Annotated in this window: 48 protein-coding genes and 1 tRNA gene (1 of these 49 running past the window's edge); 25 read left to right on the top strand and 24 right to left on the bottom strand. The window is 41.7% G+C overall.

The window, feature by feature from the left end; all coding sequences use genetic code 11:
- Together IQ246_RS07910 and IQ246_RS07905 are read left to right on the top strand one after the other, a co-directional pair.
- Nucleotides 1-578: the 3' end of a transglycosylase SLT domain-containing protein gene (locus tag IQ246_RS07910; RefSeq protein ID WP_194001742.1), read on the top strand. It extends 1,615 nt beyond the left edge of the window; only the last 578 of its 2,193 coding nucleotides appear in the window; its start codon lies off the left edge, out of view; its stop codon occupies nucleotides 576-578.
- A gap of 135 nt (nucleotides 579-713) precedes the next feature.
- Nucleotides 714-1,415, top strand: a complete 702-nt coding sequence (locus IQ246_RS07905) for a DUF305 domain-containing protein (protein ID WP_194001740.1) — start codon at nucleotides 714-716, stop codon at nucleotides 1,413-1,415.
- Between the two features lie 242 nt (nucleotides 1,416-1,657).
- On the opposite strand, the gene IQ246_RS07900 is transcribed toward IQ246_RS07905, so the two are convergent.
- The gene (locus tag IQ246_RS07900) at nucleotides 1,658-2,635 is read right to left on the bottom strand and encodes an ROK family protein (protein ID WP_194001738.1); all 978 of its coding nucleotides are present in this window, start codon (nucleotides 2,633-2,635) and stop codon (nucleotides 1,658-1,660) included.
- 205 nt (nucleotides 2,636-2,840) lie between these two features.
- Here IQ246_RS07900 and IQ246_RS07895 point away from each other — a divergent pair, with 205 nt between their 5' ends.
- The gene (locus tag IQ246_RS07895; protein ID WP_194001736.1) at nucleotides 2,841-3,113 is read left to right on the top strand and encodes a hypothetical protein; all 273 of its coding nucleotides are present in this window, start codon (nucleotides 2,841-2,843) and stop codon (nucleotides 3,111-3,113) included.
- A gap of 343 nt (nucleotides 3,114-3,456) precedes the next feature.
- Here IQ246_RS07895 and IQ246_RS07890 read toward each other — a convergent pair whose 3' ends face one another.
- From IQ246_RS07890 to IQ246_RS07870, 5 genes are all read right to left on the bottom strand, one after another.
- On the bottom strand, nucleotides 3,457-4,518 hold the full coding sequence (locus tag IQ246_RS07890) for an L-histidine N(alpha)-methyltransferase (RefSeq protein WP_194001752.1): 1,062 nt from the start codon (nucleotides 4,516-4,518) through the stop codon (nucleotides 3,457-3,459).
- Between the two features lie 268 nt (nucleotides 4,519-4,786).
- Entirely contained in the window at nucleotides 4,787-5,788 is a 1,002-nt protein-coding gene (locus tag IQ246_RS07885; protein WP_194001735.1) for an aromatic ring-hydroxylating dioxygenase subunit alpha, read from the bottom strand.
- A gap of 33 nt (nucleotides 5,789-5,821) precedes the next feature.
- Entirely contained in the window at nucleotides 5,822-6,463 is a 642-nt protein-coding gene (locus IQ246_RS07880; protein ID WP_194001733.1) for a hypothetical protein, read from the bottom strand.
- A gap of 104 nt (nucleotides 6,464-6,567) precedes the next feature.
- The gene (locus tag IQ246_RS07875) at nucleotides 6,568-7,650 is read right to left on the bottom strand and encodes an aromatic ring-hydroxylating dioxygenase subunit alpha (protein ID WP_194001731.1); all 1,083 of its coding nucleotides are present in this window, start codon (nucleotides 7,648-7,650) and stop codon (nucleotides 6,568-6,570) included.
- Nucleotides 7,651-8,009: 359 nt separating this feature from the next.
- Nucleotides 8,010-9,674: a DVUA0089 family protein gene (locus tag IQ246_RS07870; protein WP_194001729.1), complete on the bottom strand. Its 1,665-nt coding sequence runs from the start codon at nucleotides 9,672-9,674 to the stop codon at nucleotides 8,010-8,012.
- Nucleotides 9,675-10,083: 409 nt separating this feature from the next.
- Between IQ246_RS07870 and IQ246_RS07865 the strand changes: the two genes are divergently transcribed.
- Nucleotides 10,084-12,039, top strand: coding sequence for a filamentous hemagglutinin N-terminal domain-containing protein (locus IQ246_RS07865; RefSeq protein ID WP_194001726.1), 1,956 nt, complete (start codon nucleotides 10,084-10,086; stop codon nucleotides 12,037-12,039).
- A gap of 53 nt (nucleotides 12,040-12,092) precedes the next feature.
- Here the strand turns inward: IQ246_RS07865 and IQ246_RS07860 are convergent, their stop codons facing one another.
- The 5 genes from IQ246_RS07860 to IQ246_RS07840 form a co-directional block, all read right to left on the bottom strand.
- Entirely contained in the window at nucleotides 12,093-14,801 is a 2,709-nt protein-coding gene (locus IQ246_RS07860; RefSeq protein WP_194001724.1) for a CHAT domain-containing protein, read from the bottom strand.
- A 16-nt stretch (nucleotides 14,802-14,817) separates the two neighbouring features.
- Nucleotides 14,818-15,612, bottom strand: coding sequence for a DUF928 domain-containing protein (locus IQ246_RS07855; protein WP_194001722.1), 795 nt, complete (start codon nucleotides 15,610-15,612; stop codon nucleotides 14,818-14,820).
- Nucleotides 15,613-16,119: 507 nt separating this feature from the next.
- Nucleotides 16,120-18,492, bottom strand: a complete 2,373-nt coding sequence (locus IQ246_RS07850; RefSeq protein ID WP_194001720.1) for a CHASE2 domain-containing protein — start codon at nucleotides 18,490-18,492, stop codon at nucleotides 16,120-16,122.
- Nucleotides 18,493-18,518: 26 nt separating this feature from the next.
- Entirely contained in the window at nucleotides 18,519-19,439 is a 921-nt protein-coding gene (locus IQ246_RS07845) for a DUF1822 family protein (protein ID WP_194001718.1), read from the bottom strand.
- Nucleotides 19,440-19,476: 37 nt separating this feature from the next.
- Nucleotides 19,477-20,145 carry a sigma-70 family RNA polymerase sigma factor gene (locus IQ246_RS07840; RefSeq protein ID WP_194001716.1) on the bottom strand — a complete coding sequence of 223 codons (669 nt, stop codon included), beginning with the start codon at nucleotides 20,143-20,145 and terminating at the stop codon, nucleotides 19,477-19,479.
- Between the two features lie 86 nt (nucleotides 20,146-20,231).
- Here IQ246_RS07840 and IQ246_RS07835 point away from each other — a divergent pair, with 86 nt between their 5' ends.
- The 3 genes from IQ246_RS07835 (at nucleotide 20,232) to IQ246_RS07825 (ending at nucleotide 21,855) form a co-directional block, all read left to right on the top strand.
- Nucleotides 20,232-20,444 carry a hypothetical protein gene (locus tag IQ246_RS07835; RefSeq protein ID WP_194001714.1) on the top strand — a complete coding sequence of 71 codons (213 nt, stop codon included), beginning with the start codon at nucleotides 20,232-20,234 and terminating at the stop codon, nucleotides 20,442-20,444.
- Between the two features lie 515 nt (nucleotides 20,445-20,959).
- Nucleotides 20,960-21,691 (top strand): DNA repair protein RadC, encoded by a 732-nt coding sequence (gene radC / locus IQ246_RS07830; protein ID WP_194001712.1) that lies wholly within the window; start codon nucleotides 20,960-20,962, stop codon nucleotides 21,689-21,691.
- 92 nt (nucleotides 21,692-21,783) lie between these two features.
- A tRNA-Val gene (locus IQ246_RS07825) sits at nucleotides 21,784-21,855 on the top strand.
- Between the two features lie 27 nt (nucleotides 21,856-21,882).
- Here the strand turns inward: IQ246_RS07825 and IQ246_RS07820 are convergent.
- A complete protein-coding gene (locus tag IQ246_RS07820) occupies nucleotides 21,883-22,203 on the bottom strand; it encodes a hypothetical protein (RefSeq protein WP_194001750.1) in 321 nt (106 codons plus the stop codon).
- 277 nt (nucleotides 22,204-22,480) lie between these two features.
- Here IQ246_RS07820 and IQ246_RS07815 point away from each other — a divergent pair, with 277 nt between their 5' ends.
- Nucleotides 22,481-22,651 (top strand): hypothetical protein, encoded by a 171-nt coding sequence (locus IQ246_RS07815; protein WP_194001710.1) that lies wholly within the window; start codon nucleotides 22,481-22,483, stop codon nucleotides 22,649-22,651.
- Here the strand turns inward: IQ246_RS07815 and IQ246_RS07810 are convergent.
- Nucleotides 22,614-23,495, bottom strand: coding sequence for a 4-hydroxybenzoate solanesyltransferase (locus IQ246_RS07810; RefSeq protein WP_194001708.1), 882 nt, complete (start codon nucleotides 23,493-23,495; stop codon nucleotides 22,614-22,616). The two genes, IQ246_RS07815 and IQ246_RS07810, sit on opposite strands and share 38 nt — an antisense overlap.
- A 264-nt stretch (nucleotides 23,496-23,759) precedes the next feature.
- Between IQ246_RS07810 and IQ246_RS07805 the strand changes: the two genes are divergently transcribed.
- The 5 genes from IQ246_RS07805 (at nucleotide 23,760) to IQ246_RS07785 (ending at nucleotide 28,802) form a co-directional block, all read left to right on the top strand.
- On the top strand, nucleotides 23,760-25,409 hold the full coding sequence (locus IQ246_RS07805) for a Ppx/GppA phosphatase family protein (RefSeq protein WP_194001706.1): 1,650 nt from the start codon (nucleotides 23,760-23,762) through the stop codon (nucleotides 25,407-25,409).
- Between the two features lie 218 nt (nucleotides 25,410-25,627).
- Entirely contained in the window at nucleotides 25,628-27,181 is a 1,554-nt protein-coding gene (locus tag IQ246_RS07800; RefSeq protein WP_194001704.1) for a YcjF family protein, read from the top strand.
- 66 nt (nucleotides 27,182-27,247) lie between these two features.
- Nucleotides 27,248-27,883, top strand: coding sequence for a Uma2 family endonuclease (locus tag IQ246_RS07795; protein WP_194001702.1), 636 nt, complete (start codon nucleotides 27,248-27,250; stop codon nucleotides 27,881-27,883).
- A gap of 281 nt (nucleotides 27,884-28,164) precedes the next feature.
- The gene (locus IQ246_RS07790; RefSeq protein ID WP_194001700.1) at nucleotides 28,165-28,401 is read left to right on the top strand and encodes a hypothetical protein; all 237 of its coding nucleotides are present in this window, start codon (nucleotides 28,165-28,167) and stop codon (nucleotides 28,399-28,401) included.
- A complete protein-coding gene (locus IQ246_RS07785) occupies nucleotides 28,401-28,802 on the top strand; it encodes a type II toxin-antitoxin system VapC family toxin (RefSeq protein WP_194001698.1) in 402 nt (133 codons plus the stop codon). The genes IQ246_RS07790 and IQ246_RS07785 overlap by 1 nt, the downstream gene beginning before the upstream one ends.
- An 85-nt stretch (nucleotides 28,803-28,887) precedes the next feature.
- Here IQ246_RS07785 and dpdE read toward each other — a convergent pair whose 3' ends face one another.
- Nucleotides 28,888-32,202, bottom strand: coding sequence for a protein DpdE (dpdE, locus tag IQ246_RS07780; protein WP_194001696.1), 3,315 nt, complete (start codon nucleotides 32,200-32,202; stop codon nucleotides 28,888-28,890).
- Between the two features lie 383 nt (nucleotides 32,203-32,585).
- Between dpdE and IQ246_RS07775 the strand changes: the two genes are divergently transcribed.
- Nucleotides 32,586-34,340, top strand: coding sequence for a sensor histidine kinase (locus IQ246_RS07775; RefSeq protein ID WP_194001693.1), 1,755 nt, complete (start codon nucleotides 32,586-32,588; stop codon nucleotides 34,338-34,340).
- 204 nt (nucleotides 34,341-34,544) lie between these two features.
- Here the strand turns inward: IQ246_RS07775 and IQ246_RS07770 are convergent, their stop codons facing one another.
- Entirely contained in the window at nucleotides 34,545-35,981 is a 1,437-nt protein-coding gene (locus IQ246_RS07770; RefSeq protein ID WP_194001691.1) for an energy transducer TonB, read from the bottom strand.
- A gap of 324 nt (nucleotides 35,982-36,305) precedes the next feature.
- On the opposite strand from IQ246_RS07770, the gene IQ246_RS07765 reads away from it, so the two are divergent.
- Nucleotides 36,306-36,959 carry a MotA/TolQ/ExbB proton channel family protein gene (locus tag IQ246_RS07765; RefSeq protein WP_194001690.1) on the top strand — a complete coding sequence of 218 codons (654 nt, stop codon included), beginning with the start codon at nucleotides 36,306-36,308 and terminating at the stop codon, nucleotides 36,957-36,959.
- Complete coding sequence (locus IQ246_RS07760) at nucleotides 36,943-37,347, top strand: biopolymer transporter ExbD (RefSeq protein ID WP_194001688.1); 405 nt, start codon at nucleotides 36,943-36,945, stop codon at nucleotides 37,345-37,347. The genes IQ246_RS07765 and IQ246_RS07760 overlap by 17 nt, the downstream gene beginning before the upstream one ends.
- A gap of 64 nt (nucleotides 37,348-37,411) precedes the next feature.
- On the opposite strand, the gene IQ246_RS07755 is transcribed toward IQ246_RS07760, so the two are convergent.
- The gene (locus IQ246_RS07755; RefSeq protein ID WP_194001686.1) at nucleotides 37,412-38,176 is read right to left on the bottom strand and encodes a thioesterase II family protein; all 765 of its coding nucleotides are present in this window, start codon (nucleotides 38,174-38,176) and stop codon (nucleotides 37,412-37,414) included.
- Between the two features lie 655 nt (nucleotides 38,177-38,831).
- Nucleotides 38,832-39,779 carry an NAD-dependent epimerase/dehydratase family protein gene (locus tag IQ246_RS07750; protein WP_194001684.1) on the bottom strand — a complete coding sequence of 316 codons (948 nt, stop codon included), beginning with the start codon at nucleotides 39,777-39,779 and terminating at the stop codon, nucleotides 38,832-38,834.
- A 483-nt stretch (nucleotides 39,780-40,262) separates the two neighbouring features.
- Here IQ246_RS07750 and purD point away from each other — a divergent pair, with 483 nt between their 5' ends.
- Nucleotides 40,263-41,546, top strand: coding sequence for a phosphoribosylamine--glycine ligase (gene purD / locus IQ246_RS07745; protein ID WP_194001682.1), 1,284 nt, complete (start codon nucleotides 40,263-40,265; stop codon nucleotides 41,544-41,546).
- Nucleotides 41,547-42,063: 517 nt separating this feature from the next.
- Nucleotides 42,064-44,031, top strand: coding sequence for a two-component system sensor histidine kinase NblS (gene nblS, locus IQ246_RS07740; RefSeq protein ID WP_194001680.1), 1,968 nt, complete (start codon nucleotides 42,064-42,066; stop codon nucleotides 44,029-44,031).
- A gap of 42 nt (nucleotides 44,032-44,073) precedes the next feature.
- Here nblS and IQ246_RS07735 read toward each other — a convergent pair whose 3' ends face one another.
- From IQ246_RS07735 to IQ246_RS07720, 4 genes are all read right to left on the bottom strand, one after another.
- A complete protein-coding gene (locus IQ246_RS07735) occupies nucleotides 44,074-44,991 on the bottom strand; it encodes an ABC transporter permease (protein ID WP_194001677.1) in 918 nt (305 codons plus the stop codon).
- Between the two features lie 86 nt (nucleotides 44,992-45,077).
- Nucleotides 45,078-46,163, bottom strand: coding sequence for a spermidine/putrescine ABC transporter substrate-binding protein (locus tag IQ246_RS07730; RefSeq protein ID WP_194001675.1), 1,086 nt, complete (start codon nucleotides 46,161-46,163; stop codon nucleotides 45,078-45,080).
- Nucleotides 46,164-46,243: 80 nt separating this feature from the next.
- The gene (locus tag IQ246_RS07725) at nucleotides 46,244-46,618 is read right to left on the bottom strand and encodes a four helix bundle protein (RefSeq protein ID WP_194001748.1); all 375 of its coding nucleotides are present in this window, start codon (nucleotides 46,616-46,618) and stop codon (nucleotides 46,244-46,246) included.
- 98 nt (nucleotides 46,619-46,716) lie between these two features.
- The gene (locus IQ246_RS07720) at nucleotides 46,717-47,844 is read right to left on the bottom strand and encodes an ABC transporter ATP-binding protein (protein WP_194001673.1); all 1,128 of its coding nucleotides are present in this window, start codon (nucleotides 47,842-47,844) and stop codon (nucleotides 46,717-46,719) included.
- A gap of 238 nt (nucleotides 47,845-48,082) precedes the next feature.
- On the opposite strand from IQ246_RS07720, the gene IQ246_RS07715 reads away from it, so the two are divergent.
- The 4 genes from IQ246_RS07715 to IQ246_RS07700 all read left to right on the top strand — a co-directional run bounded on the left by IQ246_RS07715 (nucleotide 48,083) and on the right by IQ246_RS07700 (nucleotide 52,586).
- Nucleotides 48,083-48,883 (top strand): RMD1 family protein, encoded by an 801-nt coding sequence (locus IQ246_RS07715; RefSeq protein ID WP_194001671.1) that lies wholly within the window; start codon nucleotides 48,083-48,085, stop codon nucleotides 48,881-48,883.
- A gap of 545 nt (nucleotides 48,884-49,428) precedes the next feature.
- Nucleotides 49,429-51,006 (top strand): helix-turn-helix transcriptional regulator, encoded by a 1,578-nt coding sequence (locus IQ246_RS07710; RefSeq protein WP_194001670.1) that lies wholly within the window; start codon nucleotides 49,429-49,431, stop codon nucleotides 51,004-51,006.
- Nucleotides 51,007-51,193: 187 nt separating this feature from the next.
- Nucleotides 51,194-51,553, top strand: coding sequence for a Rieske (2Fe-2S) protein (locus IQ246_RS07705; RefSeq protein WP_194001668.1), 360 nt, complete (start codon nucleotides 51,194-51,196; stop codon nucleotides 51,551-51,553).
- A 334-nt stretch (nucleotides 51,554-51,887) separates the two neighbouring features.
- Nucleotides 51,888-52,586: a bifunctional 2-polyprenyl-6-hydroxyphenol methylase/3-demethylubiquinol 3-O-methyltransferase UbiG gene (locus IQ246_RS07700; RefSeq protein ID WP_194001666.1), complete on the top strand. Its 699-nt coding sequence runs from the start codon at nucleotides 51,888-51,890 to the stop codon at nucleotides 52,584-52,586.
- Nucleotides 52,587-52,625: 39 nt separating this feature from the next.
- Here IQ246_RS07700 and IQ246_RS07695 read toward each other — a convergent pair whose 3' ends face one another.
- The 3 genes from IQ246_RS07695 to IQ246_RS07685 all read right to left on the bottom strand — a co-directional run bounded on the left by IQ246_RS07695 (nucleotide 52,626) and on the right by IQ246_RS07685 (nucleotide 55,032).
- The gene (locus IQ246_RS07695; protein ID WP_194001664.1) at nucleotides 52,626-53,420 is read right to left on the bottom strand and encodes a peroxiredoxin-like family protein; all 795 of its coding nucleotides are present in this window, start codon (nucleotides 53,418-53,420) and stop codon (nucleotides 52,626-52,628) included.
- A gap of 61 nt (nucleotides 53,421-53,481) precedes the next feature.
- Nucleotides 53,482-54,591 carry a glutamate 5-kinase gene (proB, locus tag IQ246_RS07690; RefSeq protein ID WP_194001746.1) on the bottom strand — a complete coding sequence of 370 codons (1,110 nt, stop codon included), beginning with the start codon at nucleotides 54,589-54,591 and terminating at the stop codon, nucleotides 53,482-53,484.
- A gap of 126 nt (nucleotides 54,592-54,717) precedes the next feature.
- Entirely contained in the window at nucleotides 54,718-55,032 is a 315-nt protein-coding gene (locus IQ246_RS07685) for a hypothetical protein (protein ID WP_208492064.1), read from the bottom strand.
- Here IQ246_RS07685 and IQ246_RS31225 point away from each other — a divergent pair.
- The 3 genes from IQ246_RS31225 to IQ246_RS07675 form a co-directional block, all read left to right on the top strand.
- A complete protein-coding gene (locus IQ246_RS31225; RefSeq protein WP_339379209.1) occupies nucleotides 54,978-55,208 on the top strand; it encodes a DUF6064 family protein in 231 nt (76 codons plus the stop codon). The genes IQ246_RS07685 and IQ246_RS31225 overlap by 55 nt on opposite strands.
- A gap of 454 nt (nucleotides 55,209-55,662) precedes the next feature.
- Complete coding sequence (locus IQ246_RS07680) at nucleotides 55,663-57,234, top strand: adenosine deaminase (protein ID WP_194001663.1); 1,572 nt, start codon at nucleotides 55,663-55,665, stop codon at nucleotides 57,232-57,234.
- Nucleotides 57,235-57,410: 176 nt separating this feature from the next.
- Nucleotides 57,411-57,671: helix-turn-helix domain-containing protein (locus IQ246_RS07675; RefSeq protein WP_244141957.1), on the top strand; the 261-nt coding region annotated here is incomplete at its 3' end.

The following is a 57,671-nucleotide window of genomic DNA, read 5'->3' as shown; positions in this document are numbered from 1 at the left end:
CCCAAGAACAAGCCCAATATCAAGCTTTGAGCAAACAGATCACTTACTGGCAAGCTCGTTATCCATTTCCCTATCTCCAGCAGATTGAAAAGTGGTCTAATGAGCGCCAACTCAATCCCTTGCTAGTTACTGCCCTCATGCGTCAAGAATCACGGTTTCAGCCTAAAATCAAATCTATTGCTGGTGCTACTGGCTTAATGCAGATCATGCCGGATACGGCTAAATGGATAGCTCCGCAAATCAAGTTAGACAGCAAAACAATTGACTTAGAAAATCCTAACGATAACGTCATGCTGGGTACTTGGTATTTGGATCATACCCATCAGCAATATAACAATAACTCCCTGTTGGCGATCGCCAGTTACAATGCAGGGCCCGGAAACGTCTCCAAGTGGCTACAAAATCTCAATAAAGAAGATCCAGATGAATTTGTCGAAGAAATACCCTTTGATGAAACCAAAAATTACGTGCGTCAAGTATTCGGTAATTACTGGAATTATCTCAGACTTTACAACCCTGAGATTTCCCGCATAGTAGCAAAGTACTCGGTTCAGCACCCGAAATTGCCAACGCAGTGATGTGGGGGAGTGGGGGAGTGGGGCCCTTCTCTCTCTTGCTCACTAACTAGGGGTACAAAGCCCTCATCCTGGGCGTTATTACCGTGATCGCTCAGTTCGATACATGGAATTAGGAAATTACCTTAGATCATCCTTATGCAACTCCCTACTCTGAGAAACAGCTTTTTGACATTTGCTTTGGTAGCGGCCTCTTTATCCAGCAGCGTGTTGACAGCCTGTTCTACAACTACTTCCCAAAACCAAAGCCAAGCACCAAATACTACCAGCGCCACCGATACTAGTGACAAACAAACTATGAATCATGGTAGTGGGATGATGAATCACAGCATGGCAATGAATTTAGGCCCAGCCGATGCTAACTATGATTTGCGCTTTATTGATGCGATGACTCCGCATCATCAGGGAGCAGCGGTAATGGCGAATGTTGCACAGCAGAAATCGAAACGCCCTGAAATCAAAAAGCTAGCAGGCGAAATTATCAAAGCACAAAACCAAGAAATTACGCAGATGAAACAGTGGCGTACAGCCTGGTATCCCAAAGCGGGAGATAAACCAATGGCTTATGATGCCAAAATGGGTCATGCGATGGAGATGTCACCAGAGCAAATGCAAGCCATGATGATGAACATAGACTTGGGTGCAGCTGATGCAGAATTTGACCTACGCTTTATCAACGCAATGATTCCTCACCATGAAGCAGCTGTAGTTATGGCGAAAGATGCTTTGCAAAAGTCTCAGCGTCCTGAAATTAAAAACTTGGCTCAAGAAATTATCAAAGCCCAAAATGCAGAAATTAACCAAATGAAACAGTGGCGTAAAGCTTGGTATAACAAGTAGCCTCAAGTTTTAATATCTACAGGACTTACGCCAAAGTTGCCAAAAAGCTTAATTTATCGAACCGCCAACGCGCAGCGTCTCGTAGAGAAGAACGCGGAGAATTCGTAGAGTGTGCGTAAGTCCTAATCTACTTACAAATGGGTGCAAAGTTTACCAACGCAATTGAGAATTCTGGATATCAAAAAATCGGTCGTTTGAAGGGATATATGCGTTCTCCTTCTCAAATTCATTAAAACTGGAACCTATCCCACTATTTTCAAAATCCCTGAAGCGATCGCTACACCGCCCCACAATGGTGCATCATCCCCCAGAATCGCCGAGACAATCTCAAAATCAACTTCTGGTAAAGCCGTCTCTTGCGCCACCTGACGCACCACTTGCCAAAAATCCTTCCCCGCCTTCGTCACACCGCCTCCCAACACAAAGCGCTGCGGATTCATCAAATTCGCCACATTGCCAATACCCACACCCAGTGCCCAAGCAGCCTTGTGCAAAACTTCCTTCGCTAAATCATCCCCAGCCGTCGCAGCTTCAGCTACCAACTGTCCCGTCAGCAACGTTAAATTACCCCCCACCAAGCCCCTTAAAACCTCTCCATCTCTGAGTCCTCCGCGTCTGTGCGGTTCGGTTTCCAAAATTTCCCTAGCATTTTGTGCTATATAGGGCCCTGACGCCAAACGTTCTACACATCCTCGCTTACCACACAAACATACTGGGCCAACGGGATCTACAACTATATGTCCAATTTCACCAGCCATCCCACCTGCACCCCGCCAAGGTTTACCGTTGAGTATCCAACCACCACCCACACCTGTGCTGACTGTGATGTAAAACAGACTATCGTATCCTTGACCTGCACCAAAGCGATGTTCGCCTAAAGCAGCCACATTAGCATCGTTATCTACACCAACTGGAACACCAAATTCATCCTCCAATAAGTGTTTGAGAGGAATATTTTCCCATCCAACAACATGATGAGATAGTCGTACCGTTCCTGTAGAAGCATCTACTGGCCCCCCAAAGCTGACACCGATCGCATCTGGTTTGGTTCCTTGCAGCACAGAGTAAATAAGCGATCGCATAATTTCTAAATCAGTACTAGCATCTGCTTTTGCTGGCGACAGACGACGTTCATAACCCAACCACTTTCTAGAATCAACATTTACTACCGCCGCTGCTAGTTTAGTTCCACCAAAATCGAGAGCTAAAATTAATGTCATGGTTTTTTACATTCCTCCCATACCATTTGCGGGTTTCTTTCTCAAGAAAGATGTTTCAATTTAAAATAAATTCAACACTAGAGAACATTATATTATTTAGTAACTCATGAATTATGAACAATCAAATCCACTCGAAATTTTTAGAGTTAAAGAAATCTAGCATTTAGATATGTTTGCTTTGCCTTTAATATAGAAAACTAAAACAATGACTAAAATAATAGATTTCAACTTTCATTTTCCTAATGTACAGCTATTTATGCATGAAATAACTCCAGTGCAAATGGAGACTGTATTAGGAGGTTATTGCCAATCTTGTATGGCTTATCCTGACGCTCAGATAATAACTCTTAAAGAAGGCATAAATAATGTAAGCAAGACCACTGAAGGTGGAGGCTCATACAAGGATAAGAGGATTAATAGCATAGACAATTCAAAGAAAGTTTACGTAAATGGATTATTGATTGAGGAAAAATCCTAATTGCGATCGCAGCTATTTGGCATTGTGACGCCTTAGTGGAGTTTGGGAGCATCCACTTTTGGAAGAAATACCTGGCGATTGGAAATCGCGGCTATACCAACGTTCGCGAATAGCGTCTTGCAGAGAAGTCCGCCTTCGCGGACTCTTTGAAACCCACGTTCGCGTAGCGTTCCGCAAGGAAAGGTGGGTTTAGTTTGTGTAGCCCCAGACTTATAGTCTGTTCGCGTAGCGTGCGCCTTAGCGCAGGGCGATTCGCCAAAACGGGATGCTCCCGTGGAGTTTAGACTAGTCAGGAGCGCGAAACTGCTGAACAAAACTGATAGTAGGAGGCAATGTAACTGAATTAGTTCCTAGCAACTTCACAAATCACCATAATCCGTGATGAGTACTTGTCAATACTATAGTGAACTAGTTGTAATCCAGCTCGTTCTATTTCTTGCAAAAGTTCAGGTATTTCATATTTATGATGTCTCCAAATAGTAATCTCTTCACCTTTGAAAAGTTCAATATTCTTATTTATTCCCATCCCACTAAAATTTATAGTGTAATTATGATGGAGTTTCATATTGGCAACTATGCTGTCTGTTTCTAAATCATACTTTCTCACAAGTTCACAATCTTCAGATTTAATCCCAATCTTGTTTTTAATCCATCCATATATTTCCTCTGCATGATATTTGCAGCCACCTCTAACGCTGCCATCCCATTTGGAATTAGAACCAGTTTCGTTAGTAAATACCAAAAAATCATTCTTCCTCATGCTGTCTCGAAAGTTTTGGAGTACTTGACTTCTATTTTGATGATTACCAATTGTCACACCTAAGTGCAAAATTATATTTGCTATATCGTTATTTTGAGGGTTTGCTTGGTTTTTTAACAACTTTTTGGGGAGACAACTATTTTCTATATCAATTGTGTAGCTATCAAAATCGATTAATGGAAACCATTTCTTAAAATTTTTTCTGGATAAACTAAGTAACTCTGCGCTGATATCTAACGCAATATATTGATTAATTTTACTCAATTGATTAAGTCTAGAGATAAAATTTTTGACTGGATATGAATTCCCTGAGCCTACATCTATAATATTTACTTTTTTACAGTTTTGTATATTGCCATTAATATATTCAAAGTTCTTTTTTAAAAGGTCAATTTCCACACTTGATGTTCGATACCATTTAGGAATAATATATTTTAGATAAAAATTATCCCAAATTTTTGCACCTCTACCTTTATAAGAATACTTTAGAGGGATTTCTCGTCTAACTTCTAATGCATGAATTATCCCTAAAACTTCTTGTTCACAAAAAATAGAGTAGAACTCAGAACCTGGCTTTGCTGTACGACCGATAGGAGTTGATATATCTGAGGGAAGTTGTGAATTACTATGAAAGTTTTTAGCCATTGCTCTTGTTCTTGGTTGTCTGAGGTATTTAATGTCTGCAAACAGGTTTAGTTCCTGGAGTTTCAGGGTGTGCTGAATCTGGCGCTTTGTCATGATAAATCATGCCAGGTGGTCAGTTCGCTTTTTTGTTTGCGATCGCTCTTAATTTTTGAGCTTTATCCTCTAAGTAGCGTTAAAGACAACCGCTTTATTTTTCCTTACAGCTATTTTCGACCATGCAAGTAGAGGCAATTCATGAATTGCCCCTACAACAGATGTGGTTCTGTGATCAATGCGTTATTTTTTCTCTAGCAGGATGATAACCCATGTCTAGGCATTTCTTGCGTAGTTTGCGATAGGCAAGAGATAAAGCATCAGAGGGGGTATGAATTTCCGCCGTCAAATCGTCGGGTACTACTTGGGGGTATTGAGATTCGACTATTAGCTTATCCTCTTGGTTGATCTTCAAACTATACTTGCGGAAAATGCTATCTGCCCAAGGCTGGGTTAAAAAACTACGAAACTGGATGAATTTAGAAAGGGTGGTGTTATCATCAACGGGAACATGGGCAACAAAAGTGATAAACCTTGCGAAATCACTGTAAATAATGTTGGGCATGTAGAAAGTACGTATTGTCTTGATCTCTGGACAATCTTTGCGATGAGTATAGCTCCAAAAAAAGCCTTTGGGCTTGTGCTGCTTAAGATTGATCAAGCTAGTAGCGCCCCACTCTTCCAAACGGATTTCGTAGCTCGGAAGCTCCGGTTCTTGGGCCATACCACTACCAAAGGAATTAGCATGAACAAAGGCTGAATGAGCGGGGTCAATTGAGTTTTCTACTAAACGAGTGTAGTGAGCATTCCATTTAAACTCAAATTGGATAGGTCGCAAAGCTGGATTTTTGACTTCAGGAAATGATGGTAGGGCAGGACGTTCATTTTCAGGAAGATTTCCCCAAAACAGCCAGATAAAACCGTATTTTTCCTGAACTGGGTAAACGTTTGTGTGAGCTCTCTTGGGGATAGGGACACCAGGCTGATTAGCGGGAATTTGAATACAAGTCCCATCCGTTTGATATTTCCAACCGTGGTAGGGACAACGAATACAATCATCTTCCACCCAGCCATTGGATAGAGCAGCGCCGCGATGGGGGCATACATCGTCGAGAGCAACTACCTCTGCTTTAGAGTTGCGATACAGGACAAACTCCTGATTCAATAAAGAAACTCGCTTGGGCTTGCTTGTAATAGCGGAACTAAATTCACACGCGTACCAGAAGTTTTTTAACATTTTTTCCTCCTGATGTAATCAATGGATGTGAGATCAATGCATTATTATTAGCTCTGTTGCCAATAGCCCCACGATAAATATGCAATCAACTGCCGAACCGACGAGAGGGCCAAAAATGCGTCCAGGCAAAGCATTACCAAAGAGCATGATCAGGGTTCCGACGAACATCCACAGCCATTGTGTTTCCTGCCAGATATAAAATCCTGCTACAGCTACTAATAAGGCCGTCAAAATGGTCAGAATCGGTGCTCCACAACTTTTAGGTTTGTAGCGTAAGGTGCCAGCAAAAGTTGTTGGTGTCAGTTCCAGTTGTCTAAAGTCACTCACTAACCCAAATGCAACCATCCCGGTAGCGATCGCCCAACAGCCTTTGCACACAATCGGGTTGCTTGCCCAGACCACGCCTGCATTACAAGCTAGTTTGACAGCGACTACTATTAACAGTGGTACAAATAAATTATGGAATAAAAAGCGCAAGCGGTTAAGAAATTTCAGCAAAGCCCCTTCATCAATCAGGCGACCTGCGGAAACAATCAGGTTGTCATAGGTCATTCCAACTAGCACGATAATCAGCAGAATTGTGCTTATTTGGTGTGATTGTTGAAATAAGCTAACTCCCCACAACGCTAACCCTAAAGTAGCTACTGTATAAATTGGATATAAGAAAGCCGCCATAATTCTTTCACAAAGTGCTAATTTTCTTAGACTCAATTCTTGAAGAGTGGTTTATAGCTCAAAGTTTGTTTTGCCAAACAATAACTGATGCTGGCTTTTTTAGACTAAAAAACTTTTGCGATCGCTAAATCCTGGGAAGGTTCCGCTACATGACTATTTGTGTAGTCTGATTGGCTCAGATGAGATTCCATTCCCCACCCCATGTCCAGGCATTTTTTGCGTAGTTTCCGATAAGCAATCGATAAGTTATCAGAGGGTGCGTGAAGTTCGCTAGTCAAATCATTGGGTATGATTTTGGGGTTTTGGGACTCAATTATTGGCTTATCTTCCAGCATGGTCTTTAAAGCCCGTTTACGCGCATCCCCATCAGCCAAGGGTACAGTGATAAAGTTGCGGAGAACGATCCACTTGCTCATGGTTGTGCGATCGTCAATCGGTACGTGAATAATAAAGAGAATTATTCTAAAATGACCGATAGAAAAGCCAAATTCCAGCCGACTAATGTTAGGCATGTAAAAAGAGAGGGTTACGCTCAGGGGACGTGAGCCTTGTTTGCTAAGAATAGTTTTCCAGAAGCCTTTAGTTTTGTTGGACTGACTTGCTGTGACAGTAGCACTCCCACTCCACTCTCCTATACTGACATCGTACTCTTCAATCCTTGGCTGATCTGCAATGCCACTGCCGATAGAATTAACATGAATAAAGGGGACATGAGAGATATCAATGGCGTTTTCTAATACGCGAGTGTAGTGAGTATTCCAATGCAATTGACCATAAACAGCACGCCAACCAGGAGCACCAAATTCGGGAAGTGATGGAAGGGGGGGACGTTCTTTCTCAGGGATATCTCCCCAAAACAGCCAGACAAAACCGTATTTTTCTTGAACTGGGTAAGTATCTATGCGTGCTCTCTTAGGGATAGGCACACCAGGCTGATTGGCAGGAATTTTAATACAAGTACCGTCCGCTTGATATTTCCAACCATGATAAGGGCAGCGGATACAGTCGTCCTCCACCCAGCCATTAGATAGAGCTGCACCGCGATGAGGACATACATCATTGAGAGCAACTACCTCTTTTTGAGAGTTGCGGTACAAGACAAATTCTTGGTTTAGCATAGTTACACGCTTGGGCTTACTTGTAATAGCTGAGCTTAATTCACAAGCGTACCAGAAGTTTTTTAACATGCTTTTCCTTCTACATTTAAACCAATGAAAGCAATCTCAAATAGACAATTGAAAGCAGCTAGCTTGTTTACTATTTAGCAGGACTTACGCAAGTGTCATATTTTTAACGCCAGAGGTTGTCCAGAGTCAAAGGTCAAAAGTCCAAAAAACCTTGACTCTTGACTCTTATACCAGAAGCCTTGTATGCCAGTTGCGTAAGTCCTATTTAGGTAAAAGGCATTTTTGACTAACCAGCTTTTCTCAAGTCAATCAAAAACGCCTTTAACTGCATATTGAAACACTCACGATATATAGACAATAGCAGTATCAGTTTTTGGCAGTATCCTTTTTAAAGATGGACTGTCAGTCTTTTGAGATAATTAAACAAAAGCAAAGCCACTACTAAAATCTGAAATTGAAACTCCTTGAACAATCGCAATGACGTCATCTTGAAAAGATATTGCTGTTCCTGGAGGAAGACCAGTAGGAGAAGCACCCAAGCTCAACAGAGGAGTAGACTGAACCCCAGTTAGGTTAATTTTGTAGTCCCCATTTGAGAAATCACCACCTCCGAATGTGAAACCGTTAAGAGGTAAATTACCGCCAACCTCAGTTGGGCCAACAACTTGATCGAATGGAGAGTCAGGAAAAATCAGACCTCCATTACTAACGGGATCATTATTGAAACTAGAGATAGCCAGAAAGTAGGTTCCAGCTTGTAATCCTAATCCTGTTGGCAATGTGGATTGAGAAGTGAAGCCAGCTTGATCATTTCCAAACACCCCAAGACCATTGGAGTCAAATAGGAACAACTGCGTATCAATTGTAGTACCAGTATTTACTGTTGTAGCAGAAAACGTTGCTCCATCAGCTATAGTGATTTGATACAGGTCAACATCATTCGCATCAGAGAGTTTTCCACTGATAGAATTAAGCTGCTGTGAACCGTTTGGAATCACTTTAGCATCAAAGGTAAACTGTCCAGCATCACCGATCTCAGTGAAATTGTTACTAGGCTTAGTTGCTAGTGGTAGTTCAATCAGATCCTGATTAATATTAAAGTCAGTGATAAGTGCAAAGTCGCTCTGACCACCATTACGATAAAAAATCTGAGTTCCGGCTCCGAGGACAAAGGTATCACTGCCTGCGCCACCGGTTAAGGTATCACTTTCGCCACTATCGAATCCAAATCCTGAGGCGAAGGGTTCAGTGCCAATGAGCCGATCATTTCCCTTACCACCAGAGAGGTAGTCGTTACCGGCTCCACCAATTAATAAATCTATGCCATCTCCACCACTAAGGGTGTCATCTCCAAATCCAGTTCCACCAAAAATTGTATCGTTACCAGCCCCGCCCTCAACAAGATCATCTCCTGCATCACCGTTGAGCGAGTCGTTACCGGCGTTACCAAATACATCGTCGTCTCCAGAACCCCCAAAAACTCGATCATTGCCAGCATCACCATAAATTATGTCTGCGCCATCTCCACCATTGATGTTGTCATTTCCAGCATTACCATTGATATTGTCATTGCCAGCATCACCGAAGATTCGGTCACCCCCATTGCCACCAATGATGCGGTCATTGCCGTCACCCCCATTGATGACGTCAACGCCATCGCCGCCATTAATAACGTCATTCCCAGCATCACCAAATACTTGGTCGTCACCGCTCCCGGCCTCAATGTTGTCGCTTCCATCTCCACTAACTATTAAGTCAGCTCCATTGTCACCAAAGATTTGGTCGTCACCGCCCAGAGATATGATAATATCGTTGCCAGCATTGCCAAAAATTTGATCACTATCAACAGTGCCTGCCAGGAAATCGTCCTCAGGTGTACCAACAATTCGACCAGCTCCCTTCCGGGGCCCTGACTCCAAGATAGCGGTTTCCAATTTTCGAGCTGTTTTAGTTGGAACGATGTCAGATTCCAGCAGATCATTTTTCACATTTGTAACTAAGCTCTTTGGGATGTCATTTGCTTTGACGTTAGCATTCAGATCTGGGAGTACATTTGTTGTGACTGGTATCGAGGTTATAGCCATCTGATTTTTCCTTTTAACTCAAAGATAATAATGTGAAAGGTCAATAGTAGATCTAGACAATCTGGGAAGCCTCTGAGACGAACTTTTGGCACTGAACGCGCGAGTATTTCAGATTGTCTAGATTGTTGATAATAGTGTTAACCAAGCTAAGCCATAAGCTGATGTTGGAACAAAGGCACTTATCTGAGCGCTGTTATTAATAGCACTGAGCTAACGCTTTGGCGAATTTTTGACAAACTCTAGCTGTTAGCTTTATTGCCTCTATTGTGATATCTGTCCAAAAAAAAATTTTTTCGTCATAATCTATACTTTTTACAAAACTTCACAATCTTGTTGTTAAGTAATAGATGGCTAGTAACTTGATTCGTGTTTAACTAAACTTTGGTACTTCTAATGATGGAGGCGTGCAATGTCCGCTTGGGGTTTTACTCGTTGGAGTGCTTTGTTGAGTATCGCAATGGGCGTCAGCGTTTTGTCTGGAAATTGTGCGATCGCTCAAATTAGCTCAGATGGCACTCTACCTATTAACTCCAACGTTACACAGGATAGTAACACCTTCAACATTACAGGAGGAACACAAGCTGGTAGCAACCTGTTTCACAGTTTTAAGGAGTTCTCTGTCCCGACTAGTTCTACTGCTTCCTTTAATAATATTGGGGACATTCAAAATATTATTAGCAGAGTAACAGGTACTTCAGTATCTAACATTGATGGATTAATCCGAGCCAATGGTACAGCCAACTTATTTCTGATTAATCCAAATGGGATTATCTTTGGACGGAATGCGCGTTTAGATATCGGTGGCTCGTTTTTAGCAAGTACTGGCAGTAGCTTGAAGTTTCCAGATAACTTGGAGTTTAGTGCTATAAATCCTCAGTCTGCACCTCTATTATTAAGTATTAATGTACCAATAGGTTTGCAGTATGGTGTAAATCCTGGTTCGATTATGGTACAAGGAGATGGTCAGGGGATTAGGAGAACAAACAAACTGATCGATACAGAAAATGCTCTCCGAGTACAACCGAATCAAACTTTAGCTTTAGTGGGTGGCGATATCAGTTTAGAAGGGGCAACGCTTAAGACTGCTGGGGGACGGATCGAGCTCGGTAGCGTTGCAGGTGAGGGTCTAGTTAGACTCACCCCTACAAATAAGGGTTTTTCCTTAAGTTATGATTCCAGAATCCAGAACTTCCGGGACATTAAACTATCTCAACAGGCGGTGGTGGATGCAAGTGGAAATGGTAGCGGTGATATCCAAATCCAAGGTAGGCGGATTAGTTTGACTAGTGGTTCTCAGATTGAGGCTAGTACCTTGGGAACAGAAGTGGGGGGTACGTTGCTAGTGAATGGATCTGAGTTGGTGGAACTGAGTGGAATCGGAACCTCATTTAGGGAAATTACCGCTAATTTGGGCGCTGAAGTCTACCCAAAAGTTAGCGGTGCTGGAGGCAACTTCATGATTAAAACTGGACAGTTAATTCTTCGGGATGGGGCACGAATTAGTGCAGAAACTTTTGGTGCTGGAAAGGGGGGTGTGGCTGGCACTATTAGTATTACTGCTAACTCCGTGCATCTCGATCAGGGTACTATTCAAGCAAATGCTCTTTCTGGTAATGGCGGTAACATCAATTTTAACATTGCAGACTTATTACTAATGCGGCATGAGAGTGAAATTACTACTAGCGCGGGCACAAATCAAAAACCTGGAAATGGTGGAAACATTATCATCAATGCTCCGTCGGGCTTCATCGTCGCCGCTGCTGGTGAAAATAATGATATTACTGCTAATGCATTTAGCGGCAGTGGTGGGAAAATTACCATTAGTACCGCTGGAATTTTTGGCATTGCCCCCCTAAGTCGGCAAGAACTTAAGAGATTACGTCGCCTAGATTTAAACCCACGTAAGTTAAGCACAAATGACATCACTGCTATTTCGCAAACAAACCCAACTTTAAATGGCACAATAGAACTCAACACACCTACAATTAACCCCAATACTGGTTTAGTTGAATTGCCAACAATACAAGTAGAGACTAAAGTAGCACAAGTCTGCGATAGTCCAGGTTATGCTCAAAGTAGTTTTATCATTACTGGACGCGGGGGTTTACCTTCTAACCCAACTAAAGATATTCTCACTCCTGATGCAGTGGAAGTAGGTTGGGTATCCCTCAAGCCTAGCAGCGATCGCAACAGTTCATCTGTTACCATCAAACCAACTACCACTATGCCAGAACGCATTGTGGAAGCGAGTGGCTGGGTAACAAACCAAAAGGGAGAAGTGGTACTTACAGCTAATGTACCCACTGCTAATATTCGTACTTCATGGCACAATCCTGTTGCCTGTCATGTTTCTCATCAACAATGAAAAACTCCACGCCACTTGCGGGATGGAGTTTTTGGGCATGGGGAATTCGGGATTTAAAGCCAATTTCCTAACAGCACATAAGGTGCCCAAAAATAAGGACTTTTTTCCTTAGCAAATACAGCAAGTTGGGCAAGCTGGAGTGCTTGGGCTTTATTGATTCCAGTTTTTAACTCGTGATAAAACTCACTCATAAGTTGAGCAGTAGATTGGTCATCCACCGACCACAAACTTGCTATTGTACTGCGTGCGCCTGCTCGTACAGCTATGCCAGCTAATCCCAAAGCAGCTCGCTTATCACCAAGAGCAGTTTTGCAAGCACTCAAGACCAATAACTCAATGTTGCTAGACATTTTGTTATCACTAACTCGCAGTAACGTATCAAATTGCTTAAGTTTAAGTAATTTATCCCAGGTGAGAAGAAAAGTTTTTTCTGGATCGGAACTAAACTCACCGTGAGTTGCTAAGTGAACCACAGAGAAAGGAACTGTTTGCAACTTATGTAGCAGATTGCTATTGATAAACTTCTGATTTAAGAGTTCTTGACTTTTGGGAATTTCTGCCTGAATTTGTTTTAATTCCTGTGCTACATTTTTCAAGGGTGAGAATTTTCGCCCTTCTATCGAACGCGCCTCTCCCACTCCAGCAATTAAAGCATTTAATTGTATTTTTTGCACAGGTTTAGGATTAAATAATTGTAAACCAGGAGTTAGAGCGATCGCATATTTTTCCATGAGATATTTATCTTGCTGAGGATTGTAAAGAACCCCCATTGGGATATTTCTTAATTCCCCATCTAGTACGAAAACTAAAGTAGTAATGCCACTATTAGATAATTCAGTTTCAGCTGGTCGAATTAACCAGTCATATATTTTTTGCGACTGTTCTTTGACTTCATAAGTAGCGCTAACATCTGTTAAAGATTTCCGTAGTAAAGCAACAGTACTCTCTACTTTCTCTTGAGGTATGTTGGTACTATAGTGATGTAATTGTTGATTAGGTAAGGTAAGGATAACCTCGAAACGGTCTGGCAAAATAACTGGATAGATAACTGCTGCTTTTTTATCCTGCTCCACCACTTTGTCAATCTCTACAATTGGTTCTAAACAAGGTGAATGAAAGAAGTTATTCAGTTCCGCAAGCTGGAGCGACTCAATAACTTTACGTGCCTGTTTAAGATTGTATTGGCTAGTTTGTTGATCCCCTCGTATATTCTCTGCTCGCAACTGCAACTCAACTAACTCTCGATACAGAGGTTCTACACTTTCCCGGAAAGAAAACTGGACGTCTGGATTGGTACCAACCAAATCGCCACGCAGAGATTCTAGAGTTTTGTAAGCTGTATTATATGCCGCGATCGCAGCTTTAATATTTCCTTGTTGCTTGAATAAACGTCCTTGCTGCCATTGCCACTGATATGTTATGTCTGATGCATCAATAGTTTGAGCAATAAATAAGGCTTTTTCCGTTAGTTCTAGAGCATCAGCTAATTGCTTATTTTTTTCATACAGCCGACCCAATGTTCCAAGAGCATAAGATTGGGCTTGCTGGTCTTTGAGGCTTTGCGCCTGCTGTATGGCAGTAGATAAGAGTTGAGCAATATTTAAATTGGAAAAAATAGGTGTATTCGTTTTCTGTGTTAAGTCAATTAAAATGGAGGCGAATTGAATACGAGTATATACTGAGTTCCGGCTAGGAACCAGTTTATTAATTTCAGACAAAATTTGGTCACACAAGAGTAAAGCTTGTTTTAACGTATCTGCGGTTTCTTTTTTGTGGAAAATTTCTAGAAGTAGGCTAAGTTGATTTAGCTGTGCTTGAATGCGCGTAGTCGCTGATGCGTTTATAACAGCTTGCTGATAAAAGTTTAAAGCAGCTTGAAATTCTTGTCGAGCAAAGTCTGTATTCCCTACACTTTGTTGAGTTTTTCCTTTAGCAAAGGCTGTATTACCTAAACTGAGGAAGCTATCAGCTATAGCTGTTGGAGATTGTATTTTTTTTGCTAAAGTTAAACTCTGTTCTAAAACTGTTCGAGATGCATTTAAATCACCAATAACTCGTAGGACATTAGCAAGACTATGTAGTCCAGCAACTTTGAGTAATGAATCTGGAAGAGTAGTAAAGGTTTTCTGAACTTCAGTTAAAGTTTTTTGTGCTTGGCGATAAAGTCCTAAAGTCTGCATCGCTTGAGCAGAGTTAATGCGGTTACGAGTTAGTGTCTCTTGATCACCTATTTGCAGATAAATCTTAGCAGCTTTTTGCCAAGTGGACAACGCGACTTCAGTCTGTCCTTTCGCTAATTGTAATTTTCCCTGTACATCTAGAGCTTGTGCCATAATTGCAGCACGGTCTTTCAAGCTATCTAAATTCTGTAACAGATTGAGACTTTGGCTAATTGCTTGTTCGGCTTGCGTCTGTTTGCCAAGCTGCTGATAAATCAAGGCAAGATTGCTTAACGCTATAGCTTGGTTAAGTTGATCTCCTGTGTTGTCGAAGCCAACAGCAGCCTGTTCCAAAACCTTAAGTGCTTCAGTAAATAGACCCGCTTCATAGAAAATTTTACCCTGTTCTACTAAGCGTTGACTTAGAGCAGGTGAGTTTTGCATCTTAGTTTGTGGAACATTTAGGCTGATATGAGAAAGAGTTGCTAAAGTCGGTGAACTAAAAATGCACAGTATAGCTGTTCCGATGAGCAGCAAAAAAAACGTCAACCATCTTGAACAAGATTGTTGCGATCGCAATAATACTGACCAATTTCTCACCATACTTATGATTTTACTTTTATTGATTAACAGCGCCGATTGTGGAACTCTCAAGTTCCACAATCGGCGCTGTTGCAAGTTCTGCTAAACCAACATTTTTTAACAACAGTGTCCAATCCTCTGTAAAAATGCGTGAGTTGGGATTATCACGATGCAGAGTAGCTAAATTAGTTAAAGCATCTTGCCAAATTTGGTTAAGAGCATAGATAGCATATTCTCTGGATTGTGTCCTTTTCAATTGACTTCCAAGATGAGAATTTAAAGGCACACGTTGTATCCATACTTTTACATAAAAATACTCTGATATTTGCTGGGGATCGCCGCAGAAAACTTTAAAATACCACTGATATTTTTTGTTTATTTTGAGAGCGTACTGTGAATTTTGTGGTAATTTAATGCCGACAACGCTAGCCTTTTGTGGTAGTAATAGAAATGTTTTGTAGATATTTTTATCATTTTCATCTTGAAGTAAGAATTCCCCAAAACTAGTCTTTGTAGTTAATTCAGGCACATATACCCAAAAAGTTGGATATTCAGAAATGGTAAACGTCAAAAAAGATTTTGATTCATTTGCAATTTCTTCACCAGGAACTAAAGCAGTAATCGGTGTCTTTAAAGGAGAGCAACTATCACGGCTTGTTCCCCCTTTTCGACGTCCAGTAGGTGCGCCGTTATCTGGAAATTTTGGACGATTAGATTGGCTAAGCGTATTAACAAGGGGTTGGTTAGCTGATTGAGCGATTTGTGCCGAAACGAATGAAGGCCAACTTATCAATCCCAGAAGTACTAAAGGAATAATGCAAGTAAGTTTCATCGAAAAGATAGTCCTTTTGCAAAAGGAATATAAACGTCAATGACATAGAAGAAACAAACTTTAGCCTTGCAGTAATAATAAATTCTGAACACACTAAAGTTTTATAAGTAGCTATGAAAAACATTGCAGTATTTTACTATTTTCATAGCAATTTACTAATGTTAACTACAATATAAAACTATAAAATTATGGTAAATATAGACTCTAAATAAGAGGAAAAAGGGCAAAGTATGATAATGGTCGTCCACAATTCAACTCGCTTTTTACCTTTTTCTCTTTCCCCTTCCCCTTTTGGATAAAATGCTTGATGTAATTTGCGCTCAAATATATATAATTTTGAGCTAAGCAAAGAATTGTAGAGATCCTTTACTCCACTGGAAATGATAAATTATATATTTTTTTTCAATGTTTGCAACGTAGCATGATGTTTTTATGATGTTTATACCCGTGTAAATACTGACATAATAACATCATGAAGCTAAATATATAAAAGTTTGCTACTAAAAGTTACCGATTATGAACATCTCTAGACACAACCGCTAATTGTGTAACTATTAATGCCAGTGCTGCTGGGATAAATGGTATCCATCCAGCCTGCGTAAAAATGCCAAAACATATACCAAATAATGACAATAGCATTATTACTCCAGCTACCCCAAGACGCACTGGGTGCCGAATATACCACGCTAAAATTCCTCCCAATAATGACCATACCCATATCCAGAGTACTTCAACCCAAGTAGGCCACCACCAAAGTAAAGGTCGATGATCCAGAACGGCACTCAGGATCTGGCTGATCATGTGAGCTTGAACAAAGACTCCCGGTATCAGCTTTTGATTAGCCCCTACTTTAGCACTATAGGGAGTCTTCCAATAATCAGTAGTTGTTGGAGCAATAACACCAATCAAAATAATTCGCTCTTTCAACAACTTAATTAATTCGGAGTTAATCCGGTCATTAAGAACATCTCTAAGAGATACTTGCTGAGCAATGTTTTGAAAAGAAGAAAGCGAACGGTAATTTGCTAGGATTTGATAACCCGATGCATCGACTCCTTGATAGCCGCTAGTATGAGATTTTAATTGTTTAAATACGACGTTGCCAATCTGCAAGTTACCGTCTGGGTTAATATATGACTTGATACCTTTAGTCTCCAAATAATGAAGCGCGATTTGGAGGCTAAAAGAATATTCTGCCGCACAGGGAGATGTTAAAGGAGGTGTTAAATGCAAAAGCTGACGGCGGGCTATGTCATTATCATCTGCAACAAAATCACTAAAGCTTTGGCGTTCTTTTGGAACTTCAGGTGCTGGAGGAGTACCTTCTGGCGCACCATCAAGAGCCGCAGAAACTTTGCATACGGTAAAAAGGCGTTTATCTTTTGCTAGCCTAGTTGCTAAATCTGCGTTATCGGAGTCTACAGGGAAATCACGATAGATGTCTAAGCCGATAGTTCTTGGCTGATACTGATCTAGTTTTTTTAATAATTGTGCGAGTGCTTGGTCTGATAGTGACCATCGCATATTCATTTTCATCCGATTCTGATACTGAATATCCGCTTCATCAACAGTAATTATTAAAAAACGCGAATCTGGTTTTTCCTCTGAACGTAGCCCCATCAAGTGGTCGAAAGCTTTTAGTTCAGATGACTGCAATAAACCAAGCGATCGCACCCCCATTACCAAACCAGTAACAATCAAACTAGATAACAGCACTACTTGAACACTACGCCACCGAAACTGCGCTTGAGTTATATATTTATTTACTTGCGGCTTGCTAGTTTCTATTTGTGGGTTTATCAGAAAATCTTTCCAAGCTGGTGGTACAGCTGCTGGATTTTGACAAATTACAGGTAAGAAAACCGCACAAGGATATTTATCTTCAATACCATGTAATTTTTCCCTTGATTCTCGTACTGCTAAGTACATAGATTCACCATCAGAGAATCTTTTGAGGAAATTTTTTAAGAATTCTTGTGCCACAAAGTCTTGCACTGGCTCCCGCATAACAATGATTTGTGGGATGTGCAAGTCTTCTAGTTGATGTGCTAATCCTAAGCCATCACAAGAATTAAAAATAGCTAACTGCAACCCCTTACTTACAGCTTTCAACAGAGCATACTTTAGTTCATCAATTGTCAAGCAATCTGTTTGATTAATATAAATATTGCCGCTCTTACCATCCTCGTGGCTGGAACTATGACCTGCAAAAAATAAGATGTTCCAGTCTTGTTCCCAAAGTTGTTCATTTAACTGGTTGCGCTGTGGTTCTACCAGAAAAGTTATTTCTGCATCTGGTAATATTTCCAATAGGTTTCTATCTTTCTCAATAAAGATTCCCTGACTATTACCCAGAATTGCCAAGATTTTTACCTTCTCTTTAAAAGAAACTGTTTTTAATTTCGGCAAACTTTCATATTCTGGGGCGCTTAAGGCAACTTCTGCTTGAGAGTAATCTTCAAAGAAATTCCATAACTGCCAAGGGAGCCGTCGCAACCAAATCTCGTCGGTTTTAATCAGTACCCGTATCCTATCATCAGATGTTAATTGTTTAAGTAGTTTCTCCTTTAGTGGGCGAAACGATTCACAATTGAGCCAACTATTCATTTGTTCGCTCAAATTCTCACCTAATTTACGGCAGTTTTTAACCTGCTCGCTACGAGTACTTGCAATACTAATATTTATAGGCGTGATGCGAAAATTTTCCAACCCTCTGTAGGTCGCCCGCCATAGGTTATAGTGTGTAATTAGTTCTGGCTTTGGGGTCAGGTATCCTCGAATTTCCGTAGTGGCGCGATCTCCTTCTCCCCCAATCTCCAGCGTGGCTTTCACTCCCTCACTCAAATTACCGTCTAACTTCAAGACAACCAATTTCTGCATCGTTAGCAACCGATTAATGCATGTACTTAAACAATAAATTTTTCGGTAATATTAGTATCCCCTAGCTCTAACCTAATACTAAAGCGTTCTCCAAGTTGAGCACTGAATTCAAGTATTATATGAGCGTTGGTACTTTTAGCATGGGCTTCCATAACAGCAACCCCTTTTTCATCTAGTACCTTCACAATGAGATTTTCAGGTAAACAGGCTTGTTCTCTATTAGGATGTACCTGCAACTTCAGTTGGATTTCTACTGAGTTCGTTGGTGTAAGTGTAACAATCAGTGCCACTGATTGATTTGGCAATTGTATTCCTAAGTCAACCAACTTCCCCCGCGTAACTCCACTTCTGTAACGAAAAGCTAGTTGTGGTGATTTGGGAAGTAAAATTTCTTCTAAAGACTGCCAATCTGCCTCAAAAATATTCTGCAACCAATGACTGAGTTTAATTTCACTCTGATTGCACTCGAGGTGATCTAGATGTGCAAGTAAGTCGTCAATGCTTTGCAATTCATTGATGGGCAACTCACCAGCTATTACTGTTTTCGCAAACCCAAATAGAGTTGCTTGTTGAAGTTCAGTATCAAGCTTAACTACTACTACGCCGATCCTATCGTCCGGTACTTCTGCTGGAATGTTGCAAATTGGGGCACTATACCCCATGGGGCGACATTCTAGATAACCTAATTTAATTAACTTCAAGTCTGCTACATCGCTATAAAGGCGCATAGCTGGATTCCAACTGTCGCTACCTTTTAAATCAGTTGCGATGTCCATCATTTCCATATAGTCATTGACAACACACACTGCCAAAGTATTAAGATAAACCTGTCTTTTTTTTTCTAAAGTTGTCTGTTGCCCAGCAAATTGACGTGCTATTCTCAATGCTGTCTCCGTGATCGCCATCGGAATAGATTTTATTTCTATATTCTCGGTAATATGACTCATAGTGGTTTACCTTCGTTTCAATTTGTATTCCTCTATTTCAGTTATCTCTGCTTGAATTTAAAATTTCGTGATACCCTTGCCTGATTGCAAAATTTCGCAAGCGAGGCTGGCATTCGCGTTTATAAAAATTTGGTGCGGTTGACGGGGGGAGGTTAAATTCTTTAGCAATACTTTTCCAGGGGATTTCTGGAGGTAGTCGCCGCAAGATTAAAATTTGACAAGTCACGTCAGGGCGTCCTTTAACATGAATACTGGTCAATTCTCCGTCTGGATCTGTAGTAGCCCATTGATAAGTCTCTTCTAAAATTGGTGGAATCTCTGGGTCTGCTGGCAAATTTTCAATATTGTTAGTTATTTCTTCAGTCCCTAGCATAGATATATGAATAACCCTAGCTTGATTCTCTGCTTCCCAAACACGGAAATCTTGCAGTCGCCATTTGAGACAATTATCGAGCCAAGTGATGACACTACAGCGTTCCCGGTTATACTGCTCTGGATTCCGACAGAAATACAACCAAGTTTGTTGTAAAGCATCCTTATAATAAGGTGTGTTTTCCTTCCATAGTTTGCCCGATTTCATTACTAATCGAACTATCTGTGTGAGTTTTTGCCGCCGCATTAAACTTCTCGCTGGATGCAAACAGGCTTCGGCAACGAGCTGTTGCAGTTGTTGATTGAGATCATTTGCAGTATGCATCTTTATCATCGACGATCTCCTTTTTGAACACTTGCAGAAGTATCCTGAAGATCCCTCTGAGGAGTTGAAGTCCCAAGAAGCGAATCCATAACTTGATGTCTAATGCCTTGATAAGTAAGGTTTACTATCTAGTTATCACACTCAAGTTGAAATTTTTCGCGGTTATGTTGCTGGCAGATTTGGGGAAATCTCAAACCGAAATTTGTCAAACCTTGGGATTGTTGCCCAGCAACAGCACAATATTGGATGCACATAGCTCGTATTGGTATGGTGTACCAATGGTAGGAGTGTCCGATTGTGCGTCTTAAGGTAGTGAATAAGTCCTGATTTAAAGCGTTTGAAGGAACTGGTTAAGCTAATGTGCGTCCAAGAAGTTGCACATTCACTGGCTAAGACCGTCATTAATCATGTGTCCTTTGTAAATACCAGGATTTACGCGAAAGTTGCCAAAAAGCTTAATTTATCGAACCGCCATCTCTACGAGAAGTTTTCGCCAACGCGCAGCGGATCGCACAGAAGACACCTTCTCTACGAAACACTACGTGAACGCGCAGCGTCTGGTAGAGAAGAACGCCGAGAATTCGTAGAGTGTGCGTAAGTCCTAAATACTTTCGACTAATGACGCATGACAGCCCTCATGAATAATTGTGCAATTTAAATGTCTTGTAGCTTAGCGGTAGTCTCCGTGATTATGACTATTGTTTTCGGTGGTGGACAGCCGCCAAAAAAATTAAAAATTTTCTCTAGTGAATATAATTACGAACACAAACAAGGGATAACTAAGAATAGTTCCATCTAGGGTGATTATTCTCTAAGTTTTTCTATGATCTATTGCCTCAGAATTGCCGATATACCCACAAATGAACGTCCACGTGAGCGGCTAATGACCCATGGCCCCAAAATTTTAGCTACAGCAGAGTTAATAGCAATTCTTTTAGGCACGGGTCAAGGGCCAGGAAAACTGTCAGCTGTGGGTCTGGGACAATATGTCTTGACCGAATTAGGCAAACACCAGCGTGACCCCTTGACGGTTCTCCGAGAAGTTACCCCCGCAGAATTGATGCAAATACCTGGTATTGGCCCAGCCAAGGCGACAACTATCCTGGCGGCTATTGAATTAGGGAAACGCGCCTTTCAATCCCGTCCCCTAGACCGTACAGCGATTGATAGCCCAGTTGTAGCTGCTGCTGCTCTGAGTCAAGATTTAATGTGGCAGACACAAGAACGTTTTGCAGTGCTGCTATTAGATGTCAAAAATCGCTTGCTAGGCACACAAGTGATTACCATCGGCACAGCCACCGAAACCTTAGCCTCTCCCCGCGAAATTTTTCGAGAAGTTATTCGTCAAGGAGCAACGCGGGTAATAGTTGCCCACAACCATCCTTCCGGTAACATTGAACCCAGCCAGCAAGATATAGAATTGACGCGCCAGTTATTAGCAGGAGCGCAGTTTTTAGAAATTCCACTGCTGGATCACCTCATTTTGGGTAATGGCAATCACCAGAGTTTAAGGGAAACGACAACCTTATGGAATGAGTATCCCCAGGGTGATTAATACAATTTTCGTTTGGAAATTCTCCTTGATCTCGCCATTTTCCGCGTTCTTGATTGTGTTTGCACGTTAGCTATGATACTATGGAGAGTCTTGGGCGATTAGCACAGTGGTAGCGCACATCCTTCACACGGATGGGGTCACTGGTTCAAATCCAGTATCGCCCATTAATCACAATCAATTAAGCTAAAAATTTAGGCATCCTCAAGCTCAAATTGAGCCACTGTAACCGCGTTAAAAGCAAAAGCAAAAACTAATGGCATGGGAGACTGGAGCCAAAAGGTAGAAAGAACAGCTAGAATTGTCCCAATTACTGCGGACATCGACCACAAGCGTTCCTCAAAAGTTAATCCCTTTTCGGCTTTAATTGATCTGAGAACTTTAGATGGAATTGGTTCAGGCATTACTCCGCCTGGAGGAAAAGCCCAGAAGTTGTTACGCCGTTCGACAAACAAATCTGTCCAGCCATTTTCTTGGCACCATGCCTCGATCCATTGAAGAGAGTAATGATTCATCATCGTCGGGGTTGTGAGTTCGGCTTGTTGAGTTTGTATAGTTGGCGAAATATAAATATCTTGGAGATTCCTGACAAACTAGATGAGCGCTGTTAAAGTGAATATAAAATTATTCTGCTTTGTCAAGCACATAAGACACATTTAATTACGCTCAAATGTTGCTTTCCTTAATTAAAAGGCTAACAGTCGATAGTGGCTATTTAAAGTAAAAGACAATAAACTTTACTTCCGAGATGGAAAGTAAAGTATTGTAAATGAATCAGCGCATTTGTCGCTGATGATTGAACTAGATAAACAAGAGCAACCGATCGCCATCATTTCTATCCGTCAAGCTGCAACACAGATGCTTGATGAACTTAGAGATCAAAGATCAGCGATTGCCCAAGGGGCACGGCAAAGCCGATCGCATCTTAAAAAGATCCGGCAATCATCCCCGCAAGTAACATAAAACCAATCCACACATTTTGGCGGAACATCTGACCATACATAGGGTTAAGTAGGTCTTGCTGCTTTAATTGCAGAGTTTGCCAAATCCAACCAATAGTAGCAATTGCTAAGCTAATCCAAAAAGCAAGCTGAAGGTGGATTGAGACGCCTAACCAACCAAGTAAGAGAATTGTCCCAGCAAAGAAAATTCCAATGGCAGTAGGGGCATAATTACCAAAAAATAGAGCACTAGAATTAACACCAATGCGCCGATCATCTTCGCGATCGCTCATTGCATAAAGCGTATCAAATCCCAATGTCCACAGGATAGTAGCGCCCCAAAGTAGCCAAGTCGGTGAGGAAAGGTTTTGCGTCACCGCACTCCAGCTAATTAACACGGCAAAACCCCAAGCAATGGAAAGCACTAGTTGCGGCACTGGAAATATCCGCTTTGCCCCTGGATAAAGCACAATCACGGGTACTGCTGCCACAGATAACCAGAAACTCAGAGGGTTAAGATAAAAGGCAAGAACTGCTGCACATGCCATCGCTACTACAGCGACGACAATCCCAACTTTCACAGACAAGGCGCGGGAAGCCAAGGGGCGATCGCGTGTTCTCTCCACTTCTGGATCAATATCCCGATCCCACAAATCATTGACAACACAACCAGCCGCACTTGTAGCGAGAGTACCCAAGATAATCACGCCAACCAAAGGTAAAGGCGGTTTTCCGGAAGCTGCCAAAAACACAGCCCAGAGGGCAGGAATCATCAAAATTAAGCGCCCTTCTGGTTTATGCCACCGTAGAAGCCGAATAATTACCAGCCATATAGGTTCTTGGTTGCGTTCTGGCGTCCCTAACATAGAATCAATAAAAAATTAAGAACTTAACTTTAGTTAAATGAATTAATGCATCTTTACATCTATAGAATATCGTTATTTGCTATTTGTAGAAGCATAACTACAACTGGCAACTTTAAATAGTTTAAACAATCACTAAAATTACAAGTAGCAGGGTGAATATACTTAGCTTATTTAACCAGAGCAAGTGTGTTGCAACAGATACAAGTGCCAACTACCCCGACACACCACTTTTACCATTATTTCTGATTAAAGAGAGAAAACTAGATGCTGAATTTAGTTTCGGCTAGCTGGGAGAGTATTCCAACTCAATCAGTTGAGCGACATCGGATTATTGCTGCTATTGACCTAGGAACAAATTCGCTGCACATGGTAGTTGTTAAAATAGACCCGACACTACCAGCTTTTAGCATTATCGCCAGAGAAAAAGATACTGTGAGACTAGGCGATCGCGATTTGGCTACAGGGAACCTGAAACCAGAGATCATTAAAAAAGCGATCGCCGCTTTAGGACGCTTCCAAAAAGTTGCCAAAACTTTAAACGCTGAAACAATTATTGCAGTGGCAACTAGTGCTGTGCGAGAAGCTCCCAACGGTAAAGATTTTTTACACCAGGTAGAAACGGAGTTGGGTTTAAGCGTTGACTTGATTTCTGGTCAAGAAGAAGCGCGACGCATCTATCTAGGGGTACTGTCGGGGATGGAATTTAATAACCAGCCCCATACCATTGTTGATATTGGCGGTGGTTCCACAGAATTAATTTTAGGTGATAGTCATGAACCGCGTACTCTGACCAGTACCAAAGTCGGTGCAGTTCGGCTAACTGGGGAGTTAATCACCACCGACCCCATCAGCAACACCGAGTTTCAGTATTTGCAAGCCTATGCCCGCGGGATGCTGGAACGTTCTGTAGATGAGGTCCTAGGAAACCTACAGTTTGGGGAATCTCCACGTTTGATCGGAACGGCTGGGACGATTGAAACCCTAGCGATGATTAATGCACGGGAAAAGGTAGGTGTTGTCCCCTCCACTCTCAATGGCTACCAGTTTAGTCTCAAAGACTTGCGGGAGTTGGTAAATCGCTTGCGAAAACTGAGTAACTCAGAAAGGGCTGCAATACCGGGTATGCCAGATAAGCGGTCTGAAGTGATACTTGCAGGGGCAGTAATATTACAGGAAACAATGACCCTTTTGGGCGCTGAGTCGGTAACAGTGTGTGAGCGCTCTCTAAGGGAAGGTGTTGTTGTAGACTGGATGCTCTCTCACGGTTTAATTGAAGATAGACTGCGTTACCAAAGTTCGGTTCGTGAGCGCAATGTTTTAAAACTTGCTAGTAAGTACCATGTGAAATTAGAACATAGCGATCGCGTGGCAGCATTTGCCCATAGTTTATTTGACCAAACTCAAGGGACTCTACACAACTGGGGGCTAGACGAACGCCAACTACTTTGGGCTGCTGCGATATTGCACAATTGCGGTCATTATGTCAGCCATTCGTCTCACCACAAGCACTCTTACTATCTAATTCGCAATGGTGAATTACTTGGTTATACAGAAACTGAGATTGAAATCATTGCCAATTTAGCGCGTTATCATCGCAAATCGCCGCCCAAGAAAAAACATGAAAATTATCAGAATTTTTTGACTAAACAGCATCGCCAAATAGTCAGCCAATTGAGCGCTATTTTAAGACTAGCAGTTGCATTAGATAGGCGACAAATTGGAGCGATCGCTCAAGTGCAATGTGAGTATTATCCCCAATTTCGGCATGTCAATCTGCTAATTTTTTCATCTCAAACTGATGATGATTGTGCTTTAGAACTCTGGAGCTTAGATTATAAAAAAGGAGTATTTGAAGAAGAATTTGGAGTGAAATTAATTGCAACTCTACAAAATTCTGCTGTTACCAGCACCTGATGTTGCGAATTGATTGGACTAAATTTTAGCGCCTGAGAAAGCAACGTTTCCGCTTTTGCAAAAACGAGGAATCCAGCCGCACGAGTTCGATAGTGAGTTTTATACAAAACTCGTCGTCAGTTTACCAAAAATTTCTTCTGTACACTCTGGTGAAAAATACTGAAGCTATTAAGATTAGAAGCATCTGCCTACTAAATACTCATTAATATTTGCTATCCATGCCTCTGTCGCGCATAGTAACGCTAGTTGTTGGTCTGATCCTCATTTTGGGGCTAAGCCTATGGCTGATTGATTCCCTCTCACGCCTATACTGGCAGTTGTCCTATTCTCCACTGCTAGGCAATTTACTGCTGTTGCTGCTAATTTTGCTCATAGGAGCCTTGGTTGCAGCTTTTATTTATTATGTACTGGTAATGCAGGCTGGGGAGAAGCGATCGCGCCGCAACCCGAAGCGAGTAACACCAGCGCAAATTCCCGCAGCCAAATCTGATGCGGCTTCTTCAACTCTCCAAGCTGTACGACAACAAGTAGCACAAATTCAAGATGAAGTAGCACGCCAAGCTTTATTAAGCCGATCGCGGGAGATTGAAGTCAATTTAGCACGTGGTGAGATTCAAGTAGTGGTGTTCGGTACTGGAAGTGCTGGCAAAACTTCCTTAGTCAATGCCGTTATGGGACGCATGGTAGGCCAAGTTGATGCACCAATGGGAACAACCCAAGTAGGAGAAACCTATTGTCTGCGGTTGAAGGGATTGGAACGCAAAATTTTAATTACAGATACGCCAGGGATTTTGGAAGCGGGGGTAGCGGGGACAGAACGGGAACAGCTAGCACGGGAATTGGCGACGGAAGCAGATTTACTGTTGTTTGTGGTGGATAATGACTTGCTAAGCTCAGAATATGAGCCGCTACGGGGGTTGGCGGAAATAGGTAAGCGATCGCTGCTTGTGCTCAACAAAACTGACTTATACACAGATGATGCTCAAGAAGCCATCCTTGCTAGATTGCGTCAACGGGTGCGGGGATTTATCGCCCCTAATGATGTAGTTGCGATCGCTGCTAATCCCCAATCTGCACAACTAGAAACAGGCGAAACCTTCCAGCCAGAACCGGATATTGTCCCCATGCTGCGGCGGATGGCTGCCATTTTACGCGCTGAGGGTGAAGATTTGGTAGCAGATAACATCCTGCTGCAATCTCTGCGGCTAGGAGACGAGGCGCGAAAACTCATCGATGGCCAGCGTCGCCGTCAAGCGGACAAAATTGTAGAACGGTTTCAGTGGATTGGTGCTGGTGTGGTATCGGTTACGCCTGTGCCTGTGGTAGATTTACTGGCTACTGCTGCTGTTAATGCTCAAATGGTCGTAGAAATTGGTAGAGTCTATGGTTGTGAATTAAACATGGAACGGGGGCGAGAATTAGCCCTTTCTTTAGCGAAAACCATCGCCAGTTTGGGGATAGTTAAGGGAGCGATTCAATTATTATCTACAGCTTTGCAACTGAATGTTGCCACTTTTATTATTGGTAGAGCAATTCAAGGTGTAACAGCGGCTTATTTAACTAGAATTGCTGGAAAAAGTTTTATTGAATATTTTCGTCATGACCAAGATTGGGGTGATGGTGGGATGACGGAGGTAGTGCAGCGACAATTTCAAATTAATCGCCGAGATGAATTTATTAAAGCTTTTGTTCAAGAAGCGATCGCGCGAGTGGTTAAGCCGTTAAAAGATAGATCTGAGGTGATTGAACATGATAAAGAAACCGAGAATTAAGATGTTATTTAGATAGGTAAGATAGTTATCATGTCTAATCTTCCCATCAGCATTGTTAGGTGATTTATGACTCCAATTCAACCAGCAACAAAAGTAATAACCTTTGAGGAATTTATTCAATGGTATCCAGACAATTCCCAAGTACGTTATGAACTACATAATGGAGTAATTATTGAGATGACGCCACCAGTCGGTAAGCATGAAGAAATAAAAGGGTTTTTGACTGTTGAAATTGCTTTTGAGTTAAAACGATTAAACCTCACTTACTTTATCCCCAACCAAGCAATAGTAAAACCTCCTGAAGGTGAATCAGGTTATTTGCCAGATATTTTAATCTTGAATCGTCCCTGTTTAACTTCAGAATCACTTTGGAAAAAATCCTCAACAGTCACTCAAGGTAGTTCGATTCCTTTAGTGATTGAAATTGTTAGCCAAAATTGGCGCGATGATTACTATAAAAAGCTTGCTGATTATGAGGAGATGGGTATTCTAGAATATTGGATTGTGGATTATGCCGCATTAGGTGCGAGGAAGTTTATCGGCGATCCAAAACTTCCTACTCTCTCACTTTATGAATTAGTAGATGGAGAATATCAGGTTAGCCAATTTCGAGGTAACGACTGCATTCTATCCCCAACTTTCCCCGATTTGAAAATGACAGCTAACCAAATTTTTCAAGCTGGACAAGTTATTGAAGATTAACTAGTGAGGTTGATTAATAATTAGCGATCGCTTCCAGCGGGTGCTTCGCGCCATCCCACCTTTGAATTCTAATGCTTAGAGTTATATAGGATTCCTATTTGATTTTTGAAAAAAATTCAGTACACCTTTATTACTTGTTCCCTATTCCCTATTCTCCATTCCCTATTCCCAGTCTCTACCAGTGATTCAGCAATCAAACCGGATTACTATATATTAGCTTTACTTAAGATAGTTATTGTAAACTATGCTAGCGTATCAGCAAGAGTTGAGGGTCAAAAACAATGGATAAAACAATAACTCTCGAAGAGGTATTAGAGCTAATAAAACAGCTTTCGTTGATAGATAAAATACGCGTAATCGAGCGAATTGCACCCCAGATTGAATGCGAGTTAACAAGTATTCAGTTAAAACCGCGAAAGTCGTTGCGAGGATTATGGCGAGGTAGTAATATTTCGGAATTAGATATTGCTCAAATGCGAGAAGAAGTTTGGGAAAACTTCCCGCGTGAGGATATTTAATGTCTAATCTGGTAACAGATACTCATGCACTGATTTGGTATTTAGAGAATAGTCCAAACCTAAGTATTGCTGCAAATGAAGCATTTGACAAGTGCGATAGGGGTGAAATTATAATCTACATACCAACAATTTGTTTAGTCGAAATAGTTTACTTGCAAGAAAGAAGACGAATATCGGCAGATATGAAATATCAGTTCGATACTGCATTAACTAATGAAAGTAGTGGATTAGCTTTAGTCAACTTAACAACTGAAATCGTTGATGCATTAGCTACAATACCACGCGATACTGTTCCAGATATGCCTGACAGGATTATTGCTGGAACGGCCAAGTGTATGGGTTTACCTTTGATTAGTCGAGATGCCAAGATAATTTCATCTGGAATAAGTATTGTTTGGTAAAAAAGAAATTGCGATCGCACCTGATATATTATTAGCTAAAATAATGCGATCGCACCTTTGAACTGTAATCTTTACCCTCAACCATTCACTCAGATTGTACAGGCGATCGCCCTGATAGAATAATGAAACCAACAGAATCGAGTTGAATCTGAGGCTGGCGAATTCCTTCTAAAATTGCTTCATTCAAACCACTTTCTACATTCAATTCTTCAGCAACTGCATAATCCCAAGTTTGTCGGTTCAAACGTAGGCGTAATTGTTCGGATCTATTGGCTAATTTCTTTTCAGCAACTTTGGCACGTTGTTCGCACAAATTGATAAAATCAAGACGCTTGGAGAGTAATTCTAAAGATGTACTACGCGCTTGATAGCAAAAATTTTGCCACTTACTAGCATCAACAAAATCGTCAATAATCTTTAAGCGACCTTTTGCCAAATTGTAATCCCAGTATTGATTGTTGCTTCTATCCTTATAAGGAAGTTGCAAAATATTCAAAAGATTTTCATCTTCAACAACGCACATTGGCTCATTCCGAGCATCAATAAAAATAGTTTCGACAATTGGAGGGAATAATGCATCGGTACGGCGCTTCAAAATCTTAAATTTAGTATCATCTAACTTAGCTTTTGTTAGGACTTGTCTCGCAATTTCTAAATTTGCTTCGACTACATAATTGAATCGGAAACCAAACCACTCCATTCCTTCCCCAGAATCCCAAGATTGGTCAGTGCGCCATAAAGCAAAAGCTCGACCTCGATCATCCCAATCTATATAGCTAAACAGCGCTTCTACCAATCCTTCGCCAATACGAAAGAGTTTGATATCAGAACTCTGGTTTGCGACTCTGCGGTTATAAGTACCAAATTGCTCTGTATGGTTAGCAAAACGACTTCTTAATTCATCGACTGGTAGCAAGGTACGTTTATTAGGTTGATAACGCCATGCTTCTGCTAAATTCGAGTTCTCAAATGCTTGGAAGTGTAACGCGTCCTCAACCCAACCTTCAACTGCTCGTTTAATTTCTAAATGACGAGCGTCATAATTATCTAGTTCTTGAAAATACTGGGTAGCACCTTCCTCTTGAGTATCAATTTCATCTAATGCGTTTTGCTCACTAATTTTTACTTGTTCTTCAGCGATTTCTAGTTGGATTTTTTCTATGGTTTCTGACATTCCACTAGCGCTTGATTCAAACAGGGTTGCTTCTAATTCTGCCAATTTTGCATCAACATAAAATTGGAGACTAGCAATTGATTGATTAAAGATCCGCAACCCATTTTTTAATAACTGATACCAAGCATCGTGAGGGCTATCTCCTATGTCTGCACCAACTAATACTGTAAACTCAACGTTTATGGGCCGACCAATTCGGTCAATTCTACCAATTCTTTGTTCTAAACGATTTGGCGACCAGGGAAGGTCAAAATGAATCATCCAATCAACAAACTGGAAGTTACGACCTTCTTCTCCAGAGGCATCACAAACAAGGATAAAGCAATTAGGGTTACTTTTAAACTGGTTTAAGTTACTTTCAACTTGTGCGGGAGTCTGTTCTGATTTATGACTAGCTATAGTTCCTGCACCAAAAGTATCAGATAAAGAACGAATAATTTCCGCGCAAGTTTGTTCAAAACCAGTAAATATGACAATTTTAGGCAAATAGTCACCGGGAACAGGTCTTTTAATTCTCTGTTTTACCCGCTCGCACAATTGCTTAATATTACTGCGGAAAGATTGGAGTCCTAAGATTTCTGATAAGCGATAGAGCAGTATGATTGTTAGTAGCTCGATGCGATCGCCATCTTCTGAAGGCTGTCTGATAATCCCTAGCAATGATTCCAAAATCTCTGCTTCTTCTGGAAATTTTGGGGTTGTAGTCAAGATGTGGATATCGTCTTCGCCAAACTCCCGAATCAATCCACTATGACGGATACTGCTTAAACGTGCAGTAATTACTTGTTCTAAAATGCCTAACCAAGTACCAGAAGTTAAGAATAATAACAGAAAAATTCGTCTATAGGATTCTTCATTGGGAGCAGTGGTACGCCATTTTTCGATGAGTTCGTAGATATCAGGCGATCGCTCATCTAAGTCATATTCTTCTTTAAGTGTAACATTGCGATCAAATATGACATCTTCCACCGAAGCGCGACGGTTGCGAAGCATTCGACGGTGAAGCCGATAGGTGTCGCTGATGTGGGTGCGAATCTCTCGGACAATTTTATCTCGCTCAGTGGAAAGTGTTTCTGATGTTTGTAAGCAATTTTGCAACTCTTGTGTAAGATTTAACAAATATTGATCTTCTGCAAACAGATTTTGCAGTTGCTGAAGGTTGGTTTGTAAAACTGAAGGATTCGCACCTTCCCTAAAACAGAGGAGAACTTTACCAATTTCCTGGCGGCTTTCAACTCTGGCGCGAAATCCTGCGAGGTCTTCTAGTTTATAGGTTGTTGGGTCGAGTAGGTGCAGCATTGCCAGAAAATCCTGTTCATGATTTAGAACAGGTGTGGCAGATAATAAAAGTAAGCGATCGCTTCTATGAGCAAGATTTTTATAAGTCTCAAAACGCTGGCGCACTGCTGCATCCTTAGAGGTTGCCATTGCCGCGATGTGGTGGGCTTCATCTAAAATTAATAAACCTACTTTCGCTTTCGGGTTAATTCGATGGATATCATCAACCGGAAGCACCACCACCCGTTCGGGAAAATGGGACAGATAAAACTTATTTTCTAACTCAATCCGCCATTGTTGGAGCAAATGTTGCGGAACTAGTACCACCGCACGTTTTTTCGGTTCATCGAGGAGGTATTGACGCAAAATCACACCCGCTTCGATGGTTTTTCCTAGTCCCACCTCGTCTGCTAGTAAATAGCGTTGAATTGGGTCTTCTAAGACGCGCCGGACAACTTCAACTTGGTGAGGATAAAGATTGATATTCGCTGAAATCAGTCCTGTCATCCCGCGACTAACAGCACGTTGCTTAATCAAGCATTTGACAAAAGCCAATCTTCTATCGTGGAAATAGGGTGTTTCCTGACCCTTCATTGCAAGGGTTTCAATCGGGTCGACGATGGGTAGATTGCAACGAACGTAAATTTCTTGTTCAATTGCGATCGCAGTTTTCTTATCAGGTAGGTCAATTTGATACTTTCTTCTATCTTCGTCCCAATCGAAGACTCTGCCAATAATCCATGTGTCTTGAGTTCCCAAATTAATATAACATCGAGTCTGAGCCTGAAGTCTGACTTTAGAGAGCGAATTTAAAGGTAAAGTTTTTTCCAGGCGTTGTCCTACTGAGCAAAAATACTCAACAATCGCATCATCATCAGATATTCTAGTAACTTTTCCTATCCCCAAGTCATTATTCTGGGACTGCACCAATGAACCAAGCTCAATCATAGATCCAGTCCTCTGAACACACTAAAAAACATTATTACGGCAATAGCTACAGCCTTCCACACTAGCTTGCTATGGAAATTTTGTAAATAATTTGCGATCGCTGTTGATGTCTCATACGTGACATACTCCCGACGCTGATGTTAGGCATACAGCGCGGGCTTCTCAGTGACCCCTGCCCATCGGGCGTAGCCTGAGCTTTATTGACGTCCTGTGGTATATTTACACTTGACCCGGCCAAATGCGAACTATAGATTAGCCCTGAAAATAGCGAACTTGCTGCTCTACGAAGAAATAGATATCAAAGGTATCGAATAGCATAAGATTAACTCAACGACCAACGCTAAAAGCACTGGGAGCATTTGAAAACGGGGTGAAGCAGGCAGATGATCCAAAAACCTGGGCAAAATTGGCTTTCTTCACTAGTTAAAGGCGTGCCCCTAAGTCGCGTCCTAGTAGTATTGTTTTTGCTACAAATCTCGCTAGTGGTGGGATTCACCGCATACTTACCAACCCGCAATGGGCAGATTGATCTTAATACTCAAACCACATTTTTGCTCTATGTGGGAGCCTTTGGACTGGCTGCATTGCTGGGAATTTTTACCGCTCGCTGGATAGCTCAACCAATCCTCCATTTAAGCACGGCGGTAAAAGCTTTAGCTCAACGCTCAACTTCAGTCGATTTCAGCCATCCAGAAGATTCAGTGCCGATAGTGCGGGGTATCAAGGAACTGGAGGTATTGGCTGGCTCTTTTAACCAGATGGTGCAACAGTTACGCGAATCCTTTTTAGCACTAGTAATCGCTAAAGAGGATTTAGAATTGCGAGTTGAACAGCGAACTCAAGAGTTACAGCAAGAAATTCAACAGCGCATCCAGAATGAACGCAGACTAGGCCAGCATAGTCGGGCACTGGCAGAATTGGCAAATCACAGGGCGGTTTCAGACGGAGATTTAGATACAGCATTCAAAGTGATCACACAAACAGCAGCGAATGCTTTAGAAGTCGAGCGAGTCAGCGTGTGGATTTATAATGGCGATCGCACTAAACTACAATGTGTAAATCTCTACGAACGTAGCAAGCAAAGATTTTCCGCAGGTGCGGAACTCAAGCGCAAAGACTATCCTATCTACTTTAAAACGCTGGCAACTTCCTGTACCATCATCGTCACTGACACGCGCAACGATCTACGTGTAAAGGAATTATGGGCTAATCTGCTAGAACCAGAAAACATCGTATCTTTAATTAATGCACCCATTTGGGTTGGCGGTGAAGTGGTGGGAATGGTATTTCATGAACAGGTTGGAACTCCCCGCCATTGGGAATTGATTGAGCAAAACTTTGTAGGCTCTATTGCTGACTTTGTGGTGCTAACTTTGGAAGTATGCGATCGCATCCGGGCAGAATCCGCCCTGCGTGAGGCTAAAGAAGTTGCCGAAGTGGCAAATCGTGCTAAAAGTACATTTTTAGCGAATATAAGCTATGAATTCCAGACTCCTCTTAACTCGATTTTAGCGATCGCCACAGCACTTCAAAGTGAGGTGTCCGGCCCTCTAACCAAAGAACAGCGCCAGTCTCTAAAGACTCTGGAACTTAACGGTAAGCATTTACTAGAACTGATCAACAATATCCTCGACTTTGCCAAAATCGAATCCGGTAAAATAGAACTGCAACTGGCTCCCACTTCTATCCAAGGATTATGTAATTCGAGCCTCAGTTTTGTGAGACAGCAAGCATTTAAGAAAAATATCCAGCTAAGTTCACAAATACCAGAAGGACTTAAACCCATCCAAGTCGATGAGTACCGTATCAGGCAAATGCTCATTAATCTGTTGAATAACGCTGTCAAATTTACTCCAGACGACGGCGAAGTTTGGATTGAAGTTCAGCCAAATTCAACAAACGAATATATCTTTATCAGCGTGGTAGACACGGGTATTGGTATTTCTTCAGACGACCTCTCTAAATTATTTCAAACTTTTGTGCATGTTGATAATGCATACACACGTCGTCAAGCAGGCACAGGTTTAGGATTAGCAATGGTACAAAGAATTGTACAGTTGCATGGTGGGAGTGTCCATGCTGAAAGCGCATTGGGGAGAGGCAGTCGATTTACAGTCAAACTTCCTTGGAAAAATTAAGGAATTTTTGGCGTTTCAGCCAACGAAAAACCAAAGTTTTACCCCATGATGGAAGAGTGATTCCTATATTATAGGACTTACGCAACTGGCACACAAGGCTTCTGGTATAAGAGTCAAGGGTCAAGGTTTTTTGGACTTTTGACCTTTGACTCTGGACAACCTCTGGCGTTAAAAATATGACACTTGCGTAAGTCCTGTATTACTCTACTCCTGACTTGCACCAGCAGGGGGTGCAGTTGGCTGTGATTGGGGTTGTGGGCGCAAGCGGCGTAGTAACCTGTTTTGGCTATTATCCTCTCTTTTGCGCCGCCGTCGATTTGTGGTTGCTTGTGGCTTTTGTGATGAATCACCAGACACTCGCTGACGGCGGATGCTGCGTAAAGACTCTCTGGCATTTCCCTGAGTGGGAGTTGTCCGACGAGGTTCAGATGCTGAACCTGCGGCAGTATTTTCTCCTCTTGGACGGCGTATCTGAGGGGTAACTCTAGATTCTGCTGGTCTTTCGGGGGGAACATCTGTAATTGTAGGTGTTAGCGATCGCCTGCGTCTGCGAGTTGTGTTGGTATCGGTGTTTGAAGTCGCTGTTTGCTGGTTTGTTTCTTGCGCTTCTCTGCGTTTTTTCTGTTCTTGGGCTTGGCGGTGTCGCCGTGAGCCTTGTATGGCATATTCAGTTGCGATCGACACTCCTTGTCTACCACCAGATGCGGGTTTTAATTTCCAGTTACGTGCTTGTCTCAGGGTTTCTTCATCCAAGTCGCGGTTTCCACTGGATTTAGCAACTCGTACATTGGTAACATTACCTTTATCATCAGTATCAACAGCTACCTCTACTCTTCCTTCTATTCCTCGTCGTCTTGCTGCCTCTGGATACTTAGCAGCGCATTCACGACAAGCTGCACGACCATTACCAGTATTACCAGTACCTGAATTATTGATTTTTGGAGGTGTTGGTGTTGTCGGTGCTGTCACTACTGGCGAACGGTTTCCTGATTGATTGCCCGTACCAGTACCTACACTAGTACCTATACCAGTGCTGACGCCTCTAACAGTACCTATGCCCGTACCTCTACTTGTGCCTGTATTTAAAGCAACCCCAGAACCAGAGTTGCTAAGGTTATTTAATGGAACTGTATTATTACTGCCACCTAGATTTGGTTTAGAATCTCTCAGTTGGCTCAATTGCTGTCTTAAATTGTCGTTAGATGGAGTGACAGGTGCAGATTGTACAGGAACTTCTGACCTAGTAGCAACTGCCTTTGGCGGGGTATTTGTCGGCTGTGCCTTTTGTGGTATGGTCGTAACCTTTTCTGTTTGCTGTTGAACTAGCGGAGTTTTTGGGCTTTCAACAACCTTTTGTACTGGTTGACTTACTACGGGTTGTTTTTGTACAACTTCAGGCTGTTTTTTGATTTCTTCTGGAATTTCTTTGACTGGTTTTTCTGGTTCTGTAGTCGGTTCAACGATGGCCAACTCTATTGGTTCTTCTTCTAGTTGAGGTACTCGCGTCAAAAAATTACCTATGCCTGATGACAGTGCGCCGATATGCAGCGCTAGCGAGCCAATCAAACTGTAAGTCAGAAAAGACTTAAGAGCCTGAACTTCTTTAGAACGTTGCTCAACAGTGATGCCAGAAAAGCTCATAGCCTATTGCTACCTATTCTCACTAATCTAGTCATATTAGGATCTACTGGTGCAAATACGCAAGTAAAAAATTAAAATTTTTTGCGAACTGCACATTTATGATGAACATCTTTTTAATATCAGGGTTTTTGAACAATATTAATTTTTATTTAACCGAATTATTTTTTTTTATATAAAGCCAACAAATAGGTAAATAAAAATCATGACTGATTGATTTAAAAAATTTATCATTATATTTTAAATTTAATTGAGAAATTCTATCAGCCTTTCTCAAGATTCTGATAGTCTGACTATGTGTTATTGTTGGCATTTTAGAGGCACTACATGGGAATTCAAAATCTGTTTACAGCAGGTGGTGTGGTCATGTGGCCCCTGCTGGGTTTTTCAGTATTGGCAGTGGGGCTGATAATCGAGCGCGTCAGTTTTTGGGTGAGGATTAATAAACGTCAAAGCCGCGTAGTGCGAGATGTTTTAAACCTCTATCGACTCGATAACGTTGTCGGTGCAATGGATAAACTTCAGAAAAATGCAGATTTGCCACTAGCCCGCATTTTTCTTGCGGCTTTAGAATTGGAGGAGCCAAATCCGGAGGAATTTCGTTTGGCATTAGAAAGTGAATCGCAAGCTGAGATACCTTTACTCAAACGCTTTCAAAACATTCTAGAGACAATTATCGGTTTGGCTCCACTGTTGGGTCTTCTGGGAACTGTGTTAGGATTGATTGCCTCTTTTGCTTCCTTAAACCTTGGTGATGTGGGAGGTACTAAAACAGCAGGTGTCACATCCGGGATTAGTGAAGCTTTAGTATCAACAGCATCAGGATTGATCGTTGCTATATTTACACTCCTATTTGCTAACACTTTCCGGGGATTGTACCAACGCCAAATAGCACTGATTCAGGAGTATGGGGGACAACTCGAATTACTCTACCGCCGTCGTTATGAACGAGGAGAAAAAACTTATGCGTCTACCAGATGAACCTGATTTGCCACCACAGATTAATATTGTGCCGATGATTGACGTGATATTTGCAATTTTGACATTTTTTATCATGTCAACTCTATTTTTAACGCGCTCAGAAGGATTGCCAGTAAATTTACCGAAAGCAGCTACGGCAAAACAACAACAAGTTCCGACTAAAATCACCGTCACGGTTGATGATAAAGGACAGATTAGCCTCAATCGTCAACCTGTTGCAATTGATAATTTGACACAGCAAGTACGTGCTCTAGTCGGTTCTAACTCAGAAGTTTTAGTGATTATTAATGCCGATGAAAAAGTCGGTTATGGCGAGGTAGTGACGGTAATGGATCGGGTACGTCAAGTTGAGGGAGCAAAATTAGCGATCGCCACCCAAAAACCATAATGTAAATATTAGCTGATAAAAAATGATTGTCGGGCGATTGTGTTAGCGATCGCCCACATTTAGCTTATGCTGCTGGCGCTCGCATCTGTAATTCTTCGGCTATGCTTTTCAATAATACCACTTGCTCTGAGTGTATAAAGAAATGTGCGCCGTTAAACATCTGTAATGAGAAAGCTGCGATCGTTTGCTCCCGCCATGCTTGCAAAGCCTCATAACTAACTTCTTGGTCTTGTAAACCACCAAAAACAGTAATCGGGCATTCCAACGGCGGTTCCTGAGCATATACATAGGTTTCCACAATTGCAAAGTCTGCTCGCAGAATTGGCAAAAACAGTTCCATCAATGCCTGATTTTCTAGCACTGCTTTAGGTGTACCGTTGAAATTACGAAGTTTCTCCAACAACTCAGGCTCTGATAATGTGTGGAGAGGTGATTTTGTTAACGGGATTTGCGGAGCAAGGCGAGCAGATATAAAGAGGTGAAATGGAGTCAGACTATACTTGGAGCGTAGTAGACGGGTCAACTCGAAGCTAATTAGTCCACCCATACTGTGACCAAACAAAGCGAATGGCTTATCTAAGTATGGTACAAGCTCTGATGCGATCGCATTTACAAGTGGCTCTAACCGCGTCAAGGGAAGCAACTTCATCAGAGATCCCCGTCCCGGAAGTTCCACAGCACAGACTTCGACAGTTCCAGGTAAACTCTTAGACCAGGTACGAAAAATTGAAGCGCTACCACCAGCATAAGGGAAACAGAATAAACGCAAATTTGCTTGAGGATTAGGCTGACGACAAGTAAGCCAATTGAAGAGTGGTCTAGTTGTCATAATGGAACTTAGATGTTAATAACACGAGCCTGCTGGAATCATTAAGTATATCCACGAGCATCTGATGACAGAAATTAAAGAAATTAACCTTGGGCAACGCCATTAACGTTTAACAATTTTGATTCTTCAGTACTTACTATAGTAATCCGATTTGATTCGTGAACTGACTCGTCGCAATCGCTATAATTCAGGACTTACGCAAGTGTCATATTTTTAACGCCAGAGGTTGTCCAGAGTCAAAGGTCAAAAGTCCAAAAAACCTTGACCCTTGACCGAATGGCACTAAGAAAAGATACAGCCCTTGCTCTGACTGGTCTGACTGGTTAAGAGCCTGGGGGCTGGGAACCCATTCTGGGAGGCTCTGCCTCCACTAGCTTGACAAGAGGCAGAGCCTCTTTAAACACATTCCCAGCCTGGGGGCTGGGAACGAGACGACACAAGCCTTTGGGCTTTTCTTAGTGCCATTCACCCTTGACCCTTGACTCTTATACCAGAAGCCTTGTGTGCCAGTTGCGTAAGTCCTATAATTGTTTGGAGTGCATATTTGTCAGGCAAAAAAAGCGACTGCCGTCGGCAACCGCTTTCTAATCCTCATAATGATTATTATTTTTACTGTTTGTATACTTTATTTCCTGCAAGTCCCTTAAGCAAGCTTTTAATACAACGACTTAATCCACTGCCATTCCTGAATTAACCCCTCTGTTAGAGAAACTTGCGGCTGATACCCCAGAATTTTCTGTGCTTTAGATACATCAGCAGCTGTATGACGAGCGTCTCCCATTGCCTTTTCTATGTGGTTCGTTTTGATTGGTTTGCCGACAATTTCCTCAATTGTGTCCAATACTTCTGCTAAAACCACCCTGCTACCACCGCCGATGTTAAAAATTTCCCCGATAGCTTGGGGTACGATGGCGGCGGCCAAATTGGCGGCGATGACATCACTTACAAACGTAAACTCCCGTGTTTGCTGTCCATCGCCGTAAATAGGAATTGCTTCATTCTGCAAAATGGATTTAAAAAATTTATGAAATGCCATATCTGGGCGCTGCTTGGGGCCATAAACTGTGAAATAGCGCAATAATACACAAGGCACGCCAAAATTCTTGTGATATTGTCCGCACAATAGCTCAGCCGCTAGCTTAGTGATGCCGTAAGGAGAAACTGGTTGGGGACAAATTCCCTCGTGGGTAGGTAATGTTTCCGCGTCACCATATACACTCGATGAAGAGGCAAACACTAGCCTTTTGAGGTTTTTAGCATCTTTTGCAGCTTCCAGCAAAACTTGTGTAGCGTTAATATTGCGTTCGGTGTAACCTCGAAAAGATCGACCCCAACTCGCTCTTACACCTGCCTGTGCAGCCTGATGGTAAACTATATCAACATCTTTTAAGAGTGTCTGCCAATCTAAAAATTGCATATCTCCTTCGATTAATGTAAAGCCAGGCAACCAATGTAAGTGTGCGACATTTTTACGCTTTAACATCGGATCGTAGTAATCATTAAATTCATCAATCCCAATGACTTCTTGCCCTTGTTCCAACAATGTTTCTATAAGCTGAGAACCGATAAATCCTGCGGCTCCAGTGACAATAACTTTAACCATGTCCCTTACTTTTTTGATATTTTATTAATCACAATACTAACAGGTTAATACTTGCGATCAATATCGTCATTAGTTGATGATTGTTTTTTGAAAAATCATTTTAGCCTTGGAAAAAGCTCATAGCAAATACTTAAATATGTAATTAATTATAAAAAAGCATCAGTATTTATATTGAGTGGTTGCTATTAATAAAAATTAGAAATGTGTTGTTTATGGAAGTTAAATATTCAAAGTAAATACAGCATATATTGAAGAATTAAAGCAATAGGGTAAATTAAAGTTATGGGATGTTTGATAAATAAAATAGGAAAGAGTTTTCCCTACACCCAGTCCCCTTTCTCCAATCCAACCCATCAGTTTCTACAACTGAACGCAACTTCTTATCAGTCAGGGGGGCTTGCATAAGTATAAGAATTGGTGAAAAATTGATCCGCGAGTGGCTATAAGGCATTCTCGTTTCGCAAGGGACGCACGAGGAAATCAGTGAAAGTTTTAGTTGTCGGTAATGGGGGGCGCGAACACGCTCTGGTATGGAAACTGTTGCAATCCAAGCAAATTGAGCAGATTGTCTGTGTACCTGGGAATGGAGGTACAGCAATCATGGAACGTTGTCAGAACTTGCCTTTGGCGGTAGATGATTTTGAAGGCATGAGCCAATATGCTTTGAAAAATGGCATTTCTCTAGTAGTAGTTGGACCAGAAGTGCCTTTAGCTAAGGGAATCACCGACTACCTCCAAGCCAAGGGACTGATGGTATTTGGCCCAGTAAAAGCAGGAGCGCAGATTGAGGCGAGTAAAGCTTGGGCAAAAGCCTTAATGCAGGAGGCGAAAATTCCGACGGCACAGTTTGCGGTATTTACGGAGGCAGTAGCAGCAAAATCTTATGTGAAAGCTAGAGGTACACCGATTGTCGTCAAAGCTGATGGCTTGGCGGCTGGGAAGGGTGTAACAGTTGCCGAAACCGTGGAACAAGCCCAGAGTGCCATTGATGCCATTTTCCAGGGACAGTTTGGCAGTGCTGGTCAATTTGTCGTCATTGAAGAATGTTTGATTGGGCAAGAAGTATCAGTTTTAGCATTGACGGATGGGTTAACGATTCGGCCTTTGTTGCCAGCTCAAGATCATAAGCGAATTGGCGAGGGCGATACGGGCGAAAATACTGGCGGGATGGGAGCATACAGCCCAGCACCCATAGCTACGCCAGAGTTGATGGCACGCGTTCAAACAGAAGTATTAGATAAGGCGATCGCCACTCTTCGAGCTAAGGGCATTGACTACCGAGGTGTGCTGTATGCTGGGTTGATGATTGCACCCGATGGCAATTTTAAAGTTCTAGAATTTAACTGTCGTTTCGGCGATCCAGAAACGCAGGTTATTTTGCCACTATTAGCAACACCCCTAGAAGAATTGATTTTGGCTTGCGTACAACAGCGGTTAGGCGAATTGCCGCCCATAGCTTGGAAAGAGGGAGCATCTGCCACCGTCGTTGCTGCATCAGGCGGTTATCCAGGCGAATACGAGAAAGGTCAGGTGATTACTGGCATTCCAGAGGCAGAGGCAGCAGGAGTAACTGTATTTCATGCTGGTACGAAGTTGAACCAACAACAAGTAGTAACCGACGGGGGTAGAGTGTTAAATGTGACTGGGGTAGGAGAAAATTTGGAGCAAGCGATCGCCCAAGCATACGCCGGAATTAAACATATTCAGTTTGAGGGGATATATTACCGTAAAGATATCGGTTACAGAGTAGCAAATGGGAAGCAGTGAGCATTACATTAAAAATCAAGAAGACTGCCAACACCACGACGGCACGTTTAAGAACATCGGTAAGTAATTTCTCTTTATTCCCCAGAGGTTGTTTCTAATACTCAACCAATTCCCACCATTCCTGAAGCCACGGTAAAATTAAAGTAAACATCTGTACTAAACGAAAAAAGGCATTACAGGCAGATTTGGTCGGGAGGGTGAACAATGTCTGGTGGTCTTTCTCATCTGGTCGACGCTACGTGAACGGATGGCGTTCTTACTGGCGCTGGTTTGCGTAGCGTAACGCGTCTACGCATAAGCCACCAGTCGAAAAGATGGGGTTCAATGCCTTAATCCTCAACTGGATATTAACTTCGATGGTTGAAACAAGGTAAATTCGTTAAAACTACCTTAAGATATCCCCTCCTGCCCCCGCATCTCCTATTCCCTCATCTCTCAATTAACATGTTTATCGAATTAACTGTTAATTTTTTAGTTGTTGCGGTTTATAACAAAAACTACTAACAACTTATTTGAAATGCTAGCTCTGTTAAAAACAATCCGAGAAGCGATCGCCAATTGGTGGTCAGAATTCACCCTCCAAACCAAGCTGTTAGCCGTCGCCACAATGGTAGTTTCGTTGGTGATGAGCGGTCTTACCTTCTGGGCGGTGAACACAATTCAGCAGGATGCCCGTCTGAATGATACCCGTTTCGGTCGTGACCTAGGACTGCTGCTTGCTGCCAATGTTGCCCCCCTAATTGCTGACCACAATCTCACTGAGGTTGCTCAATTTTCGCAACGCTTCTATAGCAGCACCTCTAGTGTGCGTTATATGCTCTACGCTGACGAAACTGGAGAAATCTTTTTTGGGATTCCTTTTTGGGACGCGCAGGTAGAAAATTCCCTCACCATTGAGCGACGAATACAACTACCAGAAGATTACCCTAGTGATGGGGACAAGCCGATGGTGCGGCAACACATGACCCCCGATGGGGTAGTCACCGATGTGTTTGTTCCCCTAATTGTCAATCAAAAATACTTAGGTGTATTAGCGATCGGCATCAATCCCAATCAGACTGCTGTTATATCCACCAATTTCACCCGCGATGTTACCATTGCCGTTTTTATCACGATTTGGGTAATGGTGATTTTGGCAGGAGTGATTAACGCTTTAACCATCACTAAGCCAATTAAAGAACTACTAGTAGGGGTAAAACAAATTGCTAGCGGTAACTTCAAACAACGCATTGATTTACCTCTAGGGGGCGAACTAGGAGAGCTAATTTTAAGCTTTAATGACATGGCGGAGCGCTTGGAAAGCTATGACGAGCAAAATATTGAGGAAATTACCGCAGAAAAAGCCAAGTTAGAAACCTTAGTTTCAACGATCGCCGATGGTGCTGTACTGATTGACAACAATATGCAGGTGATTTTAGTCAATCCCACAGCAGAGCGAATTTTTGGCTGGGAAGCCACTAAAGTGGTAGGTAGCAATGTTTTGCATCACTTACCCTCAGCAGTACAAATGGAAATTACTCGTCCTTTGTACGAAATGGCCGCAGGCGAGTGTGAAAGCGCGGAATTCCGCATTTTTCTTAACCAACCCACCAAGCGTACAATCCGTATTCTCTTAACTACAGTACTCAACCTACAACGGGAAAGCATCAAAGGCATTGCTATTACTGTGCAAGATATAACCCGCGAGGTAGAACTCAACGACGCAAAAAGCCAGTTTATCAGCAACGTTTCTCATGAACTGCGAACGCCTTTATTTAACATCAAAACCTACATAGAAACTCTGCACGACTACGGCGAAGATTTGGGTTTAGAAGAACGACAAGAATTTCTGCAAACTGTGAATCATGAAACCGATCGCCTAACCCGCCTAGTTAACGATGTTTTAGATTTGTCAAAACTCGAATCTGGTCGCAACTACAGTTTTGATGGAGTTGATTTAGCACAAGCGATCGAGCAAACACTCCGTACTTACCAGCTCAATGCTAAGGATAAAGGTGTTGAACTAATTCAGGAAGTCGCTCCAAATTTGCCGCTAGTATTAGGTAATTATGATTTGTTGGTACAAGTGTTTGGTAATCTGATCGGTAATGCTCTCAAGTTCACCACCGCAGGCGGTAAAGTTGCAATCCGCGCCTACCAGCTAGATTCCAAACCTAATTCCTCTGGAACACTACGCGAACACAATCAGCCTTCTCAAGTGCGGATTGAAATCTCCGATACTGGGATTGGCATCGCCACAGAAGACCAACACTCCATTTTTGAGCGCTTCTTCCGCGTTGAAAACCGAGTTCACACCTTAGAAGGCACAGGCTTGGGTTTATCGATTGTGAGAAATATCATCGACAGACATCGTAGTAAAGTCCATTTGGTGAGTGAAGTTGGTATTGGTACTACTTTTTGGTTCCACTTAACCGTCTTTGATGAACAAATACCACCGAAGCTGGTTGATCTGACTATTGAAACACCCAAAATTGCAACAGCCTGAAGGCTATAGCTAAATGGACTTTACTCTTGACTATAACTTTATTTATTGCTTGGGTGTAGCCTCACCAAACTTAATTAAAAGAGCGATCGCAATACTTACAACTAGAATTAACGTCATACTCAAAGCTGAACCAAATCCCCAATTTTGAGTAGCTCCCAAAAACTGATTATAAACTAACCGCGCTGCCGTCATACTAGAAGCACCACCAAGTAATTCTGGGTCGATAAAATCTCCCAAGCCTGTGATGAATACAAGCATGGAACCAGCAGCAATTCCAGTCCCAATTTGGGGGACAGTTACTTGCCAAAAGGCTTCCAATGGATTTGCACCTAAATCAGCTGCTGCTTCTAGTAATCGCTTGTCTAGTTTTTCAAGAGAGGCATATAAAATTAAGACCATATAAGGTAGTAAGCCGTAGCTCATACCAATTAATACAGCTGGAATTCGGTTAAGTAATTCCAGAGTAGGTAAGCCTAAATTAGTTAGCAAACTGTTCAACAAACCAGTAGGACGAAGAATTGTTATCCAAGCATAGGAGCGCAGTAATGAAGAAGTCCACAAAGGTAAGACGAAACCTAATATTAGCAAGTTTCGCCAATGCTTCGGTGCTATCTGAGCAATCCAATAAGCAACAGGAAAACCCAAGATTAAACAAATGATTGTAGTGTTAAACGCTAAAAAGAACGATCGCCAAATTACTTGTAAGTAAAGAGGGTCAAGTATGCGGATATAGTTTTTGAATCCACTAGGGTTGACTACATCCCCAGGTCGAATATCCGGTACTAAACTCAACTCAAAAATTATCAATGTTGGCAGCACTAACAAAAGTAATAACCAAATCCCAGATGGTGCAAGTAATGCCAACGGCTGTAGCCAGTTTCTTTGTGGACAGTGCAATTTTGCTCCTTCAGCAATATCATCTGGAGACTTTAGTTGAGATTGACGAATTTGATTAGACACAATCCTGATTTATTATTTATAAGTTAGAAATTAATACTTTGACCACTGATATAGATGCCATTAATTGCGTCTATATTTTTGACTTTTTAACTACTAGTTAATTTAGTCCAATAACGATCATAAACCTCATTAAATTGTCCTAAAGGAGTAATACGTTCGCAATTTTCTAAAAGCCACTTGGGAGGAAATAAATTGATATTATCTTTTACTTGCTTTGATAATTGCTCGAATCCGGCACTATTAGGCGTAGCAATGTTCAGGCGTTCGCTAATTTGGGCTGCTACTTCTGGTTGGAGAATTAAGTTAATCCAGGCATAGGCTCCAGAGGGGTTAGGGGCTGTTTTAGGAATTACAATAGTGTCAGTCCATAGGGAAGAACCACTACGAGGAATTACATATTTTAGTTGAGGATTTTCTTGAGAAATTCTCACCGCATCAGCTGAATAACACATTGCCAATAATAAATCTCCTGCCAGAATTTGATTTTGCCAAGCATCTGTATCAAAAGCTGCGATCGCGGGTTTTAATACCTTCAATTTCTCATAAGCTTGTTTGATTTCTGCTTCATTTTGTGAGTTGTAAGAATAACCCAGCATCCGCAACACCGCACCCATTACCTCACGAACATCATTGAGCAAGGTTATCCGCTTATTAAGCTGCTCCTGGTTTTGCCAGAGATATTCCCAATCTTCTGGTGGGGTTTTAATTTTTTCTGAGTTGTAAAGTAAACCTGTTGTCCCCCAATTGAAAGGGATACTGTAGCGATTATTGGGATCATAACTAGGATTAATAAACTGTGGGAATAAATTCTCTAACCCGACTAAGCGATCGTGATTTATTTCTGCTAATAAACCTTTATCAATCATCTTCTGCACCATGTAGTCGGATGGGTAGATAATACTATAAGTCCCACCACCTCCAGCTTGAAATTTAGCCAGCATGACATCATTGGAATCATACACATCTGCGAGCACTTTCATGCCAGTCTGAGCACTAAAGGTTTTTAGTAATTGTTTGTCAGTATATTGCGTCCAAGTATAGATATAAAGTAGGTCACGTTGTTCAGAAATAGTAGAATTAGCTCGCACATCAGCTAGCCTCCAGCCACAACCAGTTAAAGAAAGGCTAGAAAGCGCTGCTACTTTTTTTAAGAATTGTCGTCTGTTAGTCATTTGTCAAGGGTCATTTGTCAAGGGTCAAGGGTCAAGGGTCATTTGTCAAGGGTCAAGGGTCAAGGGTCAAGGGTCAAGGGTTATTCTTTTTCTGAGACATTACCAATAGATTTGAGATATGAATTTAATTGGGGTTTAAGTTCATCAATTATTAATTTGAGTTTATCTACTTGCTCAGCTGTTAATAAATTACGCATATAAGCTCGCCTTAACCAATGTTGAGTTTCGTTTAAAGAACCTCTTGCTATTCTGACGAATCTTTTGTTGTCTTGATAACTGCCTCTACCAACACCTTCCGCTATATTTGCCCCAACACTATCTGCTGAACGCACCATCTGTGTACCCATAGTATTTTTGGCAAACATATCCCATCCGTCAACTATTTTCCAGATTTCATCAGCTAATTTTTCTGCCAATTTATAAACCCGTAATTCTTGAAAATACCTACTAGATATCTATTGAGTATAAATCCTTAACCCTTGACTATTGACCCTTGACTATTGACCCTTGACCCTTGACCCTTGACTATTGACTATTGACTATTGACCCTTGACTATTGACTAATCGCTAAACAATCAGTTTCTGCCCACCAAGCATAGATGGGTGTATCGCGGTCTGGTAAACTACCAAAAGTATTGGGTTGTAAAACATTAATGCTGATACCGTTTGTTAATTCCACAACGTAATTAACATGAGTGCCTAAATACATAACGTTGACTAACCGTCCTTCAAAGCAGTTAGCAGATAAATTAGGTGGATAAAGCGAAAGCTGTATTTTTTCTGGGCGCAGGCTTACTACTACTGTTTGAGATAATTCAGTTGGTGTATCTTCAGCACGGCTGATGACAATTGAGAGTCCCGTTTTCGTCAAAATTTGGACGTTAGAGGATTCTACTGCAACGATTTCACCGCTGAATAAATTAGTATCGCCAATAAAATCAGCAACAAAGGATGTCTGGGGACGCTCGTAAATTTGCTTAGGAGTGCCAACTTGCTCAATTTTGCCTTGATTCATCACGGCAATGCGATCGCTCAATGATAGTGCTTCTTCCTGGTCGTGTGTCACCATGACAAAGGTCAATCCCAGGTCTTTGTGTAAATTGGATAACTCGACCTGCATTTCTTTACGTAGTTTTAAATCTAACGCTCCTAATGGTTCATCCAGCAGGACGACGGTGGGACGATTGACTAGGGCCCTTGCCAAAGCAACCCTTTGCTGTTGACCACCGGAAAGTTGATTGGGAAAGCGCGATCGCAAACTTTCCATTTTCACCAGCTTTAAAGCTTCTTGGACTCTACTTGCAATTTCCGATTTGTGTATTTTTTTTAACCGCAGTCCAAAAGCAATGTTATCCCACACATTTAGGTGATTAAACAGAGCATAACTTTGAAATACAGTATTGACGGGTCGGCGGTAAGGGGGCACATTAGTCATAGACTGACCCTGGATCAAAATTTTACCAGCGTCAGCCTTTTCAAACCCAGCAATTAAACGTAGTGTAGTGGTCTTGCCACAACCGGAAGGGCCTAGAATACTAAAAAATTCACCTTGTCTAACATCCAAGTCTACTCCGTGTACTGCTGGTTCTTGGTTAAAAAACTTGAATACATTACGCAGTTCAACATCAAGTGGCTGAAAGGTCGTTATCCCCCTTTGATTCTGCATGATAGGTTGAGCCATAATCTTCAGTAGAATGCCGTGATATTACGCGATTTTGATCATTGATGTAGTCCCTTAGGCAAACTAAGTTACCATACTTTGGTTTATTGTATCCGGCAAAAACAATTGATCAAAAATATGCTCGCTCCATTATTCCAATCTCAATACGAGAATATTTTAGTTTAATTATATACAAACAATACGGATGTCAAAATCACTCTTTGTCTTATACCAATTCTCTAGAGAAAGATTACATGCAATGCAAAAACTCCTTTTTAATGACAGAGATAGATTTAGAGCGCAGGCCCTATTCCTTGGTGAGGAGATTAATCTACAGACATTAGAAAATTACGTTTGCTTGGCGACAATGCCACTAATGGTTACAGTAGGTAAACACGGCTGTGCCGTGCTGCTGGGCTATGGTGCAGTTGTCTTGTTTAACCTTGAGCCTGTGGAAAAAGTAGCCTTCTTCAGCGAACTATCCTCTCAAGTTAGTGAATCTTTTGCCAACCCGGAGACGGAAGAGGTGGAAGTTCATCTCAACCTGACGGAGAGTGAGCGAGTCAAAGAAGGAAAAATTTTGCTGCATGAATTTAGTATTGAACGCTTGCAGATAGTGGCTGATATTCTCGCTAAGAGTGTTGTGCTGTCTCATTATGAAACTAGTCTAGCCACTGTTTTTGATCAAATTGAACCGTTTGCAGCTAGTCTCCAGCGCGAAAACAGGAGTAGACGCCAAAGTCGAGAATTGCTGCGTCAACTTGGGACTACCCTGTTAGTTCAACATAAAATTGTGGGCCGAGTAGAGATCATCGACAAACCGGAGTTGCTCTGGGAATCCCCACAGCTAGAAAATTTATATCTGCGTTTGGAGGATGAATACGAAATTCGTGAGCGTCACAATGCCCTGGAACGCAAATTAGAGCTAATTTCCCAAACTGCACAAACGGTGCTGGAGTTTATGCAGCATAGCAGTAGTCAGCGTGTAGAGTGGTATGTGGTGATTCTAATTGTGGTGGAGATTCTGCTGTCACTGTACGACATCATTTTCAAAGGCTAACGCTAAATTTGGAGATCGTAAGCATGATTACTCCTGGCATTCACGCTTTCAAAATGTCCTAATTGTATGAGCTATATCAGCCATCATTTACAGAATTTAAACATGTATGCGTTATTAACTCATCCTATTAATAACAGTAAATGTATCTTGTGAAGATATCTTATTACTTCTGAAGATAGATAAATTTACCGCGCCAAAAAATATATATAGTTAATATATATAGGATTCCTATTTGATTTTTGAAAGAACTGCGTACACCTCTAACTCCCTTTTTTACCATTTCCTATCCCCTATCCCCCATTCCCTGTCTCTACAAGTCAGTTCACGAATCAAATCGAATTACTATAGTTTCATAGTCTGCGAAAATAAAAATTTATCAATGTTTATCTGTAAATTAGCCAATAAATTGAAATAAATGGTCTTATTTAAGAGTTCTCACATAAATTATTCTATGTAAAGAATCATAAGTCATATTTTAACGATATTCGTAGTTTCTATCCAACATTTGACACATATTGAGCAGTATATTTATAGACAAGAGACCAATGAAACAGCTAGCAAAAATATTATACAGTAGATTTTTGCACGGACTTCAGCAAATATTAGAAACCATCCTCCATAAGTCAAATCCAAGTGAAACTAAGATTACTGAAGATGAAGATTTTCTCAACTATCCAACTGCTCAACTAAAAAAGCAAATTCCTTTTCAAGTCACATTTAAGAAAGATATTCCAAAGTCAATATTAAGTTATCACCAGTCTTCAGGAAAACCCCAGCAATTCAAAAAAGCTTCATTGTTTCCTGATGGTAAGACTAATATTGCTGCATTATCTCTCATTTTGCATGGAGTTGCTGATGTCTTATCTCAAAAGATGAATCTGTCATGGAAAGCTGGAGTAAGTAGTACTTTCAGCTATGAAAAAGAAGTTGAAGGCACAACAGGAAAAATCTTTTACTATGTAACGGATAATCCAGAAAACCCACAACCAGAGGCTTTAGCTGAAGAAACGGCCCTAGTTGTTATAGATCAATTCGATCCTAGAGCGTGTGCTATTCATCTGATTTACTGTGCCTTAGTAGCCAACTTAGACCAACCTTGGGAAGGCAATTTTGTAATTGATGATAGGCAACTACTGGAATATACAGGACTTGTCAAACGCAGGGATTTATGTAAACACGAAAAACTGAGTATTTTGTACCAATTGTTGCGGCAACCTGCTCAAATATTAGCTTATATTACATGGTCAAAACGGGGAAAAAGAGGAAACTTTAGTGTTGCTGATTTAAGGATTTGGGACGTTAGTATAATTAGAGATTTTAAAACAGATAAAGCTGGCAATAGCAAGCTGGTGGGCTTAAAAGTAATAGGTCAACCTGGAGCGTGGACAAAATACTTTCTCAACAAATCTAATTACTACAGCAATACTGGAATTATCACAAAGAAAACCGTACAAAAACTATTTAGTATTGGCAAACAAAATGCTGGTGCGGCTAGAATACTAGTTTGGCTAACTTTCCAAATTCAACCAGGATATCAGAATTATGTGATGGGCAAAACTCTTATGGAGATTGCTTATGGCGCAGACAAAGTATCAACAGTAGAGCGAGACAACCAGTTGAGACGGCAAATGGCTGATGATTTTGAAACTGACTTGAAAGTTGTTAAGGAAGCAGGATGGGAAGCAGATCTGCAAACAGAAGCAGCTTGGTTAATCAGTAGCGATGTCTGTCTTGAAGAGTTGAGAACAGCGGAAACCGCCGCAAGGCGACAGGAAGGTACTGGCTCGACTTTTCGCTACGACGGGCGTAAATGCAGCACTAAAAGACCAATAGGTTACTGGAATGAATTACTAAATACTAAATGGCATTTTCATGTACCAGCAGAAGTAGAGGAATGCTTGCGTCTAAACTCGAATCAGCCAAGCCCAAACAATATTCAGCCTCCAACAGGTAATGTTATTAGAGAGGCTAGAAAAACAAAAGGCTGGTCTAGGGCATTTTTTGCAGCAACAATGGGTAAAAGTATTTCTTGGGTTGATGCAGTAGAGACGGGTACACGTAAGGTTTCGCAGAAGGATATGCCTAAGTTGCTCAATATATTGGAACTACAACTGATTTCCTGAGACAGCTAATCTAATAATCTAAATCTGGTTCAACACCGAGCAATAGCAATTGTGCTATCAACCTTTGTGTCCTTTGTCTCCTGTCTTTTAACTACTCTACCAAGAGCGTATTGCAATAATCAGAAGCGATCGCAATGGCAACAATTGCGAGAAACTGAAAGCAGATCAATTAGGAAAGGAGAACCTAATGAGCTGGACTAAAGTTCTTGCAGTTGAAGCGCTTTCCCCAGGTGCGCGACAAGTGGTAAAAGTTGGCAACCAGAATATACTGCTTTTGAACCACGAAAATCAGTTTTATGCTGTAAATAGCTCTTGTCCTCACTTAAATTTGCCTTTGAAAAAGGGTAAAATCAATGAAACAGGAGCGATCGTTTGTCCCTTTCATCGTAGTGCTTACGACTTGCGTACTGGTGAAGTACAAACCTGGTGTCCCTGGCCACCTGGTGTAGGTAAGGTACTCTCGTTGGTTTCACAAGAAAAAACATTGCCAGTGTTTCCTGTTCGTGTGGAAGAAGGCAGTATCTGGATTGATTTGCAAGAGGAATAGTAGCAGCCTCTGAATTATGGCAGGTAGGGAGAGTGGGGGCTAGGGCAGAGTGAGAGAGTGGAGGAAGAGAATAATTAATGTCCCTTGACCCTTGTATAGACGCGTAGACGCTCCAAGAGCGATGGCGGTTCTCGTCATTAGCGCAGCGTGAAGCCTTCTCTACCAGAGGCTGCACAAGACGCTACTTTGTAGCTTGCTTAAACGTAGGGGTACGCTTAGAGCGAGTCTTGTCTACGACACGCTCTTGCGAACGAGCGTCACCCCGAACAAGAGAATAATCGCGTCTATACTCCTGAATCCTATTTCAACACACAACTTAAATATTAATTAGCTTATGAGTGAAGAACCACTAGAAACCTTACAGCAGAGAGTTAAACAGTTAGCCACCCAAGCAGTACAACAATCAAATCCATCAGCGTGGTTTGATGTTTTATATGCCAAATCTAATGGCGATGTAACTCAAATTCCTTGGGCAAAATTAACTCCGCACCCCTATCTTCAAGATTGGTTGACTACTCATAATCTTCAAGGCGAAGGACGTTCGGCGCTGGTAATTGGTTGTGGTTTGGGAGATGATGCAGAAGCTTTAGCACAGAGGGGATTTCAGGTAACTGCCTTTGATATTTCCCCTACTGCTGTTGCTTGGTGTCAACAACGATTTCCTAATTCTCCTGTCACCTACGTAGTTGCAGATTTATTGGCAGTTTCCACGCAATGGTATCAGACTTTTGACTTAGTTGTAGAATCTCGGAATATCCAAGCTTTACCCTTAAGTATACGCTCAACAGTCATTCAGTCAGTTGCCTCCGTGGTTGCAGTCGAAGGAACCTTATTGCTAATTACTCGGTTTCGGGAGATAGATGCGGAACCCGATGGCCCTCCTTGGGCTTTGTCTAACTCCGAACTTGCCCAGTTTGAGGAGTTGGGATTAGACGAAGTTAGCCGTGTTTTATTCTTTGAGTCACCTCAAACTAATATTAAGCAACTCCGGCTTGAATATCATAAGCTTTGCTTGCAGAAAACACCAAAATGAATGTGGGATGTACTGAAATAAGAAAGTGATCTCAATCAATTATTTGTATAGAAAAGATAAGGGATTGCTCATATTTTCAGCAAAACCAAGAATACCGCGATCGCGATGTTCGTAAATCAATTTACCTTGATAATCAAATAAAAAAGTTCCTCCCCTTTGTGTCAAATAAGATGAATCTGGTACATAAATATTCCAGTTGCTCAAAACTTCGGTCATGTTTCGCAGGCGCAGGGTTGCTAGTTCAAAAGGACGCTGAAAGCCTTTTCCTCCAGCAGCTTTGAAAAATGAACCTTTTATTGGTGGTAAAGGTGTATTCTTCACAACTTCCTCATCAGCAATTAACTGAGGAGCTTTTTTATCACCTTTATAACCCCGAAAAACTTCCTTCAGAGTTCCCGGACTAGCAATCCCAGCACACATTAGCATTAAATTCAGCCAAGCTTTTTGTGACGTTGATAGCATGGGAAATTGTATAGATAACCCGCGATAAAGTCCTAAAAAACCGTGAATTTCAGCATTTGTATCCACAAACAACCATTCTTGAGGAAATCCCGTATATTCACAAAACTTGATCCCAGAATTGCGGTTTCCAATTCCAATAGCGCGAATTATGATTCCTCTTGCTTCGATCTCTTCTCTTTCTCTTTGCAGCCACCAAGCGTATTCTAAATTATCAAAATCTCCCAACTGCGACCAAATAAGTACGAGCAACTTTGAAGTATTTAAGCAACCATCTAAAACGGGTTTAATCTCTCCATCACTAACTCGCAAGCGTTGAGTCTGACTCAAAATCGAGTAAATATCTGGAAAATTGGAGCTTGTTTGAGTATTCATGTAGTTAAAGAAAATTTTAGATGGATTCTGACAACAACCCTGACATATCTACATTTCCATCTTAAGTCAGAACCAAATTATCCCGGTGAATTATGGTTTCTGCACCGACATAACCCAAAATTGTGGGAATTTCCCGTGAATGACGCCCGCTAATTTTTTGCAGTTCCTTGCTGTTGTAGTTCACAAGTCCTCTGGCAATTTCTTGACCATTAGTATCACACAATTGCACGGCGTCTTGTGTATCAAACTCTCCTTCTACTGCCTTAATTCCAGCAGCTAACAAGGATTTTCCTGCTAGAGAAATGGCCGCGATCGCACCTGGATCTAAATACAATTTACCAGTAGGTACAAGACCATAAGCTATCCAGCGTTTACGCGCAGAAGTAGGTTCAGGTTGTGGTTCAAAGTGTGTACCGAGGGGTTCCCCATTTAAGATTTTTTCGATATTCCGAGGAAATCGCCCTTCAGTAATTACGGTACGCACTCCAGCAGCAATGGCAATCCGAGCAGCAGAAATTTTTGTCACCATACCGCCAGTACCCCATTGAGAGCCTTGGGAGCCTGTTTGTATCTGCAATTCTGCTAGTTCCTTCATACTACTAACTAAAGCAATCGGCTGGGCATCGGGTACGGAACGCGGATCGGCTGAATATAACCTATCTACATCGGTGAGTAAAAACAGCCAATCTGCTTCTACTATGCTGGCAACTAATGCCGAAAGGGTGTCATTGTCGCCAAATTTCAGTTCCTCTACTGCTACGGTATCATTTTCATTGACTATGGGAATCACTCCCAATCCCAGCAGTTCCTGAAAGGTGTTGTAGGCGTTGAGATAGCGGCTACGCTGCACCAAGTCGCTGCGTGTTAGCAATACTTGGGCAATTGGCTGTTGTAGGGTAGTAAATAAATCGTCATACACGCGGATTAACCTACCTTGCCCAACTGCTGCTACTGCTTGCTTTAGGGCGATCGCTTTGGGACGTTCGGTTAAGCCCAACCGCGCACAACCTACCCCCACCGCACCGGAGGAAACCAAAATCACTCTGTGTCCTTGGCGTCTCAAATAGCAAAGTGTTTCTGCTAAAGTTGCGATGGTAGAAAGTGCTAATTGTCCGCTTTCTAGTTGGGTTAGGCTAGAAGTGCCGATTTTGACAACAATTGTTTTGGGGATTGGGCATTGGGCATTGGGCATTGGACTAATGACTAATGACAAAGGACTAAAGAAATTGTAAAGCGCCAGTCCTTCTAGGGGTCAAATGAGCATCCGTGCAGAAACTTACGCGCTTGGCTGTAATCCTTACTGGATAGGTATTCTGTCAATCGATATTTTTGGCAATTGTCCGATACCTTTTTTATCAGTAAAGGTTACACGTCTTTTTGTTGGATGAAGTTTCCATCCTGATACTTTGTATTCAACAGAACGGCTATGCTTTTTAAAGCGTGGATAACTTTTCTTGCCAGGCTTTTTAGATTTGCAGTTATCAAAAAATCTATTGATAGCCCGCTCTACGTTTTCTACCGAAGCTTGGCAAGCATGGCTATTGAATTCATTAACAAATTGGTATTCAGTGCGTAACTGAGTGTTGTACTGGTAGAGTTCTTTTTTACCCACACCACGCTATTTATCCGTTAATCGGCTACTCGCTAGAGCGAACTTTTCCGTCATTACCAACATTCGGCATACCTTGTCCGACAACCATTTTCACGTTCGGTTTGCTGTTCTGGACAAACAAAAAATTTCCGTCGAGTTTATTGATTGTTTTGATATTTATCTTCCAAGTTGGTTAACCAAATATACTAAGTCGATCTACACATCTATTTTTGCAATCATTCTTATCATTACAATCTATAAAATTCTGAATTAAAAATACTGGCGGCAATAATGACTAAACAGATTTCTCTCAATACACTATGGAATTCTGCGATATCTAAAGATCGTGTATTTCATTCAGACGAATTCGCTCACCTACCAGAAGCAGCAAGACGATATCTCGAATTTGGGCAACGATTCTAGCGTTGTTTTTGGGTAGAGCTTTTTTTGTCTGGATTAATCAGCTTCTCAAGTTAAGCAAAAATCGGCTGCGTGGTGTTGATCATAATACCGTTAGTTGGGTGATTTTTCTGAGCATTGCCATCGACTTATTTTTATCACTGTTTCAATGCTTCATAACCGCAGATAAACGGTAAGATGATACGGCAATTGAACCAGATAATTCTGGCCATCTTAGAAAAATAAATCTATATGCATAGACGAGTGCCCTTCTCTTTGTTTTTAGGAGTATTAACGAGTTCTAGCTGTTTTATCTTCAGCGTAGTAGCCCAAGTCCCATCTAATTCGCAGCAGTCCTCGACTCGGAGTGAAGCTGAAGCTGCTAGTTGGTTTGAAGCCCATCGCGCCCAGCCAGCCGCTTTACGAGCATTTGTACAGCGAATGCCGAAGGGAGGAGATGTCCACAGTCATCTAAGCGGGGCTGTGTATGCAGAAGACTATCTGGAGTGGGCTGCCACTGATGGGTATTGTGTGAATCCAAAAGCGGGGGCTGTAGTTGAACCATTAGCTTGCGGTCAGGACAGTAGCTATTTTCCCGCCTCAGAATTGTTAAACCGAACATCTGTTTATGATTCCCTAATAAATCGTTGGTCTACTCGTAACCTCCAATTTGCTGGAAAATCAGGACACGACCAATTTTTTGAGGCTTTTAGTGGTTTTGGGACAATATCAGACTCTATGAGCCGTCGGGATGATATGGTCGCGTCAGTAGCAAATCGGGCAGCTTCGCAGCATATTACCTATCTAGAGTTAATGCTTACCGTTCAGGGCAGTGAGGTTCGACAGCTAGGGCGTGAAGTTGGTTGGAATAAAGATTTTGCCCAAATGCACCGCCAATTGCTCGAACGAGGATTAACCAAGCTAGTGACACTCGGCAGCCAGCAACTTGCACAGTTGGATGGCGAAGTCTCGAAAACACTCGGTTGTGGTACTCCATCGGCACAGCCTGGATGTACAGTGAAAGTGAGCTATTTGCAGCAAACGACAAGAACAAAGTCGCCCGTTGAAGTGTTTGCTCAGTTAGCTTATGCCTTTGCACTAGATTCATCGGAAGAGCGGGTAGTTGGCATCAATCTCGTCGCCCCAGAAGACAACCCGATTGCACTGCGCGACTACACCTTGCAAATGCAAATGCTGCAATTTTTGAAACGCCAATATCCCAATGTCAAGGTCGCGCTCCATGCCGGAGAGTTAACCTTGGGGTTGGTTCCGACAGAGGATTTACGTTTTCATATTCGGCAAGCTGTAGAAGTGGCACAGGCATCTCGCATCGGACATGGTGTGGATATTCTTTTTGAGGAGCGTCCCTTCGAGTTGATGGAGCAAATGCGGCGACTCGGCGTGTTGGTCGAAATCTGCCTGACCAGTAATGAGGTCATTTTGAACGTACAGGGAGATCAGCATCCTTTTAGGGAGTATTGGAAGGCTGGAGTACCAATGACCCTTGCTTCCGATGATGAAGGCATTTCCCGCATCGATTTGAGTCATGAGTATCTGTTAGCGGCAACGAGATATGGGCTGGGATATAAAGACCTCAAGCGACTGGCTCGCAATGGCTTAGAATATAGTTTCGCTGGGGGAAATAGTCTCTGGAAGTCGCCTGAGTTTAAGGCAATGGTTTCAGCTTGTGCAAGCGATACCCCTGGTGAAACCTCTGTTTCTCAAGGGTGCAGTGCCTTTTTGAACAAAAGCGATCGCGCGCAGATTCAATGGCAGCTAGAGTCGGAATTTGCTCGGTTTGAGTCATTGCAAAACTGGCTTTGATTGACTTTAGACATCTCCGAAAATGAATGTCAATACCCCATTTCTGGAGATGTCTAATTGTTAGCATTATTGATTTCTTCAAGCCGCACACTCGTGACTTCCAGTCATGAGTTAGGCGCTCTATATTATGTGTCACTTTGTGTTAAAATTGAATGATATTCAGCAAATTCAAGAAATTGTCATCCATCCAAAAAGCATTTAAAGTTACTCTCATACCCACGCATAATCAAGAAGTCTTAATCAACAAGACAATTGGTTGTGCCAGATATGTGTACAACCGCTTTTTGGCACTAAGACAAGAGTTATATACGACTGAGCAGAAAACCTTAAACTACAATGCTTGTAGTCAAAAGCTAACTATACTCAAGAAAGAAATTGAATGGTTGAAAGAAGTAGATAAGTTTGCCTTACAGAATTCACTCAAGAATTTAGAGACA

The sequence above is a fragment of the aff. Roholtiella sp. LEGE 12411 genome, from assembly GCF_015206995.1.
GTDB lineage: Bacteria > Cyanobacteriota > Cyanobacteriia > Cyanobacteriales > Nostocaceae > Komarekiella.
Note: the sequence above shows the minus strand (reverse complement) of the source record. Positions and strands in the feature narration are given on the sequence as shown.

Bases quoted from the DNA above. Each gene is read 5' to 3' on its own strand.
- IQ246_RS07850 (WP_194001720.1), bottom strand. From the start codon at position 18,492: ATGCAGAAATTGGTTGTCTTGAAGTTAGACGGTAATTTGAGTGAGGGA.
- IQ246_RS07835 (WP_194001714.1), top strand. From the start codon at position 20,232: ATGTCTAATGCCTTGATAAGTAAGGTTTACTATCTAGTTATCACACTC.
- IQ246_RS07750 (WP_194001684.1), bottom strand. From the start codon at position 39,779: ATGGTTAAAGTTATTGTCACTGGAGCCGCAGGATTTATCGGTTCTCAG.
- radC (WP_194001712.1), top strand. From the start codon at position 20,960: ATGATCTATTGCCTCAGAATTGCCGATATACCCACAAATGAACGTCCA.
- IQ246_RS07860 (WP_194001724.1), bottom strand. From the start codon at position 14,801: ATGGTGAGAAATTGGTCAGTATTATTGCGATCGCAACAATCTTGTTCA.
- IQ246_RS07805 (WP_194001706.1), top strand. From the start codon at position 23,760: ATGCTGAATTTAGTTTCGGCTAGCTGGGAGAGTATTCCAACTCAATCA.
- IQ246_RS07680 (WP_194001663.1), top strand. From the start codon at position 55,663: ATGCATAGACGAGTGCCCTTCTCTTTGTTTTTAGGAGTATTAACGAGT.
- IQ246_RS07760 (WP_194001688.1), top strand. From the start codon at position 36,943: ATGCGTCTACCAGATGAACCTGATTTGCCACCACAGATTAATATTGTG.
- IQ246_RS07840 (WP_194001716.1), bottom strand. From the start codon at position 20,145: ATGATAAAGATGCATACTGCAAATGATCTCAATCAACAACTGCAACAG.
- IQ246_RS07785 (WP_194001698.1), top strand. From the start codon at position 28,401: ATGTCTAATCTGGTAACAGATACTCATGCACTGATTTGGTATTTAGAG.
- IQ246_RS07755 (WP_194001686.1), bottom strand. From the start codon at position 38,176: ATGACAACTAGACCACTCTTCAATTGGCTTACTTGTCGTCAGCCTAAT.
- IQ246_RS07845 (WP_194001718.1), bottom strand. From the start codon at position 19,439: ATGAGTCATATTACCGAGAATATAGAAATAAAATCTATTCCGATGGCG.
- IQ246_RS07875 (WP_194001731.1), bottom strand. From the start codon at position 7,650: ATGTTAAAAAACTTCTGGTACGCTTGTGAATTAAGCTCAGCTATTACA.
- IQ246_RS07695 (WP_194001664.1), bottom strand. From the start codon at position 53,420: ATGAATACTCAAACAAGCTCCAATTTTCCAGATATTTACTCGATTTTG.
- IQ246_RS07890 (WP_194001752.1), bottom strand. From the start codon at position 4,518: ATGGCTAAAAACTTTCATAGTAATTCACAACTTCCCTCAGATATATCA.
- IQ246_RS07770 (WP_194001691.1), bottom strand. From the start codon at position 35,981: ATGAGCTTTTCTGGCATCACTGTTGAGCAACGTTCTAAAGAAGTTCAG.
- nblS (WP_194001680.1), top strand. From the start codon at position 42,064: ATGCTAGCTCTGTTAAAAACAATCCGAGAAGCGATCGCCAATTGGTGG.
- IQ246_RS07905 (WP_194001740.1), top strand. From the start codon at position 714: ATGCAACTCCCTACTCTGAGAAACAGCTTTTTGACATTTGCTTTGGTA.
- IQ246_RS07800 (WP_194001704.1), top strand. From the start codon at position 25,628: ATGCCTCTGTCGCGCATAGTAACGCTAGTTGTTGGTCTGATCCTCATT.
- IQ246_RS07720 (WP_194001673.1), bottom strand. From the start codon at position 47,844: ATGGCTCAACCTATCATGCAGAATCAAAGGGGGATAACGACCTTTCAG.
- IQ246_RS07810 (WP_194001708.1), bottom strand. From the start codon at position 23,495: ATGTTAGGGACGCCAGAACGCAACCAAGAACCTATATGGCTGGTAATT.
- IQ246_RS07815 (WP_194001710.1), top strand. From the start codon at position 22,481: ATGATTGAACTAGATAAACAAGAGCAACCGATCGCCATCATTTCTATC.
- IQ246_RS07790 (WP_194001700.1), top strand. From the start codon at position 28,165: ATGGATAAAACAATAACTCTCGAAGAGGTATTAGAGCTAATAAAACAG.
- IQ246_RS07765 (WP_194001690.1), top strand. From the start codon at position 36,306: ATGGGAATTCAAAATCTGTTTACAGCAGGTGGTGTGGTCATGTGGCCC.
- IQ246_RS07895 (WP_194001736.1), top strand. From the start codon at position 2,841: ATGACTAAAATAATAGATTTCAACTTTCATTTTCCTAATGTACAGCTA.
- IQ246_RS07865 (WP_194001726.1), top strand. From the start codon at position 10,084: ATGTCCGCTTGGGGTTTTACTCGTTGGAGTGCTTTGTTGAGTATCGCA.
- IQ246_RS07715 (WP_194001671.1), top strand. From the start codon at position 48,083: ATGCAAAAACTCCTTTTTAATGACAGAGATAGATTTAGAGCGCAGGCC.
- IQ246_RS07795 (WP_194001702.1), top strand. From the start codon at position 27,248: ATGACTCCAATTCAACCAGCAACAAAAGTAATAACCTTTGAGGAATTT.
- dpdE (WP_194001696.1), bottom strand. From the start codon at position 32,202: ATGATTGAGCTTGGTTCATTGGTGCAGTCCCAGAATAATGACTTGGGG.
- IQ246_RS07730 (WP_194001675.1), bottom strand. From the start codon at position 46,163: ATGACTAACAGACGACAATTCTTAAAAAAAGTAGCAGCGCTTTCTAGC.
- IQ246_RS07885 (WP_194001735.1), bottom strand. From the start codon at position 5,788: ATGTTAAAAAACTTCTGGTACGCGTGTGAATTTAGTTCCGCTATTACA.
- IQ246_RS07705 (WP_194001668.1), top strand. From the start codon at position 51,194: ATGAGCTGGACTAAAGTTCTTGCAGTTGAAGCGCTTTCCCCAGGTGCG.
- IQ246_RS07880 (WP_194001733.1), bottom strand. From the start codon at position 6,463: ATGGCGGCTTTCTTATATCCAATTTATACAGTAGCTACTTTAGGGTTA.
- IQ246_RS07870 (WP_194001729.1), bottom strand. From the start codon at position 9,674: ATGGCTATAACCTCGATACCAGTCACAACAAATGTACTCCCAGATCTG.
- IQ246_RS07900 (WP_194001738.1), bottom strand. From the start codon at position 2,635: ATGACATTAATTTTAGCTCTCGATTTTGGTGGAACTAAACTAGCAGCG.
- IQ246_RS07820 (WP_194001750.1), bottom strand. From the start codon at position 22,203: ATGAATCATTACTCTCTTCAATGGATCGAGGCATGGTGCCAAGAAAAT.
- IQ246_RS07855 (WP_194001722.1), bottom strand. From the start codon at position 15,612: ATGAAACTTACTTGCATTATTCCTTTAGTACTTCTGGGATTGATAAGT.
- IQ246_RS07710 (WP_194001670.1), top strand. From the start codon at position 49,429: ATGAAACAGCTAGCAAAAATATTATACAGTAGATTTTTGCACGGACTT.
- IQ246_RS07700 (WP_194001666.1), top strand. From the start codon at position 51,888: ATGAGTGAAGAACCACTAGAAACCTTACAGCAGAGAGTTAAACAGTTA.
- IQ246_RS07775 (WP_194001693.1), top strand. From the start codon at position 32,586: ATGATCCAAAAACCTGGGCAAAATTGGCTTTCTTCACTAGTTAAAGGC.